40 protein-coding genes (1 of these 40 running past the window's edge) are annotated in these 57,671 nt (G+C 46.8%); 26 read left to right on the forward strand and 14 right to left on the reverse strand.

The window, feature by feature from the left end; translation table 11 throughout:
* The 3 genes from ABDW16_RS12820 to ABDW16_RS12830 form a co-directional block, all read left to right on the forward strand.
* On the forward strand, positions 1–542 hold a 542-nt coding region (locus ABDW16_RS12820), incomplete at its 5' end, for a DUF3658 domain-containing protein (protein ID WP_343670218.1).
* 2 nt (positions 543–544) lie between these two features.
* Entirely contained in the window at positions 545–943 is a 399-nt protein-coding gene (locus ABDW16_RS12825) for a hypothetical protein (RefSeq protein ID WP_343670219.1), read from the forward strand.
* 3 nt (positions 944–946) lie between these two features.
* Complete coding sequence (locus ABDW16_RS12830) at positions 947–3,487, forward strand: DNA gyrase/topoisomerase IV subunit A (protein ID WP_343670221.1); 2,541 nt, start codon at positions 947–949, stop codon at positions 3,485–3,487.
* Positions 3,488–3,527: 40 nt separating this feature from the next.
* On the opposite strand, the gene treZ is transcribed toward ABDW16_RS12830, so the two are convergent.
* On the reverse strand, positions 3,528–5,324 hold the full coding sequence (treZ, locus tag ABDW16_RS12835; RefSeq protein ID WP_343670223.1) for a malto-oligosyltrehalose trehalohydrolase: 1,797 nt from the start codon (positions 5,322–5,324) through the stop codon (positions 3,528–3,530).
* Positions 5,325–5,407: 83 nt separating this feature from the next.
* On the opposite strand from treZ, the gene ABDW16_RS12840 reads away from it, so the two are divergent.
* Positions 5,408–7,018, forward strand: coding sequence for an alpha-amylase family glycosyl hydrolase (locus ABDW16_RS12840; RefSeq protein ID WP_343670224.1), 1,611 nt, complete (start codon positions 5,408–5,410; stop codon positions 7,016–7,018).
* 19 nt (positions 7,019–7,037) lie between these two features.
* On the opposite strand, the gene ABDW16_RS12845 is transcribed toward ABDW16_RS12840, so the two are convergent.
* Positions 7,038–10,979, reverse strand: coding sequence for a sugar-binding protein (locus tag ABDW16_RS12845; protein ID WP_343670225.1), 3,942 nt, complete (start codon positions 10,977–10,979; stop codon positions 7,038–7,040).
* A 306-nt stretch (positions 10,980–11,285) separates the two neighbouring features.
* On the opposite strand from ABDW16_RS12845, the gene ABDW16_RS12850 reads away from it, so the two are divergent.
* The 8 genes from ABDW16_RS12850 (at position 11,286) to ABDW16_RS12885 (ending at position 22,274) form a co-directional block, all read left to right on the forward strand.
* The gene (locus ABDW16_RS12850; RefSeq protein ID WP_343670226.1) at positions 11,286–11,807 is read left to right on the forward strand and encodes a CPCC family cysteine-rich protein; all 522 of its coding nucleotides are present in this window, start codon (positions 11,286–11,288) and stop codon (positions 11,805–11,807) included.
* Positions 11,808–11,885: 78 nt separating this feature from the next.
* On the forward strand, positions 11,886–12,416 hold the full coding sequence (locus tag ABDW16_RS12855) for a hypothetical protein (protein WP_343670227.1): 531 nt from the start codon (positions 11,886–11,888) through the stop codon (positions 12,414–12,416).
* A gap of 105 nt (positions 12,417–12,521) precedes the next feature.
* Positions 12,522–13,067: a hypothetical protein gene (locus tag ABDW16_RS12860; RefSeq protein ID WP_343670229.1), complete on the forward strand. Its 546-nt coding sequence runs from the start codon at positions 12,522–12,524 to the stop codon at positions 13,065–13,067.
* A 193-nt stretch (positions 13,068–13,260) separates the two neighbouring features.
* Entirely contained in the window at positions 13,261–15,624 is a 2,364-nt protein-coding gene (locus tag ABDW16_RS12865) for a TonB-dependent receptor (RefSeq protein ID WP_343670231.1), read from the forward strand.
* Positions 15,625–15,715: 91 nt separating this feature from the next.
* Positions 15,716–16,417 carry a dipeptidase PepE gene (gene pepE / locus ABDW16_RS12870; protein ID WP_343670233.1) on the forward strand — a complete coding sequence of 234 codons (702 nt, stop codon included), beginning with the start codon at positions 15,716–15,718 and terminating at the stop codon, positions 16,415–16,417.
* 2 nt (positions 16,418–16,419) lie between these two features.
* Positions 16,420–16,689, forward strand: a complete 270-nt coding sequence (locus ABDW16_RS12875) for a hypothetical protein (RefSeq protein ID WP_343670235.1) — start codon at positions 16,420–16,422, stop codon at positions 16,687–16,689.
* A 696-nt stretch (positions 16,690–17,385) separates the two neighbouring features.
* Entirely contained in the window at positions 17,386–20,664 is a 3,279-nt protein-coding gene (locus ABDW16_RS12880) for a SusC/RagA family TonB-linked outer membrane protein (RefSeq protein ID WP_343670237.1), read from the forward strand.
* A gap of 38 nt (positions 20,665–20,702) precedes the next feature.
* Positions 20,703–22,274, forward strand: coding sequence for a SusD/RagB family nutrient-binding outer membrane lipoprotein (locus tag ABDW16_RS12885; RefSeq protein WP_343670238.1), 1,572 nt, complete (start codon positions 20,703–20,705; stop codon positions 22,272–22,274).
* Between the two features lie 51 nt (positions 22,275–22,325).
* Here the strand turns inward: ABDW16_RS12885 and ABDW16_RS12890 are convergent, their stop codons facing one another.
* Positions 22,326–23,288 carry a hypothetical protein gene (locus ABDW16_RS12890; protein WP_343670239.1) on the reverse strand — a complete coding sequence of 321 codons (963 nt, stop codon included), beginning with the start codon at positions 23,286–23,288 and terminating at the stop codon, positions 22,326–22,328.
* 278 nt (positions 23,289–23,566) lie between these two features.
* Here ABDW16_RS12890 and ABDW16_RS12895 point away from each other — a divergent pair, with 278 nt between their 5' ends.
* The 3 genes from ABDW16_RS12895 to ABDW16_RS12905 are packed head-to-tail and all read left to right on the forward strand — an operon-like array spanning position 23,567 to position 29,256.
* Positions 23,567–26,725 (forward strand): TonB-dependent receptor, encoded by a 3,159-nt coding sequence (locus tag ABDW16_RS12895; RefSeq protein WP_343670240.1) that lies wholly within the window; start codon positions 23,567–23,569, stop codon positions 26,723–26,725.
* Positions 26,726–26,737: 12 nt separating this feature from the next.
* Entirely contained in the window at positions 26,738–28,609 is a 1,872-nt protein-coding gene (locus ABDW16_RS12900; RefSeq protein ID WP_343670241.1) for a RagB/SusD family nutrient uptake outer membrane protein, read from the forward strand.
* Between the two features lie 5 nt (positions 28,610–28,614).
* Positions 28,615–29,256: a DUF3823 domain-containing protein gene (locus ABDW16_RS12905; RefSeq protein WP_343670242.1), complete on the forward strand. Its 642-nt coding sequence runs from the start codon at positions 28,615–28,617 to the stop codon at positions 29,254–29,256.
* 44 nt (positions 29,257–29,300) lie between these two features.
* On the opposite strand, the gene ABDW16_RS12910 is transcribed toward ABDW16_RS12905, so the two are convergent.
* Positions 29,301–32,750 carry a gliding motility-associated C-terminal domain-containing protein gene (locus ABDW16_RS12910; protein WP_343670244.1) on the reverse strand — a complete coding sequence of 1,150 codons (3,450 nt, stop codon included), beginning with the start codon at positions 32,748–32,750 and terminating at the stop codon, positions 29,301–29,303.
* A gap of 95 nt (positions 32,751–32,845) precedes the next feature.
* On the opposite strand from ABDW16_RS12910, the gene ABDW16_RS12915 reads away from it, so the two are divergent.
* On the forward strand, positions 32,846–34,072 hold the full coding sequence (locus ABDW16_RS12915; protein ID WP_343670246.1) for a hypothetical protein: 1,227 nt from the start codon (positions 32,846–32,848) through the stop codon (positions 34,070–34,072).
* A 10-nt stretch (positions 34,073–34,082) separates the two neighbouring features.
* Here ABDW16_RS12915 and ABDW16_RS12920 read toward each other — a convergent pair whose 3' ends face one another.
* Complete coding sequence (locus ABDW16_RS12920; RefSeq protein WP_343670248.1) at positions 34,083–34,493, reverse strand: response regulator; 411 nt, start codon at positions 34,491–34,493, stop codon at positions 34,083–34,085.
* A 5-nt stretch (positions 34,494–34,498) separates the two neighbouring features.
* Complete coding sequence (locus ABDW16_RS12925) at positions 34,499–35,398, reverse strand: ATP-binding protein (RefSeq protein WP_343670249.1); 900 nt, start codon at positions 35,396–35,398, stop codon at positions 34,499–34,501.
* 409 nt (positions 35,399–35,807) lie between these two features.
* Between ABDW16_RS12925 and ABDW16_RS12930 the strand changes: the two genes are divergently transcribed.
* Positions 35,808–36,047, forward strand: a complete 240-nt coding sequence (locus tag ABDW16_RS12930; RefSeq protein WP_343670250.1) for a DUF3820 family protein — start codon at positions 35,808–35,810, stop codon at positions 36,045–36,047.
* A 5-nt stretch (positions 36,048–36,052) separates the two neighbouring features.
* Here the strand turns inward: ABDW16_RS12930 and fabF are convergent, their stop codons facing one another.
* Together fabF and ABDW16_RS12940 are read right to left on the reverse strand one after the other, a co-directional pair.
* A complete protein-coding gene (fabF, locus tag ABDW16_RS12935; protein WP_343670251.1) occupies positions 36,053–37,285 on the reverse strand; it encodes a beta-ketoacyl-ACP synthase II in 1,233 nt (410 codons plus the stop codon).
* Positions 37,282–37,833 carry a TetR/AcrR family transcriptional regulator gene (locus ABDW16_RS12940; RefSeq protein WP_343670253.1) on the reverse strand — a complete coding sequence of 184 codons (552 nt, stop codon included), beginning with the start codon at positions 37,831–37,833 and terminating at the stop codon, positions 37,282–37,284. Before ABDW16_RS12940 ends, fabF begins: the two co-directional genes overlap by 4 nt.
* A gap of 228 nt (positions 37,834–38,061) precedes the next feature.
* On the opposite strand from ABDW16_RS12940, the gene ABDW16_RS12945 reads away from it, so the two are divergent.
* A complete protein-coding gene (locus ABDW16_RS12945) occupies positions 38,062–38,535 on the forward strand; it encodes a DinB family protein (RefSeq protein WP_343670254.1) in 474 nt (157 codons plus the stop codon).
* A gap of 9 nt (positions 38,536–38,544) precedes the next feature.
* Positions 38,545–39,729, forward strand: coding sequence for an aminotransferase class V-fold PLP-dependent enzyme (locus ABDW16_RS12950; RefSeq protein ID WP_343670255.1), 1,185 nt, complete (start codon positions 38,545–38,547; stop codon positions 39,727–39,729).
* Here the strand turns inward: ABDW16_RS12950 and ABDW16_RS12955 are convergent.
* The 6 genes from ABDW16_RS12955 to ABDW16_RS12980 form a co-directional block, all read right to left on the reverse strand.
* Positions 39,726–40,718: an L-histidine N(alpha)-methyltransferase gene (locus ABDW16_RS12955; RefSeq protein WP_343670256.1), complete on the reverse strand. Its 993-nt coding sequence runs from the start codon at positions 40,716–40,718 to the stop codon at positions 39,726–39,728. The genes ABDW16_RS12950 and ABDW16_RS12955 overlap by 4 nt on opposite strands.
* 27 nt (positions 40,719–40,745) lie before the next feature.
* Entirely contained in the window at positions 40,746–41,894 is a 1,149-nt protein-coding gene (gene egtB, locus ABDW16_RS12960; protein WP_343670258.1) for an ergothioneine biosynthesis protein EgtB, read from the reverse strand.
* A complete protein-coding gene (locus ABDW16_RS12965; RefSeq protein ID WP_343670260.1) occupies positions 41,885–43,432 on the reverse strand; it encodes an ABC transporter permease/substrate-binding protein in 1,548 nt (515 codons plus the stop codon). Before ABDW16_RS12965 ends, egtB begins: the two co-directional genes overlap by 10 nt.
* Positions 43,419–44,318, reverse strand: coding sequence for an ATP-binding cassette domain-containing protein (locus ABDW16_RS12970; protein WP_343670262.1), 900 nt, complete (start codon positions 44,316–44,318; stop codon positions 43,419–43,421). Before ABDW16_RS12970 ends, ABDW16_RS12965 begins: the two co-directional genes overlap by 14 nt.
* Positions 44,319–44,407: 89 nt before the next feature.
* Complete coding sequence (locus tag ABDW16_RS12975) at positions 44,408–45,787, reverse strand: mercuric reductase (protein WP_343670264.1); 1,380 nt, start codon at positions 45,785–45,787, stop codon at positions 44,408–44,410.
* A gap of 31 nt (positions 45,788–45,818) precedes the next feature.
* Entirely contained in the window at positions 45,819–46,100 is a 282-nt protein-coding gene (locus tag ABDW16_RS12980) for a DUF427 domain-containing protein (RefSeq protein WP_343670266.1), read from the reverse strand.
* A 300-nt stretch (positions 46,101–46,400) separates the two neighbouring features.
* On the opposite strand from ABDW16_RS12980, the gene ABDW16_RS12985 reads away from it, so the two are divergent.
* From ABDW16_RS12985 to ABDW16_RS13015, 7 genes are all read left to right on the forward strand, one after another.
* Positions 46,401–48,878, forward strand: coding sequence for an XrtN system VIT domain-containing protein (locus ABDW16_RS12985; protein WP_343670268.1), 2,478 nt, complete (start codon positions 46,401–46,403; stop codon positions 48,876–48,878).
* Positions 48,875–50,140 carry an exosortase N gene (gene xrtN / locus ABDW16_RS12990; RefSeq protein WP_343670270.1) on the forward strand — a complete coding sequence of 422 codons (1,266 nt, stop codon included), beginning with the start codon at positions 48,875–48,877 and terminating at the stop codon, positions 50,138–50,140. The genes ABDW16_RS12985 and xrtN overlap by 4 nt, the downstream gene beginning before the upstream one ends.
* A gap of 51 nt (positions 50,141–50,191) precedes the next feature.
* Entirely contained in the window at positions 50,192–50,770 is a 579-nt protein-coding gene (locus tag ABDW16_RS12995) for an RNA polymerase sigma-70 factor (protein ID WP_343670271.1), read from the forward strand.
* A gap of 119 nt (positions 50,771–50,889) precedes the next feature.
* A complete protein-coding gene (locus tag ABDW16_RS13000) occupies positions 50,890–51,888 on the forward strand; it encodes a FecR family protein (RefSeq protein ID WP_343670274.1) in 999 nt (332 codons plus the stop codon).
* Positions 51,889–52,149: 261 nt separating this feature from the next.
* Positions 52,150–55,068 (forward strand): TonB-dependent receptor, encoded by a 2,919-nt coding sequence (locus tag ABDW16_RS13005; RefSeq protein WP_343670276.1) that lies wholly within the window; start codon positions 52,150–52,152, stop codon positions 55,066–55,068.
* 20 nt (positions 55,069–55,088) lie between these two features.
* Positions 55,089–57,413, forward strand: coding sequence for a glycoside hydrolase family 3 C-terminal domain-containing protein (locus ABDW16_RS13010; protein ID WP_343670278.1), 2,325 nt, complete (start codon positions 55,089–55,091; stop codon positions 57,411–57,413).
* A 244-nt stretch (positions 57,414–57,657) separates the two neighbouring features.
* A protein-coding gene (locus ABDW16_RS13015) for a response regulator (protein WP_343670279.1) crosses the window boundary here: on the forward strand, positions 57,658–57,671 show its start. It continues 3,853 nt past the right edge of the window; 14 of the gene's 3,867 nt are visible here — the first part of the coding sequence; its start codon is at positions 57,658–57,660; its stop codon lies beyond the right edge, outside the window.

The following is a 57,671-nucleotide window of genomic DNA, read 5'->3' on the forward strand; positions in this document are numbered from 1 at the left end:
CCGATCCTGAACTCCAGGTATGGATCTGGGCCGGACAGAATGACCGCGATGTAAGCGGCTATTTCTGGCTGGTGAGCCAGCTGTACGATTTTGCAGGCCGTATCTTCATTATCTATCTCAATAACCTGCCTTTCCTGAATGAAAAAGGAGGCGTATTCTATCCTACCCACCTGCACCAGATACTTCCAAAAGAATTCCTGAAAGCAAAGAAACTGGCACGGGCTATTTCCCTGGCCGAGTTCGAGCTGGATGGCGATGAATGGAGCCGCCTGATGAACGAGAACGCGGGCATCCGCCTGCTGGAGGGGGGAAAGAAACTGAGAGGGGAACCAGCTACTTTTTATGATAAAGACCTGCTGGCGGCGAGCAATGCAGAATTCCAGAAAGCAAATAAAGTCATCAGCCAGGTAACTGGCAAAATGAAATACCCTGTCATGGACCAATACCTGGGCTGGCGTGTGAAAGAACTCGTAAAACAGGGAAAACTGGAAAGCAAAGGCGAACTGAAAACGAGCAAAGACTTCGAGGTTAAACTGGTATAATCATGATCAAAGTAACGCCGGTAGAACAGGTAGGTGCCGATGACAGAGGGAGTAACCACGTATGGTTCAGTGACCGTACAGGAGAAATGATTCTTTGCTACCGCAAGGCTGGCAGCAGCAGCGGGCAGCATTACCACGAAGGCAAAAGCGCCCACAAGAATCCTGAAATACTATACCTCCTGACGGGGGAAGCCAGCATCCACTGGTGCCCTTTAGGTGGTGACAGCATTCAGACCATCAGGGCCATTGCACCAGCCAGAATAGAAGTACCTATCCTGGTATGGCATCAGTTGGTAGCCGATACTGACTGTTGCTTTATAGAAATGAACTCCATGGATGATGTGCGCAAAGATTCCGTGCGGATATGGAGAGATGAATTTGAAAAGATGATCAACAAATAGATTATGAGCGACATCGATAATACACAACCAACGGACGAATCCTTACATAACATTGCCCACATTGGGGGCATGTATGAAAGCTGGTTCCTGGATTACGCTTCGTATGTAATATTGGAGCGTGCTGTACCCAGCGTGGAAGATGGATTAAAGCCAGTACAACGTCGTATTTTGCATGCTATGAAGGAACTGGATGACGGACGCTTTAACAAAGTGGCCAACATCATCGGTTCTACCATGCAGTATCACCCGCATGGGGATGCCTCTATCGGCGATGCAGTCGTGAACCTGGGGCAGAAAGACCTGTTGATCGACACACAGGGTAACTGGGGCGATGTGCGCACCGGCGACGATGCAGCGGCACCCCGTTACATTGAGGCCCGCCTATCCAAATTTGCGCTGGATGTAGCCTACAATCCCAAGACAACAGCCTGGCAGGTAAGTTATGACGGCCGTAAAAACGAGCCGCTGGCACTGCCTATGAAGTTCCCGCTGCTGCTGGCACAGGGAGCTGAAGGTATTGCTGTAGGCTTGTCTACCAAAATACTGCCGCACAACTTCAATGAACTGATTGATGCTTCTATAAAATACCTGCGTGGCAGAAAGTTCGAGTTGTATCCCGACTTCATGACCGGCGGTATGATCGATGTGGCTAACTACAACGATGGTAAGCGCGGTGGTAAAGTACGCGTACGTGCCCACATCGAAGAGAAAGACAAAAAGACCCTCCTTATCAAAGACGTACCTTATGGAGTGACCACAACCGCCCTGATGGAATCCATCGTAAAGGCGAACGATACCGGCAAGATCAAGATCAAGAAAGTGGTAGATAATACTGCAAAAGATGTTGAAATTGAGGTACAGCTGGCACCGGGTATTTCTCCTGATATCACCATTGATGCACTGTATGCATTCACCGACTGTGAGATCTCTATATCTCCCAATGCCTGCGTGATTGTAGAAGATAAACCCCGCTTCATCACCGTATCAGAACTGTTGAGATACTCCGCGGAGTTTACAAAAGACCTGCTGAAACGTGAGCTGGAAATCAGGCTGGGTGAACTGCAGGAAAAATGGCACTACACCTCCCTGGAAAAGATCTTCTTCGAAAAGCAGATCTATAAGGAGCTGGAAGAAAAACATAAGGACTGGGATGCCGTGATCGCTGCCATCGACAAGCGCTTTGTACCTTATAAGAAGAACCTGAAAAGGGACATCCTGCGCGAAGATATCGTGAAACTGACTGAGAAACCAGTACGCCGCATCTACCGCCTGGATATCAATGAGCTGAATGAGCAGATCAAAGCGATCGATGCCGATATTAAACAGGTAAAACACGACCTGGCGAACCTGGTAGACTTCACCGTATCTTACTACGAAGGTCTGCAAAAGAAATATGGTAAAGGCCGTGAGCGCATCACCGAAATTAAAACCTTCGATACCATACAGGTACAGCAGGTGGCGATGGCCAATACCAAGATCTATGTGAATCGTGCAGAAGGTTTCGTAGGTACTTCGCTTAAAAAGGACGAATTCATCGCAGATTGTTCTGACCTCGACAACCTCATTATTTTCCGTAAGGATGGCAAGATGCTGGTGACCAAGGTAGCGGACAAAACCTTTGTAGGTAAGGATATTATTCATATTGATATCTTCCGTAAGGGCGATGAGCGTACTACTTACAACATGATCTATGTAGATGGTAAGACGGGTATCAGCTATGCGAAACGCTTCAATGTAACCGGTATTACCCTGAATAAAGAATACGACCTGACTACGAAAGGAGAGAAAAACTCCAAAGTACATTACTTCACCGCCAATCCAAATGGAGAGGCAGAAGTGGTGACCATCCGCCTGAGCCCGAACTGTGCGGCGAGGAACAAGGAGTTCGACCTGTTCTTTGAAACGATTGCCATCAAAGGCCGTAACTCCATGGGTAACCAGGTTACAAAGTACCCGATCCGTGCAGTGAAGTTCAAAGAAGCTGGTGTGTCTACATTAGCAGGGCAGAAGCTCTGGTATGACGACCAGGTAGGCAGATTGAATACGGAGGAGAGAGGTGTGTACATTGGTTCATTTGAAGGAGATGACAAAGTATTTGTAGCATTTAAGAATGGTACTTACGAGCTGACTAATTTTGAATTGACGAACAGGTACGATCCGAATGAACTGGTGTATATCGAGAAGTTCAACCCGGAGAAGATCGTGTCGGCGATTTACTTTGATGCAGATAAGAAGCAATTCAATGCGAAGCGGTTCAAGATTGAAACACAAACGCTGAATAATAAGTTCCTGTTTATTAAGGAAGGCCAGGGCAATTATCTCGAGATGATCACCACGCATTCTGAACCGGTAATTTTGTTGAAGACAGGTAAGAAACGCAATCCGGAGGAAGAAGAAATTGACCTGGCGGAGTTTGTGGAAGTAACCGGTTGGAAAACGGTAGGTACAAGGATCGCAGGTGATGATTTGATTAGTGCAGAGCTGGCGAGTGAGGAAGAAGAACCGGATGATGGAAGTGGAAATGTACAGGGAGAACTCTTTTAAAAATCCCGGATAAAACGCTTTTGCCTATGGCAAAAGCGTTTTATCCGTAAATAACAATACTGGCAGGTTGTAAATAGCAAACCTGGTTTATGTTTAAATTTTGTTCGTGGGCGCCGGAATCTAATATTTTAACCCATTCCTCTTTAAATGTGGGCATCTCATATGCTAATACCTCATCCGAGAGATTAAATAAACACAACAGATGCTCCATTCCATTCCTGCTCTGCCTGTGCAACACATACCCCTTTTCTCCGATCAGTTGCACAAACAAATCATCCTTGCACGTATTCTGCAAAATCTCATTTTCACGCCGTAATTGTATCAACGCCTTATGCCATTCTAACAGCTCTTTATACTTTCCCCGCTTTCTTTTTTCCCAATCCAGCTGCGACTGAATAAATGTTTCCTCAGATTGTGGATCGGGAAACGTTTCGCCTGCTTTCAAAAAAGACGCAAATTCTTTTTTTCGTCCCTGCCGGATCGCTTTAATACGTTCCTCTTCCTTATAACTTACAAAGAAGAAAAACGGGTTATCTTCCCCATATTCCTCACCCATAAACAACATGGGTACATAAGGTGATAAAAATATTGCTGCTGCTGCCACTTTCAGTCTTCCCTGGTCAATCAATACCGACAGCCTTTCGCCTTTTACCCTGTTCCCGATCTGATCATGGTTCTGGTTAAACACGATGAAATGTTCCCCTGTAATCCCTGCTGAACTTCGGCCATAGCGGCGCTTTCTATACTGCACATATTCCCCCGTATGAACGAATCCGTCCTTATATGCTTTTGCTAACTGTTCCAGTTTATTAAAATCCGCATACCTGGATTGTCCTGCCTTATCCAGCAATACATACAGGATGTGGTGAAAGTCGTCCAGCCACTGCGCATCCAGTCCCATACCTCCATCACGGGGTTGCTTCAGTATATTGGGTGAATTCAGATCACTTTCGCCAATGAGGTAGTAGTTCCGGCCGGTGGTCGCCGACAATGCGGAGATTTTATCTTGTATCACTTCCCACAAATTCACTGCACTATTATCAAAAATACAATGCACGGCATCCAGTCTTAACCCATCGATATGATACTGCTGCAACCAATGAATTACATTATTCGCAAAATACCCTTTAGGACCGTCAGAATAAGCTTCATCGAAATTTATAGCCTTACCCCAGGGTATAGAATAGATCTTCGAAAAATAAGGCCCAAAATGATGGAAATAGTTGCCTTCTCCCCCCAGGTGGTTATACACCACATCCAAAAATACCGCTATGCCCTTTTGATGACATGCATCCACCAGTTTTTTCAATCCTTCCGGTCCGCCATAAGAATGGTGCACTGCGTACTGATATACACCATCATAGCCCCAGTTCCGCTCTCCGGGAAACTGTGCCACCGGCATCAGTTCCAGCGCATTGATACCTGTCTCTGCCAGGTCGTCCAGGAAGGGAATAATCCCCTCAAATGTGCCTGCTGGTGAAAAAGTGCCCACATGCAATTCATATAGAATTAAATCCTTAAAAGGAATGCCATGCCATTGCTGATCCTGCCACTGGTAAGCATTATGATCCACCACCGCAGAGGGACCAAAGACGTCTTGTGGCTGCCAGCCCGAAGCGGGATCAGGTAAATCCCGGCCATCGATATGATAAAAATAGGTAGCGCCCGGCGGAATATTTTCTACCGTAGCAGTAAAATATCCTTCCTCATCCCTGGTCATTGCGATGGACCTGTCATCCGGGGTGATAAGATGAAGTGTAACCTGCTCCTTTTCTGGTGCCCATACGCAAAAAGTACAGGTATTAGTCTGCCCGTAAAAAGCCCCTGTCTTTTTCATATCGTAGTTATATGAAAAGATTATGCCGTGTTACAGTTTGGCAAACATGTTGTGTCCATCATGTGAACCTAAAACCGGGCATTATGGAAAAAAAATGGTGGCAGACAGGCATTATCTACCAGGTATATCCCCGCAGTTTCCAGGATAGCAATGGCGATGGAGTGGGAGACCTGAAGGGGATACTGCAAAGACTGGATTACCTGCACTGGCTGGGTATAAACGCCGTATGGCTTTCTCCCATCTATCCTTCGCCTATGGCAGATTTTGGTTATGATATCTCCGATTATACAGGTATTCATCCATTGTTTGGCAACATGGCAGACTTCGATACACTGCTTGCAGAAGTACACAGGCGGGGTATGAAGTTGCTGCTGGACCTGGTACCCAATCATTCATCAGATCAGCACCCCTGGTTCCAGGAGTCGCGCTCCAGCAGGGATAACCCCAGGCGGGACTGGTACATCTGGCATGATCCCTTGCCGGATGGGGGTGCGCCGAACAACTGGCTAAGCATGTTTGGCGGTATTGCATGGGAGTGGGATCACCATACCCAGCAATATTATTACCATGCCTTTTTAAAAGAACAGCCTGATCTGAACTGGCGTAACCCCGAAGTACAAAAAGCAATATTTGATGTGATGCGGTTCTGGCTGAAGAAAGGTGTGGATGGGTTCAGGGTAGATGTGATGTGGCATATGATTAAAGATGCACAGCTCCGCAACAACCCACCTGATCCGGATTATGAGCCACACATGAGTACTTACGCGCAGTTACTGCCCGTATATTCTACAGACCAGCCGGAGGTGCATGACCTGGTACATAAAATGCGCGCAGTGATGGAGGAGATTGATGATGAAAGAGTGATGATCGGGGAAATTTACCTGCCCATACATCAGTTAGTGACTTATTATGGAATTGATAACAACGGTGCGCATTTACCCTTCAATTTTCAGTTGCTTACACTACCCTGGCAGGCATTGCAGATCTCTACAGCCATCGATCAGTACGAAGGGGCATTGCCTGAAAACGGCTGGCCAAACTGGGTATTGAGCAATCATGACCAGCATAGAATTGCAAGCAGGGTAGGTGCGCAGCAGGCACGGGTAGCAGCCATGCTGTTACTAACACTGCGTGGTACACCCACGATTTACTATGGCGATGAAATAGCGATGCGCAATGTGGCAATCCCATTCAATGAGGTAGTAGATCCCCAGGGATTGAATATGCCGGATAAGAACCTGAGCAGGGATCCATCGCGTACACCCATGCAATGGGATAATTCCGTACATGCGGGATTTACAGAAGGCAAGCCCTGGCTGCGGTTATCGAAGATCTTTCACAGGGACAATGTAGAGATGCAGCAGCAGGATATCTACTCTATGTTGACACTGTACAAGCGGTTGATCACATTGCGAACAAATGAACCGGCATTGGCGGCAGGAAGATATGTACCTGTATTTGCAGATAACCAGATGCTGGCATATATAAGAGAAACAGAAAATGCAGATTGTTTTTTAATTGTATTAAACCTCACGCACCTGCCCTGTTATTTCAGGCCCCCCAATTTTAGTTTTTCCGGCAGTGTGGAAATAGCTACGATACCTGAATCAGAAGGCATGCATTTGAGCGATACTATTAGTTTGGATGGCGACGAAGGGTTAATAATAAGACTAGATAAAAAAGACCCGCAGTAAGCGCGGGTCTTTTTTAAACTTATTGAATAAGTAGTGGTTTCGTTTGCATTATTTCTCCATTTACATATTTTACAATATACATTCCTTTGGGCAGGTGTTGTAGTCGTAAATTCAATGTTGATTGTGCTTTTGCACCATATACCTGTTTGCCGCTCATGTCGTAGATGACGATGTAACCTGCGCCGGAAGTGGTTAATTTCGTTTGACCATTCATAGCCGGGTTGGGAGTTATTGAAAATTCCGCTGTTTTGGCTGCAGTCGAAGCATTCAGTACTATCGTGCCATAATTGGCCGTGCTCTGGTAATCATCTACTGTTCCATACCACACTGCCTGTCCATCACGGGCACCACCATTGTCATCATCATCATACCCCACATCAAATCCTATTGCTAATCCTGCTGCAGGAGTAATGCCCAGTTGTGACCATGGTATCGCAAACTCTACGCTATACCCGCCATTAATGATGGCTGTATTACTACTGTTATACGTTTTAATAAACTGTCGTACTGTATTGTTGACATTAATAAACACTTCTACCGCATCATTATCCCACGCATCAGGGGTATCGTTGTACAATGCACCATCGAGCACTTTTACACCTACATACAGGTTCGTTGCATCCCATAGCAGGCCAAAGGTGGCGGTATTATTCACGCTGCCCACAGTGGTTTTAGAAATGGTCCGGGACAAATTCCAGGTGCTTTCCAGCACACCATCTACCACTGGTGTACCCTGGTTCACCACTACGCCCGAAGTAGTATTGGCTACTGTAATCACTACCTGGTCTGTAGCTGTTTGTGCACCATTGCTTACGGTCAGTTGATATACATACGTATTTCCATTGCTCAATCCGGATACTGTTGGCGCGGCAATGGCAGCATTGCTGATAGTGGTAGCCGGCCCGCTTACCTGTGACCAGGCATAAGTTACACCGCCGGAACCACTGCCGGATAAGGTTGTACCCGTGGTCCCTGCCGGGAGTGACTGATCAGGACCTGCATTTGCAAAGATGGCATTGTTACAGGTAGTGAGATATACGGTACCAAATACAGATGGGTTTTGAAACGCGGTGGTCGTCGTGGCGAATGTCGTCATCTGTGCATCGCGTGTACCTCCATTGTCATCATCGTCGATTTGTACATCCAGCCCGATTGTTTTGCCTATTGCAGGTGTTACGCCAATGGTAGCCCAGGGAATTGTAATATCCATGGTGGTGGCAGTCTGCCTGAAAGTAATGCCAGCAGTACGGTTCACAGAATTACTGCCTACATGAATGGCTGCATCATTCCAGCGGAAACCTAGCTGGAAATCATTTACGCCGTCATAAGCAGTGCCTTTACTATTATCTCCGTCAATAAAGATCTCTACTGCATCATCCTCCCACCAGCTATCACCGGAGTCATTGATCTTGCTGGCATCATTCATAGTGATTTTCAGATAGAGATTTGTATTATCATACAATGCTTTCCAGGAACCAGAATAATCGGCAGGTAAGCTACCTAATACCACATTGCTGATACTCTTTGAAGGCGCACTCAGGCTATCTGCCCGCCATGCAATCACAGGTGCTACGCAAGGTGGGTTTTCATTGTCTGCAATTGTTACTACGGCCACAGTATCGCCACCCAGATTATAAGTACTGTCTTTTAGTAAAGTTAACTTTAACGTTTCTGGTCCTTCAAAAATGTTGTCATCTACAGGTGTGATGGTAATTGTTGCAGATGGTGCTGTTGGTGTCAGTGTTACACTGCCGCTTAATGTTGGCGTATAGTCAGCAGCACTGGCTGTACCACCGGTACTGTATCGGACTGTAATAGTTTTGGACAGCGCTACGGTACTGATGGTGAATACCCCCGTACTGCCGCCTTCTGCTGCATTTGGTTGCGTAGCTGCAATATTGATTCCCGGCAGAATGGTAATCCTGCGCGTAGCTGTAAAACTGCCACTTGCAGTCGTAACAGAGATAGTAGCCGTACCATAACCTACAGCAGTGACCTTGCCGGTAGCATCTACTTTCGCGATTGTACTATCAGAGCTTACCCAGGTTACTACTTTATTTGTAGCATCTACAGGTGTGATATCCGCTGATAATTGCAGGGATTGCCCGGTGGTTAGTGTTGTATCATGAGCTGGTTTAATCGCTACCCCTGTGACCGGGATATTTATATTCTGAATGATGAGCTGAAAAGAAGTGTTCTTGTTAATATAAGCCCCGGATTCGGCATTTGTGACAGTCAGGTTATTGAAGGTTGCCGTCTGGCTACCTGCCTGCACATACAGTCCAAAACCACCATATACATCTGCTGCTACATCGCGTGTAACCGGATCGAGACCGGTGCCGTCGATAGTCGTATTATTGAATACCAGGTGATGGATATTATTGCCATAGATTTGAATGGCGTCCCGCTGTGAGCGCAGGATGGTATTGTTGTCAAACTGTAAATTGAAAATACCTGTTCCGGCATAAAACTCTATTGCCCCACGTTTCTGGTTCCACAGATCATAACTGGTACCACAACCGGTAATGGTGTTCTCATACACTTTGATCACGTCACCGGGGTACACAAAAGTAAACCCGGGGAAATCATTTGTAAACCGGATGGCAGAACCGCCCACACCATCCTTAATTAAATTATGGTGAATCTCATGCCCTGTACCGCCAAAGATCGCTGCGCTACCCGCGCGCCAGTTGTCTTCTATGGTATTGTACCTGAAGATGTCATTCTTACAGGTGGTAGTCACACCTGCTGCATTGTTTGGCCATACAGCCAGGGCGTCGTCTCCGTTGTTGCGCAGGCTGCACTGCTCTACAATGGAGTTGGAAGTACCCTGGCAAAAGTTCACACCATCTGCATAGTTGTTGCGAATGCGGCACTTCGTAATCTGCAGGTCAGTTGTGATATCTACGGGATATGGTGCATCATAACCTGCAATCCAGAACCCGCATTCAAAGTGTTCCACCCATATATCATGCACACGGGAGCCGGTACCATACGTGCCCATAAAACCCTTGTAGGTTTTGTACATTTCACCGGGCAGGCGTGGATTGCTTTCATTGTAAACGAGGCGGTCATTGTTCTGTGTATTCAAACTGAAGTTGGAAATCTCTACATTGCTGGCGCGGGCATATATGCCGCCATAGAATTGTTTGTCTGTAGAGAAATATACTTCCGTATACCATACACCCGCACCCAGTATTTTCAGGTTACTTACATTCAGCGTGAGCTTATCGCTCAGTAAAAACCGTCCCGCAGGAATGTACACGTTCCTGCCCTGTGATACGGCTGCGGCAATACATGCATTAAACGCCGCAAAATCATCATTCTGATCGTTTGCCACTGCGCCATAATCCGTTACGGACAGGTAGTTGGCAGGTTGTGGCAATGCCGCCGGCACAGGTTCGACCTCGATGAAATCGACCCCATACGTGAGCCCGTCGCCATTGTCTTTTTTGATCATGATCTTGTCGCCCGCCTGCAGTGCATTGGGTAGTTTAAAGTGCACTTCGTCAAAGCGCATAAAGGTTTTGCCACCCGGTGTCTGCACCGGATCGGCGGCCGGAAAGTACTGGTATGCCCAGTAAGAAGAAAGGGCAATGTCTTTCACTTTCGTACCATTTACATACAGGCCCAGTGAGCCACTGAGACCATTGCCGGTATTATCGTCCGGCATAGTGAAGCGAAGATTCACACCCTGTGCCGCAGCAGTGAGTGTCCATTCAATACTGGCGTTGTTCGCAGACAAGCTCACGTACTTCTGATCGGAAGCTTCAGACGCAATGTCTGTTTGCACGAACTGCGGAGAGGATTGAACAGCAGCACCGCCACCCAGTGTGGCATTGTCAGCTTCATAACGGGTATAAGGCAGCTGGTAAGCGCCTCGTGGAAGCCCATCACTTTGGGCGAGTGACAGATGGTGCACTAAGAGGACCATCATCATAAGGGAACCAGTTTTTCTCATTTTTGATAGTTATTTAGAGGAATTCAAAGAAAGGGTAGAAGGGGGGAACCGGCAATTAATGGGTGGGAAATATAGAAAGAAAGTCGCCAAAATGGATGTAAGATGTTGAAAATGAATATTGTGTTGTTGTGAAATATATAGACAGATTATGAAGAAAATGGCTCACTCAATACAGGCCATTACAAAAATGGCTTGAAGGGTAATAACATGTATATGAATAAATAATTTATGTAACCCCTCACTACCCATGGATATAATTATCCATTACATTCGTTCTGTTGCCACGTTTAATAAAAAATAGTTGTTATGCCCGATCAAATTATCATCAGCCGCGAAGATGCCATGACCTTACTGGCCTGGCAAAAACTCATCACTATGCATCCTGAAAAAAGAAAGGACATCGTAGCAGAAATATTAATTGAATCAGACAAAGCAGATGATGAAATAGAAGATGCGCATGTAGATGGTCCTGAATATAATCATGATATTGTCGATTATCTCAGGTCCGGCTTACTCAATGTTACCAATGAATATATAGAACAAGACCTCAGGGAATTATATCATCATGATGTGGGGATAGATGGTGAACCACTGATTTACGACCCCTGCCCTTGTTGTGGTTATCGTACTGTAGAAGAACCCGGTGGTTATGATGTATGTCCTAACTGCTACTGGGAAGATGATGGTAATGATGATCCTGCAAAATATAGTTCTGTAAATCATCTCACTTTACAACAGGGCAGAGATAATTATAAAGAGATGGGGGCCTCCGATCCTGCCTATATCGATATTGTAAACAAGCATCCCAACAAGTACCTGAAAGCCTGATCCCAGGCATCAGTCAGCCAGCAGCACCCGAAATGGCACCTTGTTTGTAATTATACATTTTAAAACAAGGAGGGACATATGAAAAAGGGTGTTTTATTAATGATCTTAACAGCACTGTCAGCCGTTACATTTGCGCAATCGCAACCGGAAGAAGTAACCAGCAGGAATTCATGGCTGAAGCTGGGTGTCAATGCAGGCGTGCCTTTTGGTAACCTCTCAAAGACGAGCAATTTTACATTGGGTGCTGAATTAAAAGGACAGGTGATGTCTACCAATCACGTGGGTTTAGGTTTGACCACGGGGTATAACCATTTCTTCCCCAAAGATGGTTTCAATAATTTTGGTACAGTTCCATTAGGCTTATTCGTTAGGTACTATCCTGAGAGTCGCGGATTCTTTGCTGGTACAGATGTGGGGTATAGCTTTGTAACAGGGGTAGATGGTGCAACAGGTGGGGTATATGTAAGACCGCAGTTAGGATATCATAATTATAGCTGGAATATTTTTGCATTTTATAACGGCATTTTCAGGAGCGAAGAGAATGGAAGCAGCTTGCAGTATGCCGGCATAGGTGCCACTTACAATATTCGTTTCCACAAGAGAAGCTAGCCTAAAAAGGCTCCTGCTCCCTGGGCAGGAGCTTTTTTTACATTACTTAATATTTCATACATTTGCTGTACCCAAATTTGTACTGTTAAACCAATAAATAAAACAATGAACAAAACCATTCTGGCATCTGTATTCTCAATCGCAATCTTTTTCGCAGCCTGCAAAAGCAAAACCGCCCCTACAAATGCTGATAGCAGTGCGAATACAACTACCAGTACTACTGCCCCTGAAAACAGCAGCAGCGCTACCCCAGCCAATGAGCCTAAATCTTATACTGTAACTTTCTCTCCAGACACCGCTTTCCTGGGCAAAAAGAAAGAAGCATTCGTAAGATTGAAAAACGGTAAAGCGATAGAACTGTATGACAATGAAGGTAAAGTAACTGGTACAGAACTCACTTACGAGATTGAGCTCACCAACAAGAATAAAGTAGGCGAGAGCAGCGTATTCCTGAATCCAAACGATTTCCGTCTCGCACTGGACAATGGTACGAACATCACCCACGATAATTACAATTCTGTATCTGCTGATGCAGAATCTACCAAGACATCAGAAGAAAATAAGTTCAGACTGCCGGCAGGTACTAAGCCGAAAACACTGAACCTCTTCCTCGATGAAACAAGGGTAAGCGTAGGTGTTGAAATGAAATAAATCATTCATGAAAGCGGGAATTCACCAACTGGTATGAAAACCAATTTCAGGGCTGCTTCTCCAAAAGCAGCCCTTATTATTTTTCCTGATTCGTCAAATGCCCTGCCATACAGCATTTTAACATTTTCTAAATCTTTCCCGATCGCGTAAATACTCCACAATTCCTGACTGTAGCTTTGCGAAAATTTATTTCATGTCAGGAATGTTCAAGGCATCGCTATTACTTATACTATTTTGTCTTCCAATTGTACTATTTGCACAACATGGCGGTGCCATCACCGGCCGCATTACCGCCTTCGATGGCCAACCTATTGAACTTGTCTCCGTCTCTATCGTTGAATTGAACAAAGGTACCCTCACTGACAACGAGGGTAATTATAAAATAGAAGATATCAATCCCGGTACTTATACCATCAGAATCCAGCTCCTCGGGGCTGCACAAAAAGAATTTAATATCCAGGTCAATCCTGGCCGCCCTGCCATACTGGATTACCAGTTTCCAAAAGAAAACATCCACGCCCTGCAGGAAGTGCGTGTGATTGGTAATGTCAACAAGTTTTCCCGGAAAGAAAGCTATTATGTAAGCCGCCTGCCACTCAAGAACCTCGAGAATCCGCAGGTATACAACGTGGTGCCAAAAGCACTGATTGAAGAACAGATGGCCGTAGACCTGGGTAGCATTTCCAAAAACGTGCCCGGTGCAGGTATTCCCATGATAGCCAACCAGGGGCGTGTCACCTTCCGCCAGCGTGGTTTTGAAACAGAACCTAATGCACGAAACGGGGTAGCCGGTGCTGCCTTCGCCACCCTCGATCCTGTGAACCTGGAAAGGGTAGAAGCCATCAAAGGCCCGTCTGCTACCTTGTTTGGTACTAATATTTCCAGCAGCTATGGTGGTTTGTATAACCGTGTTACCAAGAAGCCTTTCAACGGTTTTGGAGGCGAGGTTTCCTACACCGGTGGTAGCTGGAACTACAACCGTCTTACCGTAGATATCAATACGCCGGTCAATAAAGAGAAGACAATGCTCTTTCGCCTGAATGGTGCTACCACCTTCCAGAAGAGCTTCCAGGATATGGGCTTTACCAATAACCTGAGCCTGGCGCCCAGTTTTTCGTACCAGATCAACGACCGCCTGTCCCTCCTGCTGGATGTTGAATTCGGCCAGGAAAAAGGCACCTCTGTAGTGCGCTTCAACCCTTACACAGGGGGCACTAAAAACCTGTCTATTGCAGATATGAAGTTCCCTTACAAAAGGCTCTTCCTGGGCAATGAACTGGCTTACCGTACACAGATGATGAACATTTTCGCCCAGGTCAACTATAAAATCTCTGAAAACTGGACCTCTCAAACCGTGGTATCCCGTGCCCGTTCTTCTATCAATGGTTATATCAATGCGCTGAATGGTCGTACCGATTCTACCCTGCGTGCCAGTGTAATCAGTGGTTATACCACCTTCATCGCTACCGATATCCAGCAGAACTTTATCGGTGATTTCAATATCGGTAAATTCCGCAACCGCATGGTCGTAGGTTTGGATTATTATAATAACAGCAACTCTTTTGACAGGACAACTGTAGCAGGCCCCACTATTAATTTCCAGCATCCTGGTGCCAGCTATCGCCTTAGTAAATCAAAAGTCGATTCTCTCGTGGCAGTAGCTACCGGCACCGCCATTCGTAACGAAAACAATGGCGATAACAGTTATGCAGCGTATGCTTCTGATGTATTCAATATCACTAATAACCTGATGGCCATGGTGAGTCTCCGTGTAGACTACTACCGTGCACAGGGTACGCACAGCATTATATACGACACCACTGCTGCCGGTACCAATTATCACCAGACAGCCCTGTCACCCAAACTGGGGCTGGTGTATGAAGTATTGAAAGATAAGGTTTCCCTCTTTGGTAGCTATATGAACGGTTTCTTCCATGAAACAGGTACTGACTATGCTGGTAACGCATTCAAGCCAGAAGAAGGCAACCAGCTGGAAGGTGGTGTGAAAGTAGATGTATGGCAGCATAAGCTGGTAGGTACACTGAGTTACTACGATATCCATGTGAAGAATGTAGTTATTTCCGACCTGGAGCATGATGGTTACAGCAAGCAGAATGGTACACAGCGCAGCAAAGGGCTGGAAGCGGAGATTACTGTGAACCCGGTACGCGGCCTGAACATCGTAGCAGGTTATGCTTATAACGATAGTAAGTATACGAAATCAGACAGTGCTACACTGGGATTAAGACCTGCATTGTCTGGCCCTCCGAATATGTGGAACTTCTGGGCGAGTTATCATATTTCCAGCGGTAAACTGAGTGGACTGGGTATTGGTTTTGGTGGTAATGGTGGTGATATGTCTTATCAGACAAACACACAAACGGCTAAGATTACCATTCCTTCTTATGTAATGCTGGATGCATCTGTATTTTACGAGCGACCAAAGTACCGCATTGGTGTGAAGGTCGATAACTTAACCAGCCAGAAAGCCTGGTCTGTGAGGTTGACACCGCAACCACCTACAAGGGTGCTGGGTAGTTTTGCATTAAAATTCTGATTCATTGAACATAAAAAACGGCCTTAAAAGGAACCTCCTTTTAAGGCCGTTTTTATTTTACCTTTGCTGGCATCATACAAAACCAATATTCATGAAAAACGTTGTACTGGCCAGTACTTCTACACTTTATGGCGAAAAATACCTGCAGTACCTACTTCCGGTAATGCAGGAACTCTTTGCCGGCATTGACGAAATCGTCTTTATCCCTTATGCCCGTCCAGGTGGTATCTCGCATGATGAATACACAGCCCGGGCTACTGCCGCTCTTGCCACTATCGGCATTAACGTAAAAGGTCTGCATACCTTTGCCGATCCTGCACAGGCTATCCGCGAGGCCAAAGGCTTCTTCACCGGTGGGGGCAATACCTTTGTACTGGTAAAACAACTGCATACGCTCAAATTAATGGACCTGCTCAGCGAAGTGGTCTCCAAAGGCACTCCTTACATTGGCGCAAGCGCCGGCAGCAATATTGGTGGTGTAAATATGCAGACCACGAACGATATGCCGATTGTATATCCACCCAGTTTCCAGACCATGGGTTTAATGCCATACAATTTAAATCCGCACTACCAGGAGCCAATTCCTGGTGTACCACACATGGGCGAAACAAGAGAAACCCGTATACTCGAATTTCATACCCAGCAATCTGTTCCGGTGATCGGTCTGCGCGAGGGCAGCTGGATTCGCATCAAAGGAAATGAGATTCGCCTGGAAGGCACTATGCCTGCAAAAATATTCGAACAGGGCAAAGCACCTTACGAATTAGCACCGGGCAATGATATTAAAATTTAAATATGATACTTAACATACGTTCCCTTCGCAGCCAGATCAAAGCACAGCGATACAAAGATATACCTGTTACACTCTGCCTGCTGTTTATACCTGTGGCATTGTCATTGCTGATCACGGAAGAGATCTCCACGGCATGCATCCTGCTATCCGCATTTATCGCGGTGTATACAATTTGTGCATTTGTATTCAAAAAGCGAAAGCCGTTATTTTTCAGGCCGCTATTGATTGCAGCCGCTATATTATTAGTGATTGTTTTAGAAAAGATGCTTTAATAAAAAGAGGCCCCCAAAAGTTTAGATACTTTTGGGGGCATTTTTAAATACAGGCTTTTCGATGTTTTTTTATCACAGTTTAATCATCTTTTCACTTATTTAACATTATGTATTGTTAATTCTAAAAACTTTACCTAAGTTTAACATATCGAACTAAAATTACTTCTCTCAAAAGTACCTTCTCCATCTAACCTTCTCCTGTAGAGCTTTATCTCCATTTTATCCTAGCTGTAACCGTTGCGAAAAAACTTGTGATTTTGAACGAACAATGAACATGAAAGAAGGGCTATTGAATAAAAAATCTAACAGGAAAAACTAGCTGTGTAATGCCTACACTAATGAAATAATAATTTCCAAAATCTTAATTCACTGCATGCTCCACGTGCAGTAAACAGGAAACTATTATCAAGAAGAACAATTCATCCGCATGCCATGCATGTGGTAATGGGAAACTTTTTTTCTAAAGCAAATTGAGCTGCGTGCAACACATGTAGTAATGGAGAAATTATTTTCAATAACCAATTAAACTGCACAGCAAATATGCAGTAACAGGAAAACTATTTTCAAAAATCTTCATTCGCCGCGACGTATACACACGGCATGGGGTAAAATAATAAACAGGCTGTGCCTACAACACAGCAGGGGGAAGTTTTTGCTTTAACACACTCTATATTATCAACAAAAATTAGCAACTCAATGCAAAGATCGTTTATTGTATGTACGGTCCTGTTCCTGCTATGCGCTTTCGGCGCCATTGCACAGGAGAAGAAAACAGTTTCGGGGTCTGTACAGGATGAAAAAGGCAATCCACTCGTGGGTGTAAGTGTGCAGGAAAAAGGTACCGCCAATGGTGCAAGTACCGGCGACGGAGGTAAGTTTTCATTGAAAGTCGCTCCTGGCGCTACATTAATCTTCTCGTACATTGGTTATCTGAAACAGGAAGTAGCCGCATCTGCTGCATCTGCTGTTCAAATGGCCCCCGATCAGAAAGGCCTGAATGAAGTAGTCGTAACCGCCATGGGTATCAAAAGAGAAGCACGTGCACTCGGTTATGCCGTAAGCACAGTGAGCTCGAAAGAACTGACGAAGACCGGATCGACCAACTTCGCTTCTGCCCTTTATGGTAAAGCAGCAGGTGTGAAAATCGTATCTGCTCCCGGTGGTGCCGGTAGTGCAGTGTCCGTACAGGTAAGAGGTGTATCTTCTTATGGTATGAATACACAACCTTTGTATGTAGTAGATGGTATCCCTATCCGTAACTTCAATACCCTGACTTCCCAGTCATGGGGCACCACCAACAGCCGTATTGATGGTAACGGTGCACTCGATATCAACCCTGAAGATATCGAAAGCCTCACCATCCTGAAAGGTGCCAGTGCATCTGCACTCTACGGCTCCGAAGCCACCAACGGTGTTGTGGTCATTACCACCAAAAAAGGTAGCAAAAGCAGGGGCCTCGGTGTAGATATTAATTACATCTACAACCTGGAGAACATTGCGAACAGTCCCGACTACCAGAATGATTATGGCCCAGGTTACGATGCGCAGACCAACGTAGGTAATGGTATCGCTGACTACGCGGGCTGGGTGACCGATTCCGATGGTTCCAAACACCCTTATTATCGCTCTTACGCACAGTTTGGTCCTAAGTTCGACAACAGCTCAGTGAAGTACTGGGATGGTTCTACCCGTACCTACAAAGCCAACAAAAACAACTACAAAGATTTCTATCAGCAGGGTTATAACTCTAACCTGAACATAGCATTGTCAAATGCCAGTGAGAATGGTAGTTATCGTATGTCTTATACCCGTACCGATTATAAAAGTATTATGCCAGGTAGCAACCTGAATAAAAACAACTTCAACTTTAACGGTACACTCAAGCTGAATAACAAAGTATCAGTAGACCTCGTATCTACTTACAACAACAATTTTACCCATAACCGTGCTTATGCCATGAGTACCATCTTTGGTTCATATGGTGGCTTCTTTAGCCGTATGGATGATATGAGCACCTATTACAATAAATACAAAACTTCCAATGGGTATAAATATGTAGTGTACAACAACAGTAACTACGATCAGGACGAGAAGCTGCTTTACAACATACGCGCTACCAACCTGCTCGACTACCTGTATACCAACCTGCGTAACAGCTACGATGAAACACAAAACCGCTTCATCAACAGCATTACCCTGAATGTAAGTCTGCTGGACAACCTGAAATTCCGCGGCCGCGTAGGTAGCGACTATACCGGTTGGAGCGCTGCTGATAAAGAACATAATACACAGCCGGCATCAGTAGGTTATACAGGGGCATATGCTGTGGAAACACGTAACAACAACGTGACCTATGGCGACGTGCTGCTGACGTATAATCCAAAGATCAGTAAAGACTTTGACCTCTCTGCTACAGGTGGTGCTTCCGGAAGAAAACAAACTTATGTATACCAGAAAACTTCCACTGCAGATGGCCTGGTAAATGAGAACTGGTTCAGCCTGAGCAACTCTGCCAGCACTGTGACTGCTTCTTCTGCCAGAGCCACGCAGACAGATGTGGCAGCCTTTGGCATGATCAACCTGAACTACAAGAGCTTCCTGTATTTAGAAGCTACCGGCCGCTATGAAGGTACTTCTACACTGCCATCCAAAGTGAACTCATATTTTTATCCATCCGTGAATGCAGGTTTTGTATTCTCTGATGTGGTTAAAATGCCTTCCTGGATCAACTATGGAAAATTGAGAGCATCCTATGGCCTGGTGGGTAACCACCCTGCTATTTATGCTGCGAATGTGGCATACAACCAATACTCGCTGGCATACGATGGCGCTACCATTCTTTATCAGCAACCTAATTCCTCCGGGTTTGGTAATGAAAATATCGTATCCGAACAAAAACGTGAAGCGGAAATCGGCGTGGAAACAAGGTTCCTGGATGGTAAAGTTGGCCTGGACCTGAGCTATTACAACAATAAAGTAAATAAACAAATACTTACCGCCAGTACAGCGCCTTCCAGCGGCGCTACATCTGCACTGGTAAATGCAGGTAGCATTTCTAACTATGGTGTGGAAGCTGCCATCAGTGCTACACCTGTAGAAACTAAAAACCTCCGTTGGAGTACCCGTTTCAACTTTGCAATCAACAGGAACAAGCTGACTGAATTAGGTAGCGGACTTACCAGTCTTACGAACGATGTAGAAGGTGGTGGTTACCTGATTCTGCGCTCTGAAATAGGTGATGCTTTGGGTAATATTTATGTGCACCCTATGACGACAGATGCTAATGGTAACAAAGTAGTAAGTGACGATGGTTATTACACCGTAGATGCCAACTCGTATAAATACGTTGGTAACATTATGCCAAAGGTTGTAGGTGGTTTCTCAAACACCATCAGCTATAAGGATTTTGCACTGGATTTCACACTCGATTACCGCTTTGGTGGCAAACTGGTATCTATCCCTACCTACTACCAGGTGGGTGCCGGTATGTTTAAGAGCACACTGAAATACAGGGATGCCGCACATGGCGGTATCAGTTATGTAGCCAATGACGATGCGACTGCCGATTACACTGCCAGCGAAAGCGGCGATCGCCATGATGGTGTGATCCTGAGTGGGGTTACTTCTACTGGTGCCACTAATACTAAAGTAATTACTGCTGCTTCGTACTATGAGAATACTTTTAACTGGCGTACAGATGGTGATTATTCCGCTGCCGTATTCAACAATAGTTATATCAAGGTCCGCGAAGTATCTTTTTCTTACAGCATGCCTAAGAAAGTGACACAGCGCCTGCATGTACAACAGTTACAAGTGTCGCTGATAGGTCGCAACCTGTTCTACCTGTACAAGTCGCTGCCTTATGGTTTAGATCCTGAAGTGGCAGTAGGTTCCAGCTGGGTAAACCAGGGGGTTGACAACGGTACTGCGGGTCCAACCCGTAGCCTTGGTGCCAGCCTGCGTGCACGCTTCTAATTTTAATTGCTAAACTATTCGCTTAAATCAGATCAAAAATGAAACGTCTATTTATAAATATTGCTTTCCTCGCATTACTTGCAGGCACTTTCAGTTCCTGTAAGAAACAGCTGGAAGAGAATTACGCGAACCCGGAGCTGACCACGACCGGCTCCCTGGGTAAATTACTTTCGGGTATGTTCTTAAACAAAAGGATCCACCCTTCTTACTGGGACTGGTATACCTTTATTATGCCTTACACAGCCGGGTATTCACAGACCGCGGCTATATCTCCTACTGCCCAGATGTATATTCCCTCTACAACATATACTGAAAACCGCTGGGTAGATTTTTACGATGGTGCTACCGGTACTGATTACAACTATTCCGGTCCCGGTATCATGAGCAATTATCGTGAAATGCAGGCCGCTTATAATGAATTGTCTTCTTCACAACAGGAATTACAACAGGTGTTCCTGAAATGTGCAGAGGTGATCGTTTATGACCAGGCATCACAGATGGTAGACCTTTGGGGAGATATCCCTTTTTCTGAGGCCAATTCCCTGAACTCAAGCAAGTCACTGGGATATGCTGCATTCGACGATGCCGCCAGCCTGTACGATACCATGATCACCAACCTGAAAGTGCTCAATACATACTTTGATACTGCTTCCATCGCTACCGCTACTGCCACTGAACTGGCAAAACAGGACCTGATGTTTTCCGGCGATTTAACAAAATGGCAGCGCTATGCAAACTCATTGCGCCTGCGGTTGCTGATGCGGATCTCCAACTATGACGAGACCACTGCAAAATCGGAAGTAACCACTATGCTGGCTGATGAAGGTACATATCCTTTGATTTCTGCCAATGATTACAATGCAGTGATCTGGATGAGCCCAACTGCTTTGAAGAGTGATTTGTATGATGTATTCAAAGACTTCGCATACGCACCTGCTTACCTGTTGGATACGCTGATGGTGGCAAATGGTGATCCACGTACAGATGTGTTTTGGGATGCTGATGGAGATAATGGTTTCAAAGGATTCCCTTACAATGGTACCGCTACTGAATACGAAGCAGGTGGCTATGCAACTTACGATTCCGCTACTTTCTTTTATAACTATAATATTCCGGCCGTGCTCATGACCGCAGCTGAAGTAAGCTTCCTGAAAGCAGAGGCTGATGAAAGATGGAGTCTCGGAACAGCGCAGACTGACTATGAAAATGGTATTACCCAGTCTACCGCATTCTATTATAGTATCAATAGCAAGATGGTGTTGAGGAGCGGCGACTGGACAGCGCTCACTGCACCCACATCTGCTACCATCAGTACTTACCTGCTGCAGAGCGATATCGCCTACAGCGGAACCACTACAGAAAAACTGGCTAAGATCTACACGCAGAAATGGATGAACTTCTTCATTCTGCAAACTGGCCAGGCATGGGCTGAGTACAGAAGAACCGGCTATCCGGTGCTGAGCTTTGCCACATCTACTTCTTCCAGTGGTAGTACACCTCCAACCCGCCTACTTTATCCGTCTTCGGAACAACTGTATAACAGTGCTAACTATTCTAAAGTATCTGGTAAAGATACGAGGGATACGAAGATCTTCTGGGATGTTAATTAGATAAGTAGAGATAAGTGTTTAGTCAAACGGGATGTATCTTCTGGTACATCCCTATTTTTCGCATCTCGATTTCAACACCTGCAATATATTGTCCTGTATATCTCTCATGATCCACCCTGCCCATACACTCGCATAAAAGTTGAACGTCGTATTCAATTTGAAATGACTATACAAATGCACCCGGTAATAATCCTTCCCCAACTGCTCCAGCTCATACGTTCCATTCAGCACATCAAAAAATTCCCCGCCTATCACAATATGCTCATCCATCGTTGTAGAAGGAATTTCATAAGGATTCGCTTTAATAGTAAACACCATTTTCTGTTGATCTACATACTCTGTCACCGTTTCGTGAAACACTAACCCGCCTGTAAATATCGCTTCACGCACGCCGCCTACAGCTGTGCGATCCAATTCCGCTTTTACAGGTCTCGGAAAATCCAGTACCTTTGTCAGCCACCCTTTATCCTGCGATGGGGGAATCTCCCTTACTCTCGTCACATTCTCCCAGATCTTTGCCGCCGGCGCATGAATATCAATATGCGTATCCGCTTTATACCGGCCCGGGATATTCCCGATCCAGTGCTCCAAAGGCGCTACCATAAATGGTAATAATACCAATACCAAAGACACCTGGAGCTTATTCTTATCTTTCAGTTTATAATGCCTCGCTATCAATCCGCCAATACTGCTCAGACACATAAACAATGGCATGGCCATGACCCAGCATCCCCAACCTTCCGTTTCAAACAGCAGCGTCACGATCATAAACACCACGACAGTCAGCCACGGCATCAATGCGCTATAGGAGCGGCTAACCACATTTTCTTTGTTGGAAACAAATATCGTCAAAGCACCCATCCCCATCGGCACCCCAAACAGGAACCCAATCGTCATCAACCCCCACCAGTTCTCCATCGTCCCGGATGTAAAAAACAAATGCGATAGCATTGCTACACAAACAGGTACAAGCACGATCGCTATTACCCGCAATCCATTTTTCAGAATCATCATATAGGTATATATTTCTAAAACATAAATATAACCCAATCTTTATTTTCCCAAAGAACCGATTTATAATTGTTATAATGACAATTATACTTTAAATTCACCCTGAAATTACCCGTTATAGAAAACATTCTGACTAATAGTAGCACTGTACTTAGTTAAACCGATGATTTAAAGTAAAAACCATACGAACTAGAAATCCTGGTTGCATCTGCATGCAAGGGCCCTTGCCATGCAGATAACCATACTTCTCACATTCCACTTAAACGTAAAAAAAAGACGTTATGAAAATGCTTTACGCTTTTTTAGCGTTGCTGCTGCTCGTTTACGAACGGGCCTACCCACAGCAGCACGATCTCCAAACCTTTAACGGCATCGTCACCGATTCGGCCAGCAACCCGATTCCCGGTGCCACCATCGCCGTCAAAAACGGCAACAAAGGCGTCGTGACCAAACCCGATGGCACCTTTTCACTTGCTGCTCCTCCCGGTAGCATCGTCACTGTCAGCATCATCGGCTACCAAACCCGCGAAGTGACCCTCTCCGGCACCAGCCGTATCCAGATCTCCATGACATCCCTGGCCAGCAACCTGACCGACATCGTCGTGGTAGGATATGGTGTGCAGCGCAAGGCATCCGTTACAGGAGCCGTAAGCACCCTTAAATCGGACGATCTGGTGCGAACCCCTGCCACTACCACCTCCAGTGCCCTGGTGGGAAAAATGCCCGGTATTACGGCCAGAGCTGCCGACTCCCGCCCCGGCAACGGAACTTCTATCCAGATCCGGAACCTGGGTAACCCACTTTTCGTTATCGATGGGGTGCCCTACACCGGTAGTACCAGTACTACCGCCTTCGGTTTTACCACCGGTTCCGGTCAGGATATCTTCAACAACCTGGGGCTGGACGATATCGAAAATATCTCCATCCTCAAAGATGCCTCCGCCTCCATCTACGGTCTCCGCGCCTCAAACGGTGTAGTACTCGTAACTACAAAAAAAGGCCGCAAAAACGACCAGCCAAACATCAACCTGAGCGCATACTACGGTTTTCAGAACTTCACCCGCTACCCGCATCCTGCCAATGCCGGCCAATACGTACGCGCACTGGTAGAATCCGAGCAGAACCTGGGCCGTGATCCATCCCTGCTCTACACAAGAGATGAACTGGCCAAATGGGAAGCCGGTACTGAAAAAGGCTATAAAAGCTATGACTACTACAAAGAAGTATTGCGCCCCAACGTACCGCAGTATTACCTGAGTGCCAACGCCTCTGGTGGTGGTCCCCGCAATAGCTACTACATGTCTGTAAGCCGCCTCAAACAGGAGGCCGTGATCAAAGATTACAACTACGAGCGTACCAACCTCCAGGCCAACCTCGAAAGCAGCCTGGCCAAAGGTCTGAAAGTAGGTACCCAAATCAGTGGCCGCCTCGAAAAACGACACAACGTAGGCGTACCCGGTCTGGACGACTTCTTCAACCCATTTCTCAGCATCTTCAGCATGTGGCCCACCGAAAGCCCCTATGCGAACGATAACCCGAAATACATCAACCAGACCCACAACGTGAACGTAAACCCCGCCACCTACAAAGACGACATCACCGGCTATGTAGACGAATGGTGGCGTGGCATGAACGTAAACCTGAACGCCCAGTACGACTTCGACTTCGGCCTCAGTGTAAAAGGGATCTACTCTTACAACTACCTCAATGAGGAATTCGACGGCTTTGAATATACCTGGAACGCTTACAAATACGACGCTACCAACGACAGTTACTACACCGAAGCTGGCTTTGGTAACCAAAACCCGTGGCGTGAAAGACACAAGCGTAACGTCATCTCCCGCTATGCACAGTTCCAGCTCAGCTACAATCGTAAGTTCGGCGATCACAACGTTTCTGCTGTAGGTGCCTACGAGCTCTCTGACTATGATAACTCTTACTACGTGGTACATACCATTCCGACTAACAACTATGTGCCTACGCAGTACCTGGTAGAAGAAGACTACCTCTCTGACGAATGGTCGCTGGAAGCCCGGGCCGGTTACATAGGCCGTATTAACTACGACTACAAATCCAAATACCTCGTGGAAATATTAGGGCGCTACGATGGCTCCTACATCTATGCACAGGGGCATCGCTGGGGTTTCTTCCCGGGTGTATCGCTGGGCTGGCGTGTGACCCAGGAATCTTTCCTGAAAAAAGACTGGCTGAATGACCTGAAACTGAGAGTATCCTATGGTGAAACCGGTAGCGAAATAGGCTTCTCCGACGGGAGTGCGCCGACTGCATTCGGTTATCTTGCCGGGTACAATTTCAACCAGGGTGGTGCGGTACTAAACAACAGCTATGTCATCGGTCTGCGTCCCCGTGGTTTACCAGTAACGGAGCTGTCATGGGTAAAGAACAGAACCTGGAACGCCGGTTTCGATTTCACTGTGCTAAATAACAAAATGAGTGGTCAGTTCGACGTATTCGAACGTCGCCGTACAGGCTTACCTGCCGCCCGGTACGATGTACTGCTGCCAAGTGAAGTAGGATATACCCTGCCCAATGCCAACCTGAATGCAGATGCTACCCGCGGTATAGAAGGTATGGTTACCTACATGGGCCAGCGTGGCAAAGTGAATTACAGCATTGGTGTCAATGCCACCTTTGCGCGGCTCAGAAGCTTGCATACCTACAAACCCCGCTTTGGCAACTCCTGGGATGAATACCGCAACTCCATCGAAAACAGGTGGGCCAACGAAACCTGGGGCTACCACGTAACCGGCCGCTTCAACTCTGAAGAAGAAATAAAAAACTACGGCATCGACAACGACGGACAGGGGAACCGTACCGAACTGCCCGGTGATTTCAAATACGAAGATGTAAACGGCGATAAGATCATCAACGGCCTGGACCAGCGTCCTATCGGTTATGCACAGGGTGCACAGCCTTATATGAGCTTTGGCCTGAATGCCAGTGTAGGTTACAAAGGGTTCACCCTGCGAATGGACCTGGCAGGTGCTACCATGCAGTCTTTTCTGCGCGACTGGGAACTGCGTTATCCATTCCAGAACAATGGTTCTTCTCCTGCCTACATGCTCGCCAACCGCTGGCACAGGGCAGATCCATACGATAACAACAGTGCATGGATAGGTGGTAAATATCCTGCTATCCGCAAGGACAACACCACACACGTGAACTACCAGGTAAACGATTTCTGGATTACAAACGTACACTACCTGCGCCTGAAAAACCTGGAACTGGCTTACAACTTCTCCAAAACACTCGTAAAGAAAATGGGCCTCTCAGCTTTGCGTGTATATGTAAATGGCACCAACCTGTTTTCATTTGACAACGTGAAGGAGTTTGAAATTGATCCTGAAATCAGTTCCTCCAATGGCCTGGTATATCCGCAACAACGTCTGTACAACTTCGGCTTTAACGTGTCTTTCTAAAAATTCCGCATCATGAAAAAACTCAGCATATTATTCATCTTCCTGCTCTCCACCAGCTGTATGAAAGACTGGCTGGACAGGGAGCCCCGCACCATCCTCTCAGACCAGCAGGTATGGAACGATCCTAAACAGATCGTGGCCCTCCTCGCTAATTTTTACGACCGGCTGCCAGCCGAATCAGGTCTCGTCGATGTCAACGATGGTTCCGACGGCCGCCTTTTTCAATGGCGCGATATGGCTAATTTTGACGATGCCATGTGGAGCGGTCAGTCCAACGAAGATGGTCGTAACAACATCACCGCTTACAATTATAACAGTTGGTACCTCTGGAACTACACCTTCATCCGCGATCTCAACCTCGCGTTGGAAAACATCGCTACTTACGGTGTAAACCTCACTGACGACCAGAAAAAACAATACACCGCTGAACTCCGTTTTCTCCGCGCGTTCAACTACTTTGAACTGGTAAAGAGAATGGGCGGCGTGCCACTCATCACCACCCAACTCATTTACGACTATAGTGGCGATGTATCCAAACTACAGCAGCCACGTGCCAAAGAATCGGAAGTTTACGACTTCATCGCCAGCGAAGTGGATGCTGTTAAGAATGACCTGGGCAATGACGGTAGCGTATCCCGTGCCAACAAGTACACTGCCCTGGCATTGAAAAGCAGGGCCATGCTCTACGCTGCTTCCATTGCTAAGTACAATAGTCTCATGGCAGCGCCTATCAGTACACCCAATGGGGAAGTAGGCATCCCTGCTGCTATGGCGAATAATTATTATCAGCAGTCACTCGCCGCCAGCCAGGAAATCATTAACAGCGGGGCCTATACCTTGTACAGGAACAACCCTGATATGGGTGAGAACTTCTTCGAAGCAGTGACTAAAAAAGCTTCCAACAAAGAAGTGATCTTTGTAAAAGATTACCTGCTGCCTACCCGCAAGCACGTGTTCTCTTATGATAATATTGCCCGCGGTATCCGCGAAGACAACCTGGGTTCTTCTTCTGTAACGCCATCTCTAAACCTCGTGGAAAGCTACGAATACTTAGATGGTACGAACGGTGCTTTAAAAATCCGCACGGCTGATAATAGTGATTTCATTTACTACGACAGGGTGCAGGACATCTTTGCCAACAAAGACGCCCGCTTATATGGTACGATCATTTATCCCGGCACCACCTTCAAGGGGCTGCAATTATCTATACAGGCAGGTGTGATGGTATGGAACGATACGCGCAATGCTTACGATATTGTAGAAGGCAGTGACCTGGGTACTACCTACTCTGATGGCAAATTACTGACCGGCACTTCCGGTCCACATCGCTCTATCCAGGAAGTTTCCAATACAGGTTTCTACCTCAAGAAGTACATCGATCCGAATGATAAAACCAGTACCCGTGGTGTACAAAGCGATGTATGGTGGGTATGGTTCCGGCTCGGTGAAGTTTATCTCAACGCGACCGAAGCTGCCTTTGAACTGGGCCAGACCGGCGAGGCGCTTACTTATATCAACACCCTGCGCGAACGGGCCGGTTTTCCCCCGAACAGTGTAACGGTACTGACCACAGAACGGATCAGGAATGAGCGCCGGGTAGAACTGGCTTTCGAAGATCATCGCCTCTGGGACCTGAAGCGCTGGCGCATTGCAGACAAGGTATGGAATGGCAGTACCTCCAGTGCCGATGCAATGGTCTATGCATTGTATCCTTACAGGGTGATTCGCCCCGGTAGTGCGTACGATGGCAAGTATGTGTTTGTAAAAATGGTAGCGCCCCGTTTTCGCGCACCCCGCTTTTTCCAGCTGGGTAATTACTACACAGCCATCGACCAGTCTGTGCTGAACAATAATCCTAAGATTATTAAAAACCCATTCCACTAAGCATTATGAGATACTTAATGATCACATCCCTGGTGCTGATACTCGCAGCCGGATGTAAAAAAGATAACTTCGAAAAGCCCAAATCTACACTCACCGGGCGTGTAGTGTACGATAAAAATGCCATTGGGGTACGTTCCAATGGTGTGCAGTTGGAACTGTGGCAGCATGGGTATGCATTGTTTTCCAAAATTCCTGTATATGTAGGGCAGGATGGGACTTTCTCTGCTATACTATTTGATGGGGATTATAAACTGGTGCTGCGCCAGGGAAATGGTCCCTGGCTGGATGATGCAGATTCTATTGATGTGAAGGTGAGTGGTACTACGAGTGTAGATGTCAGCGTCAATCCATACTTCATCATCAGCAATGCTACCTTTACGAAGAGTGGTACCCAGCTCACAGCCACTGTTTCTATCCAGCGGATTAACAACAACCTGCCGTTGGAAGCTGTGAACCTCTATATTGGCAATACCAATATTGTAGACCAGGTGAATAGCATTGCCCGCGCTTCGGTTACGCCTGATATATCAGGACCGGTAACGATTCAGCTCACTTTGCCTGCGGATGCGGCGTATTTTGCAAGGGTAGGGGTGAAGACGGCTGGTGTGGCAGAACAGGTGTATTCTGAAGTACAAAAAGTAGAATAAAAAAAAGAGGGGGCACTCTAAAAAAGTGCCCCCTCTCTCTATGGTTATTTTACCAGTAAAACCGTTCCTTTTATCTGTGCACTTCCTGCTTTGATATAATATACATAAGCACCCGGTTTCGCATTCGCACCATCCCATCCAAACGACTTATCGTTCGGCACACCCTGATGTCTTTCAAACACCTTATTACCCCACCTGTCAAAGATCAGGAAATCATCAATCGAAATAATCTCTTTAGAGCCAATGATGTAAAATACATCATTCACTCCATCCCCATTCGGACTAAACGCATTCGGCATAGAAAAGAGGTCTTTCACAGATGTATGCACATATATGGATGCAGTATCCGTACAGAAATACTCGTTCTTTATGGCCAGTGTATAGATCACCGATGATACTGCATGTACAGTAGGATACAGGCAATTGCTGCAGGACAATCCTTCCACAGGTGTCCAGGCAAAAGATGCCGGTAGTTCGCCACCCGTGAGCATGGGTGACAACTGCACATCCTGGAACCTGCCCACTTCCAGCACATGCGGTTCAAAATCTACTGTAAACGGATCGGTATAAGCCACATCGCTGTTATTCGTGTAGTCAGTTTCTTGCAGGAGGTGTGATGCATTCACTACTGCAGACAGTTCCCCGCTCAATGGGGTGCCTGTTACATGCGTATAGGTATGACAGGCACCTGCTGTGGCGGAGTCTTTGTAAAACAAAGGTTTTAATAAGGAGTCGCCATCATAGAAAGACACAGTGAGGTCTTTTGGCAGACTATCGTAGCCATTAGCTGTACATATTTCAAAGGTAACGATGGTATGGGTGTTATCATAACACTTTACCTCAGCAATCGTCATAGTCAGGTCCGGGGGAATCAGTCTTACAATACCGGATACAGCTAAGTTACAACCGTAGGTATTTGTCATGACGGCGTGGATGCCGGCACTGTCTTTCACGGTAATTACCGGAGTGGCAGTCGTAGCGCCACTCAGCGTATTCGCACCTTCCGTACTCCATGCATAAGTGGCGGCAGTAAAGTTGCTGGTGGTTGTATTCAGTGTGTACGATGCCCCCCGCATGACGGTTGTATCCGCAGGCAGCATACTGCCAGATGGTAATGTATACGCACCAATGGTCGTATTATTTGTCGTATCTGTTTCCGGCCATGTACCGGTATTTACTTTAATGCTGAAAGGAGAAGCACCTTTTAAAGTGATATGATAGCTTTCGCAGGCATCCGCACTATAAGCTGCAATGGTGTAATTGTTCCCGATCATAACACCATTCACGTCATAAAAACTCAGGTTCAGATCCTGGGGTACATTTCCGGCCGCATAATTATTACACACTTCAAAGATCACATACATACTATCGTTCCGCGCACATTCTGTGCTCAGTACATTGGCCGTATAATCATCTACAGGCGGAATATGTATAGTTGTAAATGTGGTATCATAGCAATTGTTCGCACTCGTTACCTTCACTGATTGGTGGTACAGGGTGTCTTTGCGATAAGGAGCCGTAAAAGTAGTGGTGGTACAGGTGCCACAACTTAAATAGGTAGTGGGTGTCCATGTTACACTATTGATCGTACCACCAGTTACTACAGCCGGCGTAAGGTCAATGGTCTCTGCCGGCGTCATAGCGATGTCTGCAGGTGTAAGCTGCACCCGGAACCGGTAGTTCGTCATCGTGGCAGTGTTGGTACCAAATTTAGCAATCAGTGTATCTGCATATGCATTCAGGATAAATGTTTCCAGGTAAGAGGCACACTTCCCTTTCAGATCGTAGGGCAACAGGTACACACCTATGGAATCATGTGCACCATTGTACAAAGTTACAGGTGTACCTTTCGGAATGGTCTGGTAGCCGAAGTTGTAGAAGTACAAAGAGATCTGCAATTGAGTCTGGTTATAACAGGCTACACTGTTCAGGTACACGTGTCCGTCAGCAGTTGGATCATCGACTACAATCGTCACGTAGTTCGTGGTATCATAGCAGCTGCCATCTGTTGCAATCAGTCTTACCTGGTAATTGCCCGGGGTTTGAAACACATAGGTTAAATCTTTTGTAGTTGCTACTTCTGTTTCACTGGCTCCCAGTTTTATTCTCCATGAGTAACTGCTGGCATTGATGGATCGGTTTGTAAATACCACACTGTCCAGTTCTACCCCTGCTTTGGAAGCTATTTTCCGCTTATCAGGATAAAAGCGGGCTGTTACTCCACAACTCACCTGCAATACATCCTGTGTGCTGCTAAAACAACCAGCGGCATCATATGCACGCAATACGACCACATAATTCTTCTTTTCTGTCACCGTGTAACTAAACGCCGCAGAAGTGCTCACCACCACATCATCCACCAGCCATTCATAGGTAGTTGCCCCTGTCGAAGTATTCGTAAAGTTCACCGTACTCCCCATCAGCGGGTAATCTGCATCTTTCGTGAAACCTGCTACAGCAGCGGTGGCACAAGGTGGCGTACACAGTGTGCTGCCGATCATTCCCGTCAGGCTACTTCCGATAAAATCACGCATACGCTGTGCCTGTCCTTCGGTAAAAGACATCACACAACCCGTACCGCCGCCGTAATCCATAAAGTTGTCCGGCAGGTCCGGCACATCTGTACTAAAACCAGAGAGGGTGTCAGTACTACACGAATTCTCCGGATTACTACAAGGAAAACCGCCATTGATAGATTTATCTGGTGGGGTATCGCACACCATATCACCATCTGTAGTACAATCATCGTTTTTACAATCCTGGCTGGCAAAAGTGTGTATGAGGCTCAGGTAATGCCCCATTTCATGTGCCACCAGGTCTACCCCTAATCCGGACACGACTACATCGCCACCGGGGCTGGCATAACCAGCCATGTGCATGCGGGTCCAGGCGCCACACTCGAATGTTTGCAAAAATTCAGACTTGATGCCTGATACTACCCAGATATTGATATAGCGGGTGCCATCCCACTTGCCCAGCGCGGTGAGCGCATCGCCTTCCATATCCGCATCAAAATCAGCGAGATAGGATTTGGTACGCAGGATGCCGGTAGTGGCGCCACCCTGAGGATCTGTTTTGGCGAGGCAAAATTGTATACGGGTATCCGTTCTTGCCCCCGCAAATGCGCCGGTTTTGCCATAGGCATCATTCAGTGCCGCAAGCGCATCGGTAACATCCTGGTCTGTAATGGCAGCCGGATTTTCGTTAATGATATGAAAAACAACGGGCAGCGTATAATCTGCCGCAGCTAACCTGTTCGTATTCATCAGGATAGCATGATTGGTCTTCTTTTCTTTTTGTCTGAAAGCGGTACTTTGGCGCCAGGTATTCATCATCCTGTCCGTACCACATGAACGGGGATTGACAGATAACCACCTGGCTGTGAGGGAAGGTTGTCCAACTACCTGAGGAACTGGATATTGTGCTCTTAATGACAGCACGTACAACAGGCAGATACAGGATAGCAGCCACCTTTGCAGGTTTTTCTTAGGCATAGGTTCTTTGTCGTGGTTATGATCGATAAAGATAAACAGAAATTCCCCTTGCTATGTCAATTATAATATATTATTTTTATTCAAAATGCCGGCTGATGGACCTTGAAATACTGAAGCAAGAGTTACTAACCAGATGGAAACATGCATTTAACGAGCTATCCCTTCTGCCTGACTATAAAGAGAAGATCCTGACCGAGAAGTATGTGCCCGGATTCAGATATGATTTGAAAGACTATGGAACCCAGGCATTTATGCTGCCTGAGGGGAAAATATTCCCCGAAGCCCGTGCCCGCGAGATCAATGATTATCATTTTTATGGATTTGAAGAAGATGGAAAGCCCGTATATACCGCATTTCGCCACGTTGTGAACAATATTAGCTGGGAAGGATATTATTCGTATAATGACCACGTTGTAGAGTATGTTGAATATTGTATTACAGAACATACACAGATTCCCTCCTGTATAAAACGAATGCTTTACAAAGACGGCAGAAAGACAGGATGGCAATCCCTCCTTGTCAATACCCGGGGCAGTGCCGGCAATTATAGCGGCATGAGTGCAGACGATATGATTACAGACATGCTGGAAGATCATTATTCTCTCTTCATCAGCATAGAGGAATACAACTGGGATAATGACCGCATCGTGACGGCCGCCGGCCTGGGTATGGCCCCCGGACAGGGTGAGTTTCACTACAGCCAGCACTACACATACGCCCCCGATGGCCAGCTGGACGAAATCAGGGCTGTTTACGAAACCGGCAATGAAAGGCTTACCTGGGTTCGCCCCTACGAAGGTGTGAACATACAGGTGCTGGAAGAAGAAGTGGCCGAAAAACTTGCCGAAGCTATCATAGATACGCTCGTAGCGTCCCGGATCGAAACGCCGCTATCCCTGCTGGAAATCAACTACCACGAAATAGCTGAATACATTCCTTCTCTTTCTACCCGGTCACAGGCTTTTACCGCAGAAATCTCCCGTCGCCACCAGGATGAAGACATCTTTGACCTGATCTTTTTATCGACAGAGATGGATCACCCTTACATGCCCATCCTGACAGAGAAATTTGAACGGCCTTTCAGGCAGTTCATGCAAATTGTGGAGCGGGAAGAGAAGTGGGAAATTGCCGCCGGCATGCTGCGCAAAGTGGCATGGTTGCTTACTACAAACAAGCTATACAACCGCCTGCCGGTGAGCGACGACTTTGCAGCTTACGCCATAGACTGGGAGTCTGATATGGAGGAGTTTGAAAGAATACTGAGAGAATGCGGAGTTGTGCCGGATGTTATTTCATCCTGGCAGGAAAAAGGCTGGCTATAATTTTTCAGATTTACCCATTGAAATAAGCGTCGAGAATATCTCCCATTAACCCGGTCGTCAATGGTTTGTTTCTAAACCCGGATACATCAGGATGATTAATGGCCCTGTTGTGATCATCCGGATTCATAGACGTAGTGAGCATCACTACGACCACCTGTCCTTTTTCCTGGTCTCCCAGTTTGTGGTATTCATCGAGGAATTCCCAGCCATTCAGGGCGGGCATATTGATGTCCAGCAGGATCAGGTCAGGCTGACCCTGGGGTGTTTCTTTGCAAGCTTTGAGGTAGTCCAGTGCTTCGGCGCCATTCCATGCCACATGTACATGGTTCGCACAATCCATTTTTTTAATCACCATTTGGCTGATGAAATTGGTGGCTTCATCGTCTTCAACTAAAAGGATGGAATGTAGTTTTCTGTTCATTTGGTTTATGCTGAGATGGTAAAATAAAATTGACTGCCTTCGCCTGGTGTAGAGGTAAGCCAGATATCGCCCCCGTGCAGGGAAACTATTTTTTTACAGTGTGCCAGTCCAATGCCTGTACCTTCGTATTGCAGTTTATTGTGCAGGCGTTGAAAGATTTCAAATACTTTTTCCTGGTAGCGGGGAGCAATGCCGATCCCATTGTCTGCAAAGGTGAATTCGTATTCATTTTCCTTTTTTACACAAGTGATGCGGATGACAGGTGGCACTTCGTTCTGCCTGAATTTAATTGCATTGCTCAGCAGGTTTTGAAATAATAATTTCAGCTCTATTGGGTAGGCATCTACAACAGGCAGGTTTTCCATAATTACCTGGGCCTTGCTTTCATGAATGGCCGCACGCAGATCGTCTACTACATTTAGTATAACCTGGTTGCAGTCCACGGTTTCCTTCACCTTTACCTTGCCGATACGGGAGTAGTCGAGCAGGGCTTTGATCAGGTCACTCATACGGTTACTCGACTGGCGGATGAAGCGCAGGTAGTTGTCTGCATTTTCATCCAGTTTGCCAGTATATTCAGTAGCTACCAGTTCTACAAGTGTGTTGATGGAGCGCAATGGTTCCTGCAGATCGTGCGAGGCGATGTAGGTAAATTGTTCCAGTTCCTTGTTTTCCACCTCCAGTTTGTGAAGGTACTCCTGTGTTGACTTTAATCGCTTTTCGGCAGCTGCGAGTTTTTCCTCTGCATCTCTGAGCCTGTCGCCTAGTACAGTAATACTCTTCCTTAACAGGTCCATACTCAGCTCATCCTGTTCAGATAGATCCTTTTCGGCTTGTTTGGAATGAATATATTGCAGTAATAGATCGTATAGTTCTGCCCTGTTCTGCCTGATTTGCTGCTCCATTGCCACTGTTTTTTAGGCGTCTTAATGACCTGAAAAGCGCAAAACCGGTTACAGACGTCTGCAACCGGCTATTCTCATAACCACTCTTCTGGGGGGATGTTTAAATCAAAAAGTTCACAAAAATGCAAAATGAAATGTGCCTTTTTGTACAAAGCTGTTGCAAATAGGTGTTAGACACTGCAAGTAAGATTCACACGACTATTTCCAGATATGATATTGGTAATGAATTCGTTAGATTGCCCCTTAATGTATTGTCGCCATGCTATGAGCAGCGGCTCGTAAATGTCCCTTTATGCCAAAATATCTGTTTTAGACAGATATAGATATTTTTTAATAACGATGGTATATACGATAGGGAAGAAAAAACGGATTTAACCGTCAAAAAAATATATTTGCAAAAAATAAATTTATGGAACTAGCAGGACCTGATCCGGAGATTTTTAAACAGCTGGTAACGATGAAGATGCCTTTTGGGAAGTACAAGGATGTGCTGCTGTGCGATTTGCCAGTGTCTTACCTGGAATGGTTTAACCGCGAAGGATGGCCAAAAGGAAAACTGGGAATGTTGCTGAGTACCATGTACGAGATCAGGCTGAATGGATTAATGGATTTATTAAAGCCTTTGAGAGGCGGTACTCCCAAAGGCTGATAAACTTATATAGATTTAAAGACCACAATGCCGTTGTGACCACCAAAACCGAAGGTATTACTCATCGCAACATCTACCTTTTTCTCTACCGCACTGCCTAAAACGATATTGAGTCCTGCCGGGAGGGCAGGATCCAGTTCAGTAGTGTTGATAGTAGGCGGGATGACCCCATTTTTAATAGTTAATATACAGGCAATTGCTTCTATAGCACCTGCCGCACCCAGGAGGTGACCGGTCATAGACTTGGTGGCGCTGATGGCCACAGATGGTGCTAATAACCTTGTAATAGCCGCTATTTCACTCAGGTCGCCTACCGGTGTACTGGTGGCATGTGCGTTCAGATAATCCACCTGTGAGGGGTTTAGGCCACCATCTTCCAGCGCTCTTTTCATGGCTTCGTAAGCCCCGAGTCCTTCCGGATGGGTAGCGGTCATATGGTAGGCATCGGCCGTCATGGCAGCACCTGCTACTTCGGCATAGATATGTGCTCCCCGGGCTACGGCATGTTCATATTCTTCCAGGATCAGTGCACCTGCGCCCTCACCCATCACAAATCCGTCTCTGCCTGTATCGAATGGCCGGCTCGCATGGGCAGGATCGTCATTGCGCTGTGACATCGCTTTCATGGCACAAAACCCGCCTACAGATGCTTCTGTAATGGGCGCTTCGGAGCCCCCGGTAATGATCACTTTGGCCTTACCCCAACGGATGTAATTAAGCGCATCCATGATGGCAGTGTTGGAGGTAGAACAGGCGGAAACGGTGGTATAGTTGATGCCCATTAACCCAAAGCGGATAGAGATCATGCCCGATGCCATGTTGGCAATTAATTTAGGCACAAAGAAAGGATTGAAACGGGGTTGATAATTGCCGATCGTATATTCCTTTACCTGTTCTTCGAAGGTTTGCATACCACCCTGGCCGGAGCCCCAGATGACGCCTGTATCGAATGGGTTCATGGTTGCAAAATCGATCCCCGCATCATCTACCGCCTGTTGGGCGGCGATGAGAGCATATTGGGTAAACGGATCTGTTTTCCTTAAATCATTTTTATCTAAATACTGCGCGGGATCATAACCTTTGATCTCGCAGGCAAACTGCGTTCGGAACTTACTGGCGTCAAATTTTGTGATCGTCGCTGCGCCACTTTTGCCCGCCAGCAGATTTTCCCAGAAGGCGTTTACATGATTCCCGATAGGGGTGATCGCACCCATACCGGTGATAACTACTCTTTTCATAAAATATCGTCTAATAATTGTTTGCTGATGTTTTCAAATGCGGTTTCTCCCATGACACGGCTGAGGAGGAGAGAAGCGAGCAGGTTGGAAACGATGAGTAATGCCCGGTCCCCGGCGGTGCCTTTAAAGTGAAAGATACCCTTTTTTTGCCCATTTTCGAGACATTTCGTCACCCATGCTATTACTGATGCACTGAATTGTCGCAGGCGTGCCTGCATATTCTCCGGCAGGGTATTGTAATCAGGCGATAGGGAACCCATGATGCAGACCATGTGGCGGTTGCATTTGTTTTCGAAAGAGGCAATGAGGTGGCGTAGCTGCTGATCTTCCGGTAAGGTTTCCCAGTTGGCAATGCCGGTATTCATAAAGTTGATTTCCTGGTCAATGACAGCCATGCCAAGGTCGGCCTTGGTGGGAAAGTAGTAGTGAACGGCAGCGTTCCTGATGGCTAACGGATCAGCTATGTCTTTGTAACTGAATGAGTTAAAGCCTTTTGTTTTGATCAGCTGGTCGGCCAGACCAACTATTTTTTCTTTGGTGTCCTGCATGGGGCGAAGATACTTACTTATTAGTAAGTAAACAAGTGGTCCTGTTGTAAACAGGGTCAGCCTATAGCTTAACCAGATCATTATAATATCACTATAAGATCACCAAAAGGGCACCTCAATATCCCCAGGGATATTGAGGTGCCCTTTTGGTGTCCTTTTGGATAACTATTTATGATAAGGCCTGGATGAACTGGCACCCTGTTTGGACCCTATTCTCAAAAACAAATCATGGCAGATAAAGTAGTCATCAAATCACTGGAAGAGCTCCTGACCGGCAGTCATGCCCATATCTCATTCGAAGATGCCGTCAGGGATGTACCGGAAAGCATAAGAGGAGTGGTGCCGGAAAATATGCCTTACAGCATCTGGCAACTGGTAGAGCACATCCGCATTGCGCAATGGGACATCCTGGAGTTTTCAAAAAATCCAGGTCACCAGTCTCCACCCTGGCCAGAAGGCTACTGGCCAAAGGATCCGGCGCCCAAAAACGACGAAGCATGGAAACACAGCATCGCCCATATCAAAAAGGATTGCGCAGAATTCATTAACTTGCTCAAACGAACTGATGCAGATCTTTATGCCCCTTTTCCGCATGGTGATGGGCAACACCTATTCCGCGAAGCACTGCTAATTGCGGACCATACCAGTTACCATACCGGCGAAATCGTGGCTGTGCGAAGAATGCTCGGGGCGTGGAAATAAATAAATACCATGGACATCGCTAACCTGAGGGCAGATACTCCTGGCTGCCAGACCAAAGTACACTTCAACAATGCCGGCGCTGCTTTACCACCTTACCCGGTATTGCAGGCCATGCAGGATTATCTCGCTGAAGAAGCTAATTGTGGAGGTTATGAAACGGCTGCAGCCAATGCGACTGCCCTCAACCGTTTTTATATGGCTGCTGGAAAATTATTGAATGCACCTGCCAAGAACATTGCATTTACCAGCAGTGCCACGAATAGTTTTGCGCGGGCGCTATCCTGCATTCCTTTTAAGAAAGGAGATGTAGTGATCATTGCCAATGAAGACTATTCCAGTAACCAGCTGGCGTTTCTTTCGCTGGAAGAACGTTTTGGAATAGAACTGGTACGTGCCAATAGCTTGCCCGAAGGCGGTGTGGATGTAGATCACATGGTATCTTTGATACATGCCAGGCATCCCCGGCTCGTGTCTCTCACACACGTACCTACGAATACCGGTTTGATCCAGCCGGTTGCTACAATAGGAAAAGTATGCCGCGAACTGGATATTCCATATCTCGTGGATGCATGTCAGTCTGCCGGGCAGTTGCCATTGGATGTGGAGGAAATAGGCTGCGATTTTCTGTGCGCTACATTGCGGAAGTTCCTGCGTGGGCCAAGGGGCGCGGGGTTGCTGTATGTATCCGACAGGATGCTACATAAGCCCTGGTACCCGCTGTTCTTAGATATGTATGCCGCTACCTGGACGGATGACGATACGTTCATTCCCGCATCCGATGCAAAGCGTTTCCAGGATTGGGAACAGCCGTATGCATTGCTGGCGGGTAGTTATGCAGCCATTCATTATGCGAATGAACTCGGGTTACAAAATATTGCTGACCGGAATAAATATCTGTGCGGCATATTGCGTCCACGGCTGCAATCCCTGCCGGGTGTGAAGTTGTTAGACAAAGGAAAGGAGCAGGCCAGTATCATTACCCTGTCTGCACCGGTCAGTGATCCGCAATGGCTGTTATCTTCTTTAAGAGAAAGAAATATTAATACAGCTGTCAGCGTTATTGCCGGCGCCCTGATCGATTTCAGATCAAAAGGTGTGAACTGGGCACTGCGCATATCCCCGCATTATTACAATACGGAAGATGAAATAGATACATTGCTGGATGCGCTGGAATCGCTGCTTGCGAATCCTTAAGCCTGCCATAAGCTGTCTGTAAACCAACCTTTCCTGTCCGTAAAGTGTGCGATGGGCTCAAAGCCTGCCTGTATGGCCAGTTTTTCTGACTCCTCCAAACTATACTTCTGGGATATTTCCATGTAGATGGTCTCGTGCAGGTGAAAAGAAATGAGTTCATTTCCCACCCGTACTACCTGGTCTTCCAGGCTCACAAGGTAGCTCTTGCAGGCGCCTGTACCCGGATCGTATGTAGGGTAGTGATCGAATTTTGACAGGTCAAAGTCCGCGTCCATTTCCCTGTTAATCCGGGCGAGCAGGTTCAGGTTAAACTCACGTGTAATCCCTTCCGAATCATTGTACGCATTCAGAATAATCTGCGGATGTTTTTTCAGGTCAAAGCCGGTGAGCAGCATATCGCCGGGTTGTAAATAATTGCGCAGCTGGCGGCAGAACTTACGGGTTTCCGCAGGGGAGAAATTGCCGATATTGCCACCCATACAAAGTACCACTTTAGGTCTTGCAGATAAAGTTTGTACCCTGCGCAGCATCTCGAAATATTCCCCGTGCAGGCCCTGCACCTGTAAGGCGGGTAAGCGCGCAGGCAGATGTTGCCCCAGCTGGCAGATCACATTTGCACTGATGTCGATGGGGTAGTAAGTGAAAGAGTGATCTATATGTAGTAATTCCTGTAAGAGGTGTACGGACTTGGTGGCGTCGCCTGCGCCCAGTTCCACCACGTCGAAGGTATCTGTGAGCGAAGCAATCAGCGCGGCGATCCGGGTGGATTGCTCCTGCATGATTTCCATTTCACAATTCGTTGGGTAGTATGCCGGACAAGCCATAATGCGCTGAAAAATGCGATCTCCGTTGTCATCATAAAAATACTTTGCGTCCAGGTACTTTTCTTTTGCATTCAGTCCCTGCAGTACATCTCGATGAAAAACGGGCAATTGGTCCTGTTTCGGGGTCAATACAGTGCAAGCGTTCATTACAGAGGTGGTAGCCATAATGTAAACTTAATTGTTGAATGAGATTTATTTAGCTAATCTGATGCCAGTATATTGCCATCTGAGTGGCGGATGGAAAAAATTGCGGTAGGTGATGCGGCTATGTCCCGGCGGAGTGGCTACAGAGCCACCTCTCAGTACCATCTGGTTCACCATGAACTTTCCATTATATTCTCCGATAGCGCCGGGTGCTTTTACAAAACCGGGGTAGGGAAGGTACGCACTTTCTGTCCATTCCCATCTTTCGCCCCATGCCAGCCGGGGTGCGGCGGCTTCCCATTCATTTTCTGTAGGGAGGCGCAGCCCTTTCCACGCGGCGAATGCAGCGGCTTCGTAATAACTGATATGTGCCAATGGCATGCTGGGATCAATGGGTCTTAATCCTTTTAAGGTATAATTCATCCATTCACCATCTGCCTCATGCCAGTAGAGCGGCGCCCGGACCTGGTTGGTTTTTACCCAGTCCCAGCCTTCGGCATGCCAGTGGCGGAAGTCTGTATAACCGCCGGCCTGTATAAATTCCAGGTAGGCAGCGTTAGTGACCAGCGCACTGCTGATACTGAATTCCTCCAGGTATACCTTATGCCTGTTCAGTTCGTTGTCAAAGCAGAACCCTTCGCCGGCATGACCTATTTCGTAGATACCCGCCGGGAAAGAAATAAAATGACTGCTGGCTACAGGCTGCTCTTTGAAGGTGTAATCTTCCTGGTAAGCGGGGAATAATGGATTATGCCCCAGAATATATTTTATATCAGTGATCAGTAATTCCTGGTGTTGTTCTTCATGATTTAATCCTAAGGTAATGAGCGCATGTAGTTCTTTTGATAGGTCCTGCGCGAGTAATTTACTCATTTCCTTATCTACGTACTCCCTGTACCGGTATACATCTGCCACACCGGGCCGGCTCAGGTTGCCGCGATCTGTACGGATCACTCTTGCGCCTACCGATTCATAATAACTATTGAACACAAAATTATAATCAGGATTAAACACCTGGTAGCCTTCTAAATTGGGCTGTAATACAAATGTTTCAAAGAACCAGGTAGTATGTCCTAAATGCCATTTGGGCGGACTCACATCTACCACTGGTTGTACCACGTAATCCTCTGTTTGTAAGGGCGCGCATATGTTCACAGATCGTTGGCGCACAGTGTCGAAAGCTTGCTTTAATTCCATTGTAAATATTTTGTCAGGTCGCTGATAGTCTTAATTTGTAAGTCCCGGGCCTGTTGTCTGCGCATCATCAGTGCATACGTATTATTGAATCCTACAGGGGCCAGCCATTTGATATGATAGCGCTGTTGAAAAGCTGCTGCCACGTAGTCGTATACTTTATCGGCCTGTCCACCCAGTGAATCGAGGGTGGCGGGTGGCGCCTGTAAAATCACGAGCAGGCCGGTACCGGTGTATTCCGGGTACAGGTCAATCTGTGCATTGGTAAGTGCTTCAAAGCAGATTTTAGTACCTCCCAGGCCGGTCTTTGTTTCCACATGCAGATCGGTATAGCCTTCGACCAGCAGTTTATACATATTGGCAAGGATGTAGCCGTCACCGAAAATCTTGGCGCCAATACGGATCGTACCTTTTGTACCCGGTTTGGGTGATTGCAGCAGGTGGTGGGCATCGAGAAACTCTTTGGCAACAACAGCCGGGGACTGTTTTAAAATATCTACCCGGTAATTCAATGCTGTCATGATACTATCATTAATTGTACCAGACAGTTTGTTGAGTGCGGGGGCGAGTTCAGGATATTTGTCAAGCACGTCCTGCCGCACGATGGGGGCTGCATAGTAGGGTGGAAAGATATGTTTATCATCCTGCAATACCTGCAGGTCATAAGCCTTTACACGGCCATCGGTGCTACTGCCGCTGATCACGTCTACCTTTTTATCGTAAGCAGCTTTGTACATGATCATATCACTGATCACTACGGTACGGATTTTTAATCCATAGACTTTTTTTAAGCCTACATCGCCATCATTACGGCCCATGAATTCGGGGGTAAAGCCAGCGAGTAATTTAGAACCATAAAAATCAGGGAGCAGGTAAAAAGAAGAGAGTACCAATATGAGCAAAGGCAGCAGGAATACTTTACGGAACCGGATGCGGGATAATGCCCAGTCGAACAGGATAGCGAGCAAGGCAGCAGGAATGGCGCCTGCCAGGATCATGTTCGTGTTGTTGAGCGCGATGCCGCCAAAGATGAATTCACCCAGGCCGCCGGCAGCGATGTAGGCCGCCAGGGTAGCCACGCCAACGTTGATGACGGTAGCGGTGCGAACGCCTGCCAGCAGCACGGGCATGGCGAGTGGCAGTTGTACTTTGAAAAGTAATTGCCTGTTGCTCATACCGATGCCGGTAGCAGCTTCAATAATGGCAGGATCTACCTGCAGGATACCCGTGTAAGTATTGCGTACAATAGGCAATAATGCGTACAAAAACAAGGCGACGATAGCTGGTAAAGGACCGATCCCTAACAGGGGAATCATAAAGCCTAAAAGGGCAATACTGGGGATGGTCTGTAATACCCCTGCAAAGCCCAGTACCGCACCTGCCATTTTGGGCCTGCGGGTGATGGCGATGCCCAGGGGCACACCGATCACTACGGCAATCAGTAGTGAGATAAAGGTAAGGCCGATATGCTGCAGGGTTTGTTCCAGTATCTTGCCGGATTCCTGCTGTAGAAAATCAATGAAGCTGTTAGCTGGTTCCATGCATATGTTTAGATTGCCTGTACTGGTCTACGGCATCCAGCAGGGTATTGCGGGGCATGCCGGCGGCAATGGCGTTCCATACGGTGAGGGTATCATCTCCATTTACCTGTGTCAGCCATGGCCGGATGTCACCCAGGGTCAGTGCTTTCAGTTCCAGTACAAAGCGGTGTTCATCAAAAAAAGATCGGACAAAGTCGTTAGCGGGCGAAAATAACAGTTCGGCGGGTGTGCCGGTTTGCTGTACTTTACCTTTGTCCATGAGGCAGATGCGCGTGCCGAGTTCGAAGGCTTCCTGCACATCGTGGGTGACCATGATGATGGTCTTATGTTGTATTTCGTCGAGTGCGCGAAATTCTTTTCTTACGCTGGCGCGGGTTACGGGATCCAGTGCACCGAAGGGTTCATCCATGAGCAGCACGGGTGGGTCTGCAGCAAGTGCGCGGGCAAGCCCTACACGTTGTTGCTGTCCGCCACTGAGTTGCTGTGGATAGGCATGGAGGTAATCGGAAACGGGGAGGTGGAGTTTTTCCATCAGGGTGGCTACCCGCGATGCGATGCGGCCTGCATCCCATTTGAGCAAACCGGGTACTACGCCAATGTTTTCACCTACGGTGTAATGGGGAAAGAGACCATGATGTTGCAGCACGTAGCCAATGCCTCTTCTTAACGATTCCAGTCGTTGTGATAATATGGATTGCCCGTTTACAAAAATATTACCGCTATCTGGTAGTAACAGGCGGTTGATCATTCTGAGAGTGGTGGTTTTCCCGCTGCCGCTGGTGCCCAGCAGAACGAGTGTTTCTCCTGCATTCACTTCGAATGACACAGCAGAAACGGCAGGCTTACCGTTGAGGAATGACTTGCTCACATTTTCCAGTTTGATCATATGGGGAGTAAATTACTCATATTGTTGATAGGAAAAATATTATGCAGTAGAATCCGTGAATTGTACAAATGGTTCCGTAATAAGTACAATCACTCTCTGATACTCATGAAAAGATTGTTCAATGACTCTGCGTACAGCGGATGTGCAAAGATCATTTCCCTGATTTGTGTAGCAGTTATTCCGGCTATCATGGCGATTTGTAATACGCTCATTACTTCGCCGCCATTATGGCCCAGAATTGCTGCGCCCAGGATCCTGCCTGTCGACTTTTCTACCACTGCTTTCATGAAGCCCTCCGGTTGCCCTGTTTCGATGGCGCGGGCTACCCTGTTCATATCCAGGTGGGCTACCTGGATATCGAATCCTTTTTCCCGTGCCTCCTTTTCCGTTAGCCCTATCCGGCCCAGTTGCGGATCGGTAAATACACAATAGGGAATTGGTCTGCCGGTAATGGTTTCGTTGCCATTTTCCAGCAGATTTTTGAGCAGGATCAGGTGATCATTGTAAGAGATGTGGGTAAAAGCCGGACCACCTTTTACATCTCCAAGGGCATAGATGCCGGGTACGGAAGTTTCCAGTTTTTCATTCACAGGAATGAAACCTTTTTCATCGGTGGTGATGCCGGTGGTATCCAGATGCAATTCCTTTGTTTGCGGGGTGCGGCCGGATGCGACGAGTATATGAGAGCCGGTGATGGTTTTGCTTTCGCCATGGGTATGCAGCACTATTCTGACAGCGTCTGCCGTGCCTTCCACCTGTTTGATATCCGCGCCGGTATGAACTGTAATGCCTTCTCCTTCCAGGATTTTTTTCATAGCGGCAGACACATCTTCATCTTCTCTTTTCAGCAGGGTGGTGCGTTCTACGATCGTGACCTGGCAACCGAACCTGCGGAACATTTGCCCGAATTCCAACCCGATATAACTGCCACCGAGTATGATGAGGTGGGAGGGGAGGAGCTGCAAATCCAGTAAAGTGGTATTGGTGAGCCAGGGTACCTGTGCGAGGCCGGGAATATCCGGGATTTGGGGGGAAGTGCCGGTATTGATAAAGATATGATCGGCCGTAATGGTTGCTGTACTACCGGTGCTGAGTTTGAGCGCCAGGGTTTTGGGGCCGCTAAAACCGGCGGTGCCATAGAAGATAGTGACCCCATCTGTTTTTTCCAGGCCTTTGGTAGCGCCGCCCCTGAAGGAGGTGACAATCTCATTCTTGCGGGCGACGATTGTTTCGAAGTCTACCTGGAAACCGGGCACAGTAATGCCCCATCGCCGGCTGTTGGCCACAGTATGTGCTACTTCGGCACAGGCAATCATTGCTTTTGTGGGAGTGCATCCATCATTGATGCAGGTACCGCCTATCCATCGTTTTTCTATGATAGCTGTTTGCCAGCCTGCCTTTGCCAGTTTTTTTGCCAGGGGTACTCCTCCCTGGCCGGAACCGATGACGATCGCATCAAATTTTTGCATTCCCGGGTTTTTAGTAAGTAGGATCAAATGGTTACCGATGCACCTCTACACCTTTCCAGAAGGCGATGTAACCTTTTATGTTCTGTGCAGCATCTTTAGGATCAGGGTAGTACCAGGCTGCATCTTTGTTTACTTTTCCATCCACAGTTACATCGTAGTAGGAAGCTTCTCCTTTCCATGGACAGATGGTGTGGGTCTTGCTCGGACTTAGCATGCTTTGTTTTACGGCTTCGGGCGGAAAGTAATGATTGTGTTCGACTACCACAGTTTTGTCGCTTTCTGCTATTACTTCCTTTTGCCAGATTGCTTTCATCGTGTTGTCGTTTAATGTGTTATAAATACGTGGACAAATTTTATACCATTGGGATTGTTGCTTCCTGTCTTTGCGCGATAGTGTTACTTCCTTAATTCCTGCGAAAAATGACCTTTTCCGCGTTCAGTCTTTCATTTTTAAAAAGTGGACATAGAAGGTAAGGAATTTTTTTTGAAAATGGCTTGTCTGATTGAAAGTATTTCCATTACTTTGTATCTCAAAGTGAAAACTTTTTCACAAGATTGGCCATGGCCAATTTTTTTAGCCCTATAAACTTTGAAATACAAAGTACTTTATTTTATGACAAACACGCAATATTTTCAGTTCATGTTCAGGGATGTGCGGCTTTGGGTAGGATTGATCCTCATTCCTGTTGCCCTCGGATTTTACTTCGGCGCCGGTTTTGCGCTGAATGGCTCAGGTGATAGTTTTGGGTTGTTCCTGGCTAATTATGTGATCCTCCAGTTGTATTTTATTTTCCTCTGGGCCACGGGTGGATTTAAGAAGGGGCGGCGGAGCCGCAATTCCTTTGCGGTATACCTGACACTATGCCTTATCAGTTGTTTTTGTTTGAACCGGGAATTTGAAATTTTCTCTGTATCTACTGACTGGTGGGCGGCCATACTGGCGTTGTGCTGTATTAATAATATCGCTTATGGTTTTAAGGAAGGATTTCCACCGCTGGTGAGAACGATCATGGCTTTTATACTGGGCATCTCCACCTGTTGTTTTTTATACCTTGTTTTTTGTTTATTGCCCATTTGTGTAGTAGGTGCTATCGGGGGCCTTTTTTTCGGTATTGGCCTGCATGCATTCATTCCCCTGTTGTTTTTAATTTATACTTATGTACTGGTGTCCAGGTATGTGTGGTTCAGAAAAATACACCGCTATGCCTACCTGGGGGGTATTGGGTTTGTGGCAGTGGTATTGATAGCGTATACCTTGCTATGGAATAGTGCAGTTTTCGCTGTAAATCAGGCTTATCTTATGCCGGACAATACCGACCTCCCGGCATGGGAAAATGTAGCCCGAAAAGCCCCTAAAAATGCAATTGTAGAAAGAGTACTGAAGGCAGACCTCGTATACCAGACTGCCAGAACCGGTGGTTTCGGTGATATGGACCCTATTCTGGGTATGCCCCGCAGAAGAAGTTTCTTTGATGCAGAGCAGTTGCACGACCCATTGATAGCAGTGGCTTCTCTCTTCCGCCGGTCTTATGTAGATGAAACGGATGCTGCCAAAGTACTGACAGCCATGTACGATTCCCGGCAGGAAACACAGGAACGGCTGTGGAGCGGAGACCGGCTTTCGACCATACAGGTGCGTACCAATGCCAACATCTGGCCTTCGCTACACATGGCATATACTGAGAAAACCATCAATGTATTCAACGCCAACGTTAGCAGCTGGCGCAACCAGGAGGCCATTTACACTTTCCACCTGCCTGAAGGTGGGGTAGTGACTTCCCTTTCCCTCTGGATAAATGGGAGAGAAGAAAAAGGTATCCTGACCAGTAAAGAAAAAGCGACCGAAGCTTATAAACAGATAGTAGGAGTGGAAAACCGCGACCCCAGCGTAGTACACTGGCAGGAGGGGAATACGGTGACGGTGCGTGTTTTCCCGGTATCCGGCCAGTCGGGCAGACAGTTTAAAATCGGTATTACCGCGCCGCTGTTACAACAGGGCAAACGACTGGTGTACCAGAATATATGGTTCCAGGGCCCTGATGCCGGTAGCGCACGGGAAGATGTGAACATCAACTTCCAGGAAGCGCCGGCAGGCGTGGAAATACCCGGGTTATTTAATCGTAAGCAAAATACATTTTTCAGTGTAGGACCTTATGATGCAGACTGGCAGCTATCCTGCATTGATCCGGGTATACGTACCAATCTTTTCACGGCAAATGGGAAATCATTTTTTGTAGCGCCTTATAAAAAAGAACTGGGTGAGGCTGACGTGAAAACTATTTACCTCGATGTAAACCAGTCATGGACAACAGCAGAATTCCTGCAGATCAAAAAACTGCCTTATCCTGTAATGGTATATGCAGAGAATGAATGGCAGACCGTTACCGATGAATTGTTTACACGCCTGCAAAAGGATCGTTACAGCCTGTTCCCGGTATACAAAGTACCTGATCGTGCCTCCGCACTGGTGATCACAAAAGGTAATGTGATGTCTCCGAATCTGAATGATCTCGCTGAAAGCAAATTCTACGAGGATTTAAAAACATCCTTACATACAGGGGGCAAACTATTATTATTTAACCTCGGCGGAGACCTGTCTCCTTACCTGCGTACACTGAAAGAATACCGTTTTTTCCGGTATGCCGATGGAGATGTAAAAGACCTGCAGCAATGGCTGCCGCTGCACCAGTTTCCCCAGGATATAGAGAACGATCACCGTGTGGTAATAGCACCTGCCGGTGTGACCATCAATATGGAAGAAAATACAGGCGTGAGCAATGCCCCTGATCACCTGATGCGCTTATTTGCCTACAACCACATCATGCAGAAAATGGGACCACAAAAAATGTCAGACAGTGAAATTATTGCCACTGCAAAAGAATCTTATATCGTAACCCCGGCCTCCAGCCTGATTGTACTGGAAACACAAAAAGACTATGACCGTTTCAATATCCATGGTGATACCAACAGCCTGAAGAACGCCTCCCTGAAAGGCAAAGGCGCTGTGCCGGAGCCGCATGAATGGGCACTGATCCTAATTGGGTTAGGATGTATTCTTTGGTTTAAAAAGAAACGTGCTGTAGCCATATGAGGATCCTTATACCTATATACCTCGTCCTGTTCTTTGTAGGGCTGCAGCACTTTATTGACTGGCAGTCTGCCGGTTTCCTGCTGGGACTGGCAGCGCTGCCCTTCACGGCCGGATTTGATACATCAAAAAAAGGGAGCCAGCGATATTTCTATATCTCTGTCGGCTTGTTTGTATTGTTCCTGCTGGTGCCGGTGCATACATTTTATTACCTGACACTGGTTGCTGCCCTGGCTTTTGTGTTGGAGATGTATATAGGCAAAATAAACATCCTGCCTATGCTGGTAATGATTTGTATGTCGCCGGTATTTCAGTTCTGGGCAGACCTTTTTACATTTCCCATTCGCTTGCAGCTCACTGCACTGGCGGGAAGCCTGGTCATGGGGGCAAAGGTGGAAGGCAATATCATTACCTGCGACGGGCAGGATTTTTCGGTAGACCCGGCTTGCATGGGACTGCAGTTAACAGTGACTGCCATGTTGTGTGGATTGATTATTATAGGTGGGTTACAAAAAAAGTATAGAAAATATCTATCGGTGGGTATGACCCTCGGGTTACTGAGTGTAGTGTTTGGACTGAATGTATTGGGCAATTTAATACGGATTGTGAGTCTCGTACAGTTTAAAATAATGCCGGATACCCCGCTGCACGAAGCGATAGGGGTAATGTCTTTAACAGGCTATGTGATCATCCCTTTTGTGTTTTTTAGCAAATATATAATAGTGCGGTTTGGCAGGCAGGTGGTGGTGGAGAAGAAAATATACCGGATTGTACCCACTGGCCCTTTTGTGCTGCGCAACAGCATCTTACTGGCCTGCATGATCTATGGCTGCTATATGAGCCTGCGCCCACGACCTGTGGTAGTACAGGCATTGCCTGTGAGAACCGCCGGGTATGCGGTGAAAAACCTGCCGTACGATGTAACGCAGTTATATAACAAAGATGCTTTGGTGTATGTCAAATTTATCCCTTCTTATTATTATACAGAACATCATCCCATGATCTGCTGGAAGGGGAGTGGATATACTTTTGAAAGGGTACAGGAACAGGTATGGAATGGCCGGTCTGTTTATACCGCCCTGCTGGTGAATGGAGGCACAAAACTACATACCGCCTGGTGGTATGGTAATGGACAGCATTGTACCATCAGTCAGCTGCGCTGGCGATGGGATGTGCTGACAGGCGCGCCCCCCTATTCATTAATTAATGTCACTGCACCCGACGAGGCAACCTTAAGAAAGGTAATTATGACACTTAATTTTTAATCATTGGTTTTTTAAAAAATGATTACCTTACTATGAATATTATCGCCACGTATGAATTTGCATTTGCTGACTGATGATCTCTTGCTCCGGCTATTGCAGGCTTCCGATGAGCATGCATTCCGGGTACTATACCAGCGTTATTGGAAGAAACTATTCACCACCGCCTGTTACAAATTAAAAAGTAAAGAAGCTGCGGAGGAGATTGTACAGAATATCTTTGTCAGTCTGTGGGAGAAGAGAGCCTCCTTACAAATCGAAAGTCTTGAGAACTACTTGTTTATAGCCGTAAAATATAAGGTCATTAATTATGCTGCGTCCTTAATGGTAAGGGAGGCAGGGCAAAGGCAACTGGCAGGCAATACTACGGATGAATCTACAGAAGCGACTATTATGATCAATGACCTGCATGCGGCCATCCGGCAGGCTTTGACACAGTTGCCGGCTAAGACGCGGGAGGTATTTACCATGAGTCGTTTTGAAAAATATACCGTGCGGGAGATTGCCAGGCATATGAACCTGACGGAGAAGGCAGTGGAGTACCATATTACGCAAAGTCTTAAATTATTAAGAGTAAGTCTGAAAGATTATATGGTGATTGGTGTACCGCTAATCGTAACGCTTTTATCATAGGCGCTGCACACGAGGAGCGCCCGCCAAAAAAAAGCTTCCATCTTAGGTGGAAGCTTTTTTTTTATTTTCTTTTAGGGGTTTTCCATTTTGACCGGACTTTAATAGTATAACTGCTATTCATGAACCGAACCGAATTCCGTCTTTTCCTGAAACGCTACGCGGAGAACAAATGTACTCCGGAGGAAATGACCTTAATAGACCACTGGTATGAACTGATCGGCGATGACGAACTGCTCACGTCGATGCAGGACATAGAATGGCAGGAAACAGAAGACCGCCTCTGGCAAAAGATCAATGCAGGTACCCGGCCTAAAAAAGCACGTATAGTGCAATGGCGCTGGGCCGCTGTTGCCGCCGCTATATCCGGCATCATCATCGCCGGGTTGTTATGGACCCGGGGCGAGAGCGATCCTTACTACGCTGCTGCCGGCAATACAAAAGAATATAACGAGATCAGGAATGACAGCAAGGCCAATCAACAGGTACGACTGGAAGATGGTACGACTGTGAATCTATATCCCGGTGCGGCTATGAAATACCCGCATCACTTTCACACAACTAAAAGAGAAGTATACTTAAGGGGCAAAGCCTTCTTCGATGTAGGAAAGGACGCCAACCGGCCCTTTTATGTATACAGTAACCACCTCGTTACGCACGTACTGGGTACCAGTTTTATGATACAACCCTCCTCCGCCACAGGGCAAGTGGAAGTATCCGTGCGTAGCGGTAAGGTGGAAGTGTATGAACAAACCAATGCCAGCCAGAAACAAACTACCGGTGGCGTGATCCTGACCCCGAATCAACGGGTGCTGTACCGCCAGAAGGAAAATTCCTTCCAGACTACACTGGTCGAAAAACCGGAGCCGGTGGTGCCAGTTGCCGATATGCCAACCATGCAGTTCAGCGACGATGCCCTGCGCACCGTGGTCAACGCGCTCGGCAATTACTATGGTGTGGAAATCGTCGTGGAAAACGACAGCCTGTACAATTGTCCGTTCACCGGCGCCCTCATCCAGCACGACCTCTATACCCGGCTGGATGTAGTATGCCAGACCATTGGGGCTACTTATGAAATAATCGGAACAAGAATATTGATAAGAGGAAAAGGATGTAAATAGAACAGCGTACAATGAAATAGCCTCACAAACTATCACTGATACAATTTAACACGTTATGATCACCAAACTGCATTCCGGGTGACCCGGGACCACGTATGCATAAAGGATCATCCCAACGCGCACAGGGAGCTCCTGCATATCCCCATCCGCACCACTGCATAAAAAAAGCCGGCGATGCTGCTACATTACCGGCCTTTGTTCCTTATGCAGGAAGGATTTTACCGCCAAACCATTTATTAACGATCAAATCCACGTAAAAATATGAAAAATAAGCAACTTGTTGCTTTAATGTTGCTCGCAATGAAAGTAACTGCCGTGCAAATCGCGCTCTCTGTAATCCTTGTTTATTCGGTATATGCTGCTACGCCCTCGAAGGCGCAGACCATGCTGGACAAGAAAGTAACGCTCAATGCCGATAAAAAGGAACTCAAAAAAATTATCGCCGACATCCAGGGTCAGACGGGTGTTCGCTTCATATTCAGCGCCAGCGCTATCGGAACGGAACGCATTATCAGTTTCAATGTCAAAGACCAGAAGCTGGGCGTATTTCTGCAGCAAATTTTTCTGCCCCTCCATATCGGGTACAGGGTGGTAGAAGACCAGCTGCTGCTCTACAATACCGACAATAATCCTGCGGACAGGGAGGGCAACATCTCCGGTACGGTAAAGAGTAACAAGGGGGAGTTCTTACCCGGCGTCACCATTCAGCTTAAAAATATCAATGTTTCTGCATTGACGGATGGCGCCGGTCATTTCGAACTGAGAAAGGTACCTGCGGGTACCTATACCCTGACTATTTCTTCGGTGGGTTATATTGGGAAGGAACAGTCTGTGACCGTTACCGATGGCCCTGTCAATATCGCCATCGAACTCACGGAAGATGTGCTGCAACTGTCAGGCGTGGTGGTGACCGGTGGTAATCCTAAAAAGAAGATCGAATCCAGCGTGGCGATCACCACCGTGAGCAATAAAGATATTGAAACAAGAGCACCGCTCAATGCTACCGACCTGCTAAAAGCCATTCCGGGGCTGACTGTGGAAAGCACTGGTGGCGACGGTCCGGGCAATGTATGGGTGAGAGGGTTTCCGCAACAGGGCGGGTACATCTTCCTGGGTATTATGGAAGATGGTCTGCCCGTGATCCCTACAGGTTTTAACTCTATTCCTTCTGCAGACCAGTATTATAAAACTGACCTTACTATCAAAGGCGTAGAAGCCATCAGGGGTGGTAATGCGGCGATCCTGCTGAGCAATACACCTGGTGCTGTGGTGAACAATTTAAGTTATACCGGTGCCGATCAGCCATATGGCAAAGTAAAAGTGACCTCAGGTATGTCTCAGTCCCTGTACCGTGTAGATTTCAATACCGGTGGCAGCATCAGCAATCATGTGAAATACAATATTGGTGGTTTTTACCGCACTGACAAAGGTGTGGTACCACCTTCCTATACTGCTAACCAGGGTGGGCAAATCAAAGGTAACCTCACTTTCGACTTTAAGAATAAAAAAGGTTTTATCCGCGTATATGGTAAATACCTGAATGATAAAGTACAATGGATGCTACCGTCTTACTACGCGTATGATGGCTCCGGCAAACCTAAACCTATCAACGGTTACGACCTCTTTTCACAATCTATGGCAACGCCAGATACCAAATGGAGTTATACAGATGCCGGTGGTACCTTACACAACTACGACATGGCAGATGGTATTCATACCAAACTCGGTTACGGTGGCCTCCAATTCAACTATACGACAGACAATGGCTGGACGATCAATAATAACTTCCGTTACCAGTCAGCTAACACCGCATATACTGTAGGTATTCCGATCGGTGCTACCAAATGGGATGGGGCTACTTCCTATTACTATACCGATGGTAAAGCTGCCAGCCTTAAGAGTGGCGATTACATCGTGAGCACCTATGGCATCGGTCAGCAGAATAAGGATCAACAAATTATAGATTATCTCGATTTCAAAAAGAAAATCAATAAGCATCAATTGACCTTAGGTGCAGGTCTGTACCAGTACAATGTAAACAATGGACCTAACTACAATTTCTTCTTCTACCAGGAAATGAAAGAACATGGCCGCCGGTTGCTGACCAGTCCTACGGGAGATGGTATGACAGCGCTGTCTGTAGCTACATTAATTGGTAATACAAGAACATTGTCAGGCTATGTTACAGATGAAATTACGCTGAATGACAAGTGGAGACTGGATGTGGGCTTCAGACTGGACAATGATCATATCGATGGCAAGCGCCCGTATTATGGCGTAGATGCTTCAGGCAATCCTGATCCGACAGTATCTGCAGGTACGACCATTGCTGGTTATACAGCTTATAAACAAAGCAATACCAACTGGGCGGGATCATTGGGCCTGAACTATAAGATCAGCAATGCGCTGGCTATGTTTGCGAGAGCAACAAAGGCGTATAATTCACCTAATATTTCAGACTATAATGCTACGCAGTTTGATCCGACTTCCATTAAAAAACGTCCGGTATATTTAGGTGAAGTGGGTGTGAAATATGCAGAAGGACCATTGTCACTCTTTGCATCTGCGAGCTATTCAGCGATTAAGAATGTATCGCTCACCATCTCAGTACCTACGGCTTCTTCAGGTTTGCAAAGTCTGCTGTCATTTGGTTCTACCCGTACTTACAGTGCAGAGTACGAAATTTCTTACAGACCTGTTAAGAACCTGGGCTTCCGCCTGACAGGTACCCTGCAGAATTCGAAGTATACTGATTACAAAGCATCTACCAACACCAACTCGGCTGTACTGGCCGAAATGGGCGATACTACCTATAGCTTTACCGGTAAGAAAACAGAGCGTGTGCCTGCATTGAATACAGAATTGTCAATAACTTATGACCTGAAGCGCTTTAATGTAAACCTGTCTGCGAACTATATTGGCAGCCGCTATACCGCTCCGTCAGACAGTTACAAATTGCCGGCATATGTAGTGATGAGAGGTGGTGCAGGTTATGATCTTTCAAAGAAGGTGAATATACGTGCATGGGTAGACAACCTCCTGAACACAAGAACGCTGACAGAAGGCGATGTGAGGGGTGATCAGTTCAGGAATTTCAGCACCGTGACACGCGGTACTGCTATGGCAGGAAGAACGATATTGCCACGTAGCTTCTGGGCTTCTCTTTCCTATGAGTTTTAACAGACCTCAAAATACACAACATGAAAAAAATCGGAAGTTTACTAGGCTGTATGGTATGGGCACATATTGCCTTTGCCCAGGTAGATTATACGGCGCAGGCCAAAGCGCTGGTGGCAAAAATGACATTGGAAGAAAAGGCGGCATTATGCTCGGGGCGTGATTTCTGGAGTACGAAGCCAAATGATAAAGCAGGGGTTCCTTCGGTATTCATGACGGATGGGCCGCATGGATTACGCAAGGCGACAGGCACAGATTTTACAAATTCAGTACCTGCCACCTGTTTCCCCACAGCGGCAGGACTGGCATCGAGCTGGAACCCGGAACTGCTGACCCGCATGGGGGTAGCGCTGGGCGAAGAGTGCCAGGCGAATAATGTGCAGTTCTTACTGGGGCCGGGTGTGAATATGAAACGCTCGCCACTGGGCGGACGCAACTTTGAATACTTCTCAGAAGATCCTGTGCTGGCAGGGAAGATGGCGGCGGCATTGATCAATGGCGTGCAGAGCCAGGGCGTGGGCACCTCGCTGAAACACTTTGCGGCGAATAACCAGGAGTTTGAAAGACTGGCGAACAATTCGGAGGTAGATGAGCGCACCCTGCACGAGATTTACCTGCCTGCATTTGAGATCGCAGTAAAGGAAGCGCAGCCGTGGACGGTGATGTGTTCTTACAATAAATTGAATGGCACCTATGCTTCGCAGCATGCTTTGTTGTTGGATACGATCCTGCGGCAGCAATGGGGATTTAAAGGATTTGTAGTGAGCGACTGGGGCGCGGTGAATGACAGGGTGCAGGGTGTGAAGGCAGGATTGAATTTAGAGATGCCGGGCAATGGCGGGGTGAATGACAATGCTATCGTGGCGGCTGTGAAAGACGGGTCTTTGCCTGTGGCACGATTAGATGAGGTGGTGACACAAACACTGGCTTTGTTTTTACAAACGAGTGCCATGCACAGGGAAGGCGCCACTTACGATAAGGCAGCGCATCACGCATTGGCAAGGGAAGTGAGCAGTGAATGTATTGTATTGCTGAAAAATGAGCATGTACTGCCTTTGGCAAAAGGAAAGAAGGTAGCATTGATTGGCCGTTTTGCAAAGTCGCCTCGTTATCAGGGCGCGGGTAGTTCGCAGGTGAATCCTACACAGATAGATAATGTGTATTCTTTTTTGGAGAATGTTGCTTATGCAGATGGCTATACGCCTGATGCCACAACAAATGACAAGCTGATTGCGGCAGCACAGCAAACGGCAAAGAGCAGTGATGTGGCAGTCGTATTTGTAGGTTTGCCGGATACTTACGAAAGTGAAGGTTTTGACAGAACGGGTATAGATATGCCGGCGGCATTCAATCAGCTGGTAGATAGCGTGGCCAAGGTACAGCCGAATACAGTGGTTGTACTGATGAATGGTGGCACGGTAAGCATGCCGTGGGCCGGTAAGGTAAAAGGAATTGTGGAAGCATGGTTAGGTGGTCAGGCAGGCAGTGGTGCAATAGCAGATGTACTGACAGGAAAGGTAAATCCTTCCGGTAAATTATCTGAATCTTTTGCTGTTCGTTTAGAAGACACCCCGGCGTATTTGAATTTCCCGGGCAAAAATGGAAACACCTTGTATGGAGAGGGAATTTTTATCGGGTACAGGTATTATGATAAGAAGAAAGTGAAACCTTTGTTTCCTTTTGGGTATGGATTGAGTTATACCACATTTGCATATACAGGTATATCTGCAGATAAGACAAGCGTGAATGATAATGAGGCCGTAACCGTGCATGTGAAGGTAAAGAATACAGGTAAGGTAGCAGGGAAAGAAGTAGTGCAATTGTATGTGCAGGATGAGAGTAATAAAGTGATTCGCCCGGAGAAGGAATTGAAACATTTTGCAAAGGTTTCATTGAAACCTGGTGAAGAGACGACGGTGGACTTTGTATTGAACTATCGTGATTATGCATATTACAATGAGCGGGTGCATGACTGGCAAACGAATACGGGCAAATACAATATACTTGTGGGCGGCTCTTCGGCCGATCTGCCCCTGCACCAGGAGTTGGATGTGACGGCTACGCATGTGTTATATGCACCGCTCACAAGGAATTCGCTGTTAAAAGATTTTGCAGATCATCCGAAAGGGAAGGCGGTGTATGCTAAACTGATGGAGGGAATGGGAACCATGTTTGGAGGAGGAGAGAGCAAGGAGCCGCTCACGCCTGCGCAGGAGGAAGCGAAGAAGAAAATGCAGGCGATGATGGTGGCAATATTGAATGAAATGCCGGTAAGCAAGTTAGTGACGATGGGGGGAGGGAAGTTTACAGAAGAAATGCTGGATGCAATGCTGAAGCAGGTACAGTAGCAAAGAGGTTTACCTATGGCTGAGAGCGGTGGTCTGAATTTTCAGGCTACCGCTTTTTTGTGTGTTGCTGCTTTTAGCAGTTGCAAAATTACTCCTTCCGAAAAAAAGACTTTTGCCGAAGGCAAAAGTCTTTTTTTCGGGGGGCCGCTTTTAGCAGTTACAAAACCACTCCTTCGGCAAAAGTCCTTTTTCGGTGAACAGTTTTAATAATTGCGTGTTATATACTATTACTGTTTCAAAATATATGAAAGCAACCAG

It is taken from the genome of Chitinophaga sp. (assembly GCF_039596135.1).
Lineage (GTDB): Bacteria > Bacteroidota > Bacteroidia > Chitinophagales > Chitinophagaceae > Chitinophaga.

Coding starts and splice junctions, on each gene's coding strand:
- ABDW16_RS12825 (WP_343670219.1), top strand. CDS start 545: ATGATCAAAGTAACGCCGGTAGAACAGGTAGGTGCCGATGACAGAGGG.
- ABDW16_RS12830 (WP_343670221.1), top strand. CDS start 947: ATGAGCGACATCGATAATACACAACCAACGGACGAATCCTTACATAAC.
- treZ (WP_343670223.1), bottom strand. CDS start 5,324: ATGAAAAAGACAGGGGCTTTTTACGGGCAGACTAATACCTGTACTTTT.
- ABDW16_RS12840 (WP_343670224.1), top strand. CDS start 5,408: ATGGAAAAAAAATGGTGGCAGACAGGCATTATCTACCAGGTATATCCC.
- ABDW16_RS12845 (WP_343670225.1), bottom strand. CDS start 10,979: ATGAGAAAAACTGGTTCCCTTATGATGATGGTCCTCTTAGTGCACCAT.
- ABDW16_RS12850 (WP_343670226.1), top strand. CDS start 11,286: ATGCCCGATCAAATTATCATCAGCCGCGAAGATGCCATGACCTTACTG.
- ABDW16_RS12855 (WP_343670227.1), top strand. CDS start 11,886: ATGAAAAAGGGTGTTTTATTAATGATCTTAACAGCACTGTCAGCCGTT.
- ABDW16_RS12860 (WP_343670229.1), top strand. CDS start 12,522: ATGAACAAAACCATTCTGGCATCTGTATTCTCAATCGCAATCTTTTTC.
- ABDW16_RS12865 (WP_343670231.1), top strand. CDS start 13,261: ATGTCAGGAATGTTCAAGGCATCGCTATTACTTATACTATTTTGTCTT.
- pepE (WP_343670233.1), top strand. CDS start 15,716: ATGAAAAACGTTGTACTGGCCAGTACTTCTACACTTTATGGCGAAAAA.
- ABDW16_RS12875 (WP_343670235.1), top strand. CDS start 16,420: ATGATACTTAACATACGTTCCCTTCGCAGCCAGATCAAAGCACAGCGA.
- ABDW16_RS12880 (WP_343670237.1), top strand. CDS start 17,386: ATGCAAAGATCGTTTATTGTATGTACGGTCCTGTTCCTGCTATGCGCT.
- ABDW16_RS12885 (WP_343670238.1), top strand. CDS start 20,703: ATGAAACGTCTATTTATAAATATTGCTTTCCTCGCATTACTTGCAGGC.
- ABDW16_RS12890 (WP_343670239.1), bottom strand. CDS start 23,288: ATGATGATTCTGAAAAATGGATTGCGGGTAATAGCGATCGTGCTTGTA.
- ABDW16_RS12895 (WP_343670240.1), top strand. CDS start 23,567: ATGAAAATGCTTTACGCTTTTTTAGCGTTGCTGCTGCTCGTTTACGAA.
- ABDW16_RS12900 (WP_343670241.1), top strand. CDS start 26,738: ATGAAAAAACTCAGCATATTATTCATCTTCCTGCTCTCCACCAGCTGT.
- ABDW16_RS12905 (WP_343670242.1), top strand. CDS start 28,615: ATGAGATACTTAATGATCACATCCCTGGTGCTGATACTCGCAGCCGGA.
- ABDW16_RS12910 (WP_343670244.1), bottom strand. CDS start 32,750: ATGCCTAAGAAAAACCTGCAAAGGTGGCTGCTATCCTGTATCTGCCTG.
- ABDW16_RS12915 (WP_343670246.1), top strand. CDS start 32,846: ATGGACCTTGAAATACTGAAGCAAGAGTTACTAACCAGATGGAAACAT.
- ABDW16_RS12920 (WP_343670248.1), bottom strand. CDS start 34,493: ATGAACAGAAAACTACATTCCATCCTTTTAGTTGAAGACGATGAAGCC.
- ABDW16_RS12925 (WP_343670249.1), bottom strand. CDS start 35,398: ATGGAGCAGCAAATCAGGCAGAACAGGGCAGAACTATACGATCTATTA.
- ABDW16_RS12930 (WP_343670250.1), top strand. CDS start 35,808: ATGGAACTAGCAGGACCTGATCCGGAGATTTTTAAACAGCTGGTAACG.
- fabF (WP_343670251.1), bottom strand. CDS start 37,285: ATGAAAAGAGTAGTTATCACCGGTATGGGTGCGATCACCCCTATCGGG.
- ABDW16_RS12940 (WP_343670253.1), bottom strand. CDS start 37,833: ATGCAGGACACCAAAGAAAAAATAGTTGGTCTGGCCGACCAGCTGATC.
- ABDW16_RS12945 (WP_343670254.1), top strand. CDS start 38,062: ATGGCAGATAAAGTAGTCATCAAATCACTGGAAGAGCTCCTGACCGGC.
- ABDW16_RS12950 (WP_343670255.1), top strand. CDS start 38,545: ATGGACATCGCTAACCTGAGGGCAGATACTCCTGGCTGCCAGACCAAA.
- ABDW16_RS12955 (WP_343670256.1), bottom strand. CDS start 40,718: ATGGCTACCACCTCTGTAATGAACGCTTGCACTGTATTGACCCCGAAA.
- egtB (WP_343670258.1), bottom strand. CDS start 41,894: ATGGAATTAAAGCAAGCTTTCGACACTGTGCGCCAACGATCTGTGAAC.
- ABDW16_RS12965 (WP_343670260.1), bottom strand. CDS start 43,432: ATGGAACCAGCTAACAGCTTCATTGATTTTCTACAGCAGGAATCCGGC.
- ABDW16_RS12970 (WP_343670262.1), bottom strand. CDS start 44,318: ATGATCAAACTGGAAAATGTGAGCAAGTCATTCCTCAACGGTAAGCCT.
- ABDW16_RS12975 (WP_343670264.1), bottom strand. CDS start 45,787: ATGCAAAAATTTGATGCGATCGTCATCGGTTCCGGCCAGGGAGGAGTA.
- ABDW16_RS12980 (WP_343670266.1), bottom strand. CDS start 46,100: ATGAAAGCAATCTGGCAAAAGGAAGTAATAGCAGAAAGCGACAAAACT.
- ABDW16_RS12985 (WP_343670268.1), top strand. CDS start 46,401: ATGACAAACACGCAATATTTTCAGTTCATGTTCAGGGATGTGCGGCTT.
- xrtN (WP_343670270.1), top strand. CDS start 48,875: ATGAGGATCCTTATACCTATATACCTCGTCCTGTTCTTTGTAGGGCTG.
- ABDW16_RS12995 (WP_343670271.1), top strand. CDS start 50,192: ATGAATTTGCATTTGCTGACTGATGATCTCTTGCTCCGGCTATTGCAG.
- ABDW16_RS13000 (WP_343670274.1), top strand. CDS start 50,890: ATGAACCGAACCGAATTCCGTCTTTTCCTGAAACGCTACGCGGAGAAC.
- ABDW16_RS13005 (WP_343670276.1), top strand. CDS start 52,150: ATGAAAAATAAGCAACTTGTTGCTTTAATGTTGCTCGCAATGAAAGTA.
- ABDW16_RS13010 (WP_343670278.1), top strand. CDS start 55,089: ATGAAAAAAATCGGAAGTTTACTAGGCTGTATGGTATGGGCACATATT.